The organism is Marinobacter sp. VGCF2001, from assembly GCF_049943275.1.
In the GTDB taxonomy this organism is placed as follows: Bacteria; Pseudomonadota; Gammaproteobacteria; order Pseudomonadales; family Oleiphilaceae; genus Marinobacter.
Window position 1 is genome coordinate 1 of sequence record NZ_JBNFVX010000001.1, and the last position, 57,168, is coordinate 57,168.

Annotated in this window: 51 protein-coding genes (1 of these 51 only partly in view); 21 read left to right on the plus strand and 30 right to left on the minus strand. The window is 56.5% G+C overall.

What is annotated here, in order from left to right; translation table 11 throughout:
- Positions 1 to 190: 190 nt before the first annotated feature.
- The 3 genes from ACP2AU_RS00005 to ACP2AU_RS00015 are packed head-to-tail and all read right to left on the minus strand — an operon-like array spanning position 191 to position 5,371.
- Positions 191 to 1,027: a phosphoadenosine phosphosulfate reductase family protein gene (locus ACP2AU_RS00005; RefSeq protein ID WP_426373715.1), complete on the minus strand. Its 837-nt coding sequence runs from the start codon at positions 1,025 to 1,027 to the stop codon at positions 191 to 193.
- Positions 1,014 to 4,412: an ATP-binding protein gene (locus tag ACP2AU_RS00010; RefSeq protein ID WP_426373716.1), complete on the minus strand. Its 3,399-nt coding sequence runs from the start codon at positions 4,410 to 4,412 to the stop codon at positions 1,014 to 1,016. Before ACP2AU_RS00010 ends, ACP2AU_RS00005 begins: the two co-directional genes overlap by 14 nt.
- A complete protein-coding gene (locus ACP2AU_RS00015; protein ID WP_426373717.1) occupies positions 4,412 to 5,371 on the minus strand; it encodes a DUF4007 family protein in 960 nt (319 codons plus the stop codon). Before ACP2AU_RS00015 ends, ACP2AU_RS00010 begins: the two co-directional genes overlap by 1 nt.
- On the opposite strand from ACP2AU_RS00015, the gene ACP2AU_RS00020 reads away from it, so the two are divergent.
- Positions 5,318 to 6,643: a cysteine desulfurase family protein gene (locus ACP2AU_RS00020; RefSeq protein ID WP_426373718.1), complete on the plus strand. Its 1,326-nt coding sequence runs from the start codon at positions 5,318 to 5,320 to the stop codon at positions 6,641 to 6,643. The genes ACP2AU_RS00015 and ACP2AU_RS00020 overlap by 54 nt on opposite strands.
- 4 nt (positions 6,644 to 6,647) lie before the next feature.
- Here ACP2AU_RS00020 and ACP2AU_RS00025 read toward each other — a convergent pair whose 3' ends face one another.
- The 8 genes from ACP2AU_RS00025 to ACP2AU_RS00060 all read right to left on the minus strand — a co-directional run bounded on the left by ACP2AU_RS00025 (position 6,648) and on the right by ACP2AU_RS00060 (position 16,158).
- Positions 6,648 to 7,211: a hypothetical protein gene (locus ACP2AU_RS00025; protein WP_426373719.1), complete on the minus strand. Its 564-nt coding sequence runs from the start codon at positions 7,209 to 7,211 to the stop codon at positions 6,648 to 6,650.
- 91 nt (positions 7,212 to 7,302) lie between these two features.
- Positions 7,303 to 8,268, minus strand: a complete 966-nt coding sequence (locus ACP2AU_RS00030) for a WYL domain-containing protein (protein WP_426373720.1) — start codon at positions 8,266 to 8,268, stop codon at positions 7,303 to 7,305.
- A 7-nt stretch (positions 8,269 to 8,275) separates the two neighbouring features.
- A complete protein-coding gene (locus ACP2AU_RS00035) occupies positions 8,276 to 9,196 on the minus strand; it encodes an ADP-ribosylglycohydrolase family protein (protein WP_426373721.1) in 921 nt (306 codons plus the stop codon).
- Positions 9,197 to 9,294: 98 nt separating this feature from the next.
- Positions 9,295 to 10,530 (minus strand): DUF2201 family putative metallopeptidase, encoded by a 1,236-nt coding sequence (locus ACP2AU_RS00040; RefSeq protein ID WP_426373722.1) that lies wholly within the window; start codon positions 10,528 to 10,530, stop codon positions 9,295 to 9,297.
- On the minus strand, positions 10,527 to 11,675 hold the full coding sequence (locus ACP2AU_RS00045) for an AAA family ATPase (protein WP_426373723.1): 1,149 nt from the start codon (positions 11,673 to 11,675) through the stop codon (positions 10,527 to 10,529). The genes ACP2AU_RS00040 and ACP2AU_RS00045 overlap by 4 nt, the downstream gene beginning before the upstream one ends.
- Before the next feature lies 1 nt (position 11,676).
- Positions 11,677 to 13,479, minus strand: a complete 1,803-nt coding sequence (locus ACP2AU_RS00050) for a hypothetical protein (protein ID WP_426373724.1) — start codon at positions 13,477 to 13,479, stop codon at positions 11,677 to 11,679.
- 79 nt (positions 13,480 to 13,558) lie between these two features.
- Entirely contained in the window at positions 13,559 to 15,202 is a 1,644-nt protein-coding gene (locus ACP2AU_RS00055) for an AAA family ATPase (protein ID WP_426373725.1), read from the minus strand.
- Between the two features lie 68 nt (positions 15,203 to 15,270).
- Positions 15,271 to 16,158: a metallophosphoesterase gene (locus ACP2AU_RS00060; RefSeq protein ID WP_426373726.1), complete on the minus strand. Its 888-nt coding sequence runs from the start codon at positions 16,156 to 16,158 to the stop codon at positions 15,271 to 15,273.
- Positions 16,159 to 16,290: 132 nt separating this feature from the next.
- Here ACP2AU_RS00060 and ACP2AU_RS00065 point away from each other — a divergent pair, with 132 nt between their 5' ends.
- Together ACP2AU_RS00065 and ACP2AU_RS00070 are read left to right on the plus strand one after the other, a co-directional pair.
- On the plus strand, positions 16,291 to 17,244 hold the full coding sequence (locus ACP2AU_RS00065) for an ADP-ribosylglycohydrolase family protein (protein WP_426373727.1): 954 nt from the start codon (positions 16,291 to 16,293) through the stop codon (positions 17,242 to 17,244).
- Between the two features lie 118 nt (positions 17,245 to 17,362).
- Complete coding sequence (locus ACP2AU_RS00070) at positions 17,363 to 17,617, plus strand: hypothetical protein (RefSeq protein ID WP_426373728.1); 255 nt, start codon at positions 17,363 to 17,365, stop codon at positions 17,615 to 17,617.
- A gap of 3 nt (positions 17,618 to 17,620) precedes the next feature.
- On the opposite strand, the gene ACP2AU_RS00075 is transcribed toward ACP2AU_RS00070, so the two are convergent.
- Complete coding sequence (locus tag ACP2AU_RS00075; RefSeq protein ID WP_426373729.1) at positions 17,621 to 18,118, minus strand: metal-dependent hydrolase; 498 nt, start codon at positions 18,116 to 18,118, stop codon at positions 17,621 to 17,623.
- 130 nt (positions 18,119 to 18,248) lie between these two features.
- Here ACP2AU_RS00075 and ACP2AU_RS00080 point away from each other — a divergent pair, with 130 nt between their 5' ends.
- Positions 18,249 to 18,890: an SOUL family heme-binding protein gene (locus ACP2AU_RS00080; protein ID WP_426373730.1), complete on the plus strand. Its 642-nt coding sequence runs from the start codon at positions 18,249 to 18,251 to the stop codon at positions 18,888 to 18,890.
- Between the two features lie 64 nt (positions 18,891 to 18,954).
- On the opposite strand, the gene ACP2AU_RS00085 is transcribed toward ACP2AU_RS00080, so the two are convergent.
- Together ACP2AU_RS00085 and ACP2AU_RS00090 are read right to left on the minus strand one after the other, a co-directional pair.
- Entirely contained in the window at positions 18,955 to 19,485 is a 531-nt protein-coding gene (locus ACP2AU_RS00085; protein ID WP_426373731.1) for a CIA30 family protein, read from the minus strand.
- 44 nt (positions 19,486 to 19,529) lie between these two features.
- Entirely contained in the window at positions 19,530 to 19,913 is a 384-nt protein-coding gene (locus ACP2AU_RS00090) for a PAS domain-containing protein (RefSeq protein WP_426373732.1), read from the minus strand.
- A gap of 288 nt (positions 19,914 to 20,201) precedes the next feature.
- On the opposite strand from ACP2AU_RS00090, the gene ACP2AU_RS00095 reads away from it, so the two are divergent.
- Entirely contained in the window at positions 20,202 to 20,984 is a 783-nt protein-coding gene (locus ACP2AU_RS00095) for a hypothetical protein (protein WP_426373733.1), read from the plus strand.
- A gap of 97 nt (positions 20,985 to 21,081) precedes the next feature.
- On the plus strand, positions 21,082 to 21,522 hold the full coding sequence (locus ACP2AU_RS00100; protein ID WP_426373734.1) for a PAS domain-containing protein: 441 nt from the start codon (positions 21,082 to 21,084) through the stop codon (positions 21,520 to 21,522).
- A 40-nt stretch (positions 21,523 to 21,562) separates the two neighbouring features.
- Here the strand turns inward: ACP2AU_RS00100 and ACP2AU_RS00105 are convergent, their stop codons facing one another.
- Positions 21,563 to 23,290, minus strand: a complete 1,728-nt coding sequence (locus ACP2AU_RS00105; protein WP_426373735.1) for a putative bifunctional diguanylate cyclase/phosphodiesterase — start codon at positions 23,288 to 23,290, stop codon at positions 21,563 to 21,565.
- A gap of 147 nt (positions 23,291 to 23,437) precedes the next feature.
- Here ACP2AU_RS00105 and ACP2AU_RS00110 point away from each other — a divergent pair, with 147 nt between their 5' ends.
- The gene (locus tag ACP2AU_RS00110) at positions 23,438 to 24,289 is read left to right on the plus strand and encodes a putative RNA methyltransferase (RefSeq protein ID WP_426373736.1); all 852 of its coding nucleotides are present in this window, start codon (positions 23,438 to 23,440) and stop codon (positions 24,287 to 24,289) included.
- Here ACP2AU_RS00110 and ACP2AU_RS00115 read toward each other — a convergent pair.
- The gene (locus tag ACP2AU_RS00115; protein ID WP_426373737.1) at positions 24,271 to 25,017 is read right to left on the minus strand and encodes a DUF3581 family protein; all 747 of its coding nucleotides are present in this window, start codon (positions 25,015 to 25,017) and stop codon (positions 24,271 to 24,273) included. The genes ACP2AU_RS00110 and ACP2AU_RS00115 overlap by 19 nt on opposite strands.
- Positions 25,018 to 25,208: 191 nt before the next feature.
- On the minus strand, positions 25,209 to 25,415 hold the full coding sequence (locus ACP2AU_RS00120; RefSeq protein WP_011784828.1) for a cold-shock protein: 207 nt from the start codon (positions 25,413 to 25,415) through the stop codon (positions 25,209 to 25,211).
- Positions 25,416 to 25,812: 397 nt separating this feature from the next.
- Between ACP2AU_RS00120 and ACP2AU_RS00125 the strand changes: the two genes are divergently transcribed.
- Positions 25,813 to 26,418 carry a LysE/ArgO family amino acid transporter gene (locus ACP2AU_RS00125; RefSeq protein WP_426373738.1) on the plus strand — a complete coding sequence of 202 codons (606 nt, stop codon included), beginning with the start codon at positions 25,813 to 25,815 and terminating at the stop codon, positions 26,416 to 26,418.
- Between the two features lie 31 nt (positions 26,419 to 26,449).
- Here the strand turns inward: ACP2AU_RS00125 and ACP2AU_RS00130 are convergent, their stop codons facing one another.
- The 5 genes from ACP2AU_RS00130 to ACP2AU_RS00150 all read right to left on the minus strand — a co-directional run bounded on the left by ACP2AU_RS00130 (position 26,450) and on the right by ACP2AU_RS00150 (position 32,649).
- Entirely contained in the window at positions 26,450 to 28,009 is a 1,560-nt protein-coding gene (locus ACP2AU_RS00130; protein WP_426373739.1) for an FGGY-family carbohydrate kinase, read from the minus strand.
- Positions 28,002 to 29,600, minus strand: a complete 1,599-nt coding sequence (locus ACP2AU_RS00135; RefSeq protein ID WP_426373740.1) for an FAD-dependent oxidoreductase — start codon at positions 29,598 to 29,600, stop codon at positions 28,002 to 28,004. Before ACP2AU_RS00135 ends, ACP2AU_RS00130 begins: the two co-directional genes overlap by 8 nt.
- A gap of 7 nt (positions 29,601 to 29,607) precedes the next feature.
- Positions 29,608 to 31,212, minus strand: coding sequence for an FAD-binding oxidoreductase (locus ACP2AU_RS00140; RefSeq protein WP_426373741.1), 1,605 nt, complete (start codon positions 31,210 to 31,212; stop codon positions 29,608 to 29,610).
- Positions 31,213 to 31,324: 112 nt separating this feature from the next.
- Entirely contained in the window at positions 31,325 to 31,984 is a 660-nt protein-coding gene (locus ACP2AU_RS00145) for a transglutaminase-like cysteine peptidase (protein ID WP_426373742.1), read from the minus strand.
- 8 nt (positions 31,985 to 31,992) lie between these two features.
- Positions 31,993 to 32,649, minus strand: a complete 657-nt coding sequence (locus ACP2AU_RS00150; protein ID WP_426373743.1) for a type II secretion system protein N — start codon at positions 32,647 to 32,649, stop codon at positions 31,993 to 31,995.
- Positions 32,650 to 32,855: 206 nt separating this feature from the next.
- Here ACP2AU_RS00150 and gspE point away from each other — a divergent pair, with 206 nt between their 5' ends.
- From gspE to gorA, 10 genes are all read left to right on the plus strand, one after another.
- Positions 32,856 to 34,364, plus strand: a complete 1,509-nt coding sequence (gene gspE / locus ACP2AU_RS00155; protein ID WP_426373744.1) for a type II secretion system ATPase GspE — start codon at positions 32,856 to 32,858, stop codon at positions 34,362 to 34,364.
- 3 nt (positions 34,365 to 34,367) lie between these two features.
- Positions 34,368 to 35,579 (plus strand): type II secretion system inner membrane protein GspF, encoded by a 1,212-nt coding sequence (gene gspF, locus ACP2AU_RS00160; RefSeq protein ID WP_426373745.1) that lies wholly within the window; start codon positions 34,368 to 34,370, stop codon positions 35,577 to 35,579.
- 70 nt (positions 35,580 to 35,649) lie between these two features.
- On the plus strand, positions 35,650 to 36,102 hold the full coding sequence (gene gspG, locus ACP2AU_RS00165) for a type II secretion system major pseudopilin GspG (RefSeq protein ID WP_426373746.1): 453 nt from the start codon (positions 35,650 to 35,652) through the stop codon (positions 36,100 to 36,102).
- 6 nt (positions 36,103 to 36,108) lie between these two features.
- Positions 36,109 to 36,636, plus strand: coding sequence for a type II secretion system minor pseudopilin GspH (gspH, locus tag ACP2AU_RS00170; RefSeq protein ID WP_426373747.1), 528 nt, complete (start codon positions 36,109 to 36,111; stop codon positions 36,634 to 36,636).
- Complete coding sequence (gene gspI / locus ACP2AU_RS00175) at positions 36,636 to 37,010, plus strand: type II secretion system minor pseudopilin GspI (RefSeq protein WP_426373748.1); 375 nt, start codon at positions 36,636 to 36,638, stop codon at positions 37,008 to 37,010. The genes gspH and gspI overlap by 1 nt, the downstream gene beginning before the upstream one ends.
- Entirely contained in the window at positions 37,010 to 37,762 is a 753-nt protein-coding gene (gene gspJ, locus ACP2AU_RS00180) for a type II secretion system minor pseudopilin GspJ (protein ID WP_426373749.1), read from the plus strand. Before gspI ends, gspJ begins: the two co-directional genes overlap by 1 nt.
- Complete coding sequence (gene gspK, locus ACP2AU_RS00185; protein WP_426373750.1) at positions 37,755 to 38,753, plus strand: type II secretion system minor pseudopilin GspK; 999 nt, start codon at positions 37,755 to 37,757, stop codon at positions 38,751 to 38,753. Before gspJ ends, gspK begins: the two co-directional genes overlap by 8 nt.
- 2 nt (positions 38,754 to 38,755) lie before the next feature.
- Positions 38,756 to 40,063, plus strand: coding sequence for a type II secretion system protein GspL (gene gspL, locus ACP2AU_RS00190; protein ID WP_426373751.1), 1,308 nt, complete (start codon positions 38,756 to 38,758; stop codon positions 40,061 to 40,063).
- Positions 40,064 to 40,067: 4 nt separating this feature from the next.
- Positions 40,068 to 40,601, plus strand: a complete 534-nt coding sequence (gene gspM / locus ACP2AU_RS00195) for a type II secretion system protein GspM (RefSeq protein WP_426373752.1) — start codon at positions 40,068 to 40,070, stop codon at positions 40,599 to 40,601.
- Positions 40,602 to 40,653: 52 nt separating this feature from the next.
- Positions 40,654 to 42,015, plus strand: coding sequence for a glutathione-disulfide reductase (gene gorA / locus ACP2AU_RS00200; protein WP_426373753.1), 1,362 nt, complete (start codon positions 40,654 to 40,656; stop codon positions 42,013 to 42,015).
- Positions 42,016 to 42,071: 56 nt separating this feature from the next.
- Here the strand turns inward: gorA and ACP2AU_RS00205 are convergent, their stop codons facing one another.
- The 3 genes from ACP2AU_RS00205 to ACP2AU_RS00215 all read right to left on the minus strand — a co-directional run bounded on the left by ACP2AU_RS00205 (position 42,072) and on the right by ACP2AU_RS00215 (position 47,248).
- Entirely contained in the window at positions 42,072 to 44,006 is a 1,935-nt protein-coding gene (locus tag ACP2AU_RS00205; RefSeq protein ID WP_426373754.1) for an ATP-binding protein, read from the minus strand.
- Complete coding sequence (locus tag ACP2AU_RS00210; RefSeq protein WP_426373755.1) at positions 44,003 to 44,935, minus strand: ABC transporter substrate-binding protein; 933 nt, start codon at positions 44,933 to 44,935, stop codon at positions 44,003 to 44,005. Before ACP2AU_RS00210 ends, ACP2AU_RS00205 begins: the two co-directional genes overlap by 4 nt.
- Before the next feature lie 99 nt (positions 44,936 to 45,034).
- A complete protein-coding gene (locus ACP2AU_RS00215; RefSeq protein WP_426373756.1) occupies positions 45,035 to 47,248 on the minus strand; it encodes a TonB-dependent receptor plug domain-containing protein in 2,214 nt (737 codons plus the stop codon).
- Between the two features lie 123 nt (positions 47,249 to 47,371).
- Between ACP2AU_RS00215 and ACP2AU_RS00220 the strand changes: the two genes are divergently transcribed.
- Positions 47,372 to 48,061: a J domain-containing protein gene (locus ACP2AU_RS00220; protein WP_426373757.1), complete on the plus strand. Its 690-nt coding sequence runs from the start codon at positions 47,372 to 47,374 to the stop codon at positions 48,059 to 48,061.
- Here ACP2AU_RS00220 and ACP2AU_RS00225 read toward each other — a convergent pair.
- From ACP2AU_RS00225 to ACP2AU_RS00240, 4 genes are all read right to left on the minus strand, one after another.
- Positions 48,017 to 49,039, minus strand: a complete 1,023-nt coding sequence (locus ACP2AU_RS00225) for a bile acid:sodium symporter family protein (protein WP_426373758.1) — start codon at positions 49,037 to 49,039, stop codon at positions 48,017 to 48,019. The two genes, ACP2AU_RS00220 and ACP2AU_RS00225, sit on opposite strands and share 45 nt — an antisense overlap.
- Positions 49,040 to 49,042: 3 nt before the next feature.
- Positions 49,043 to 49,717 (minus strand): FadR/GntR family transcriptional regulator, encoded by a 675-nt coding sequence (locus ACP2AU_RS00230; protein WP_426373759.1) that lies wholly within the window; start codon positions 49,715 to 49,717, stop codon positions 49,043 to 49,045.
- Positions 49,718 to 49,822: 105 nt separating this feature from the next.
- Positions 49,823 to 51,310, minus strand: coding sequence for a flavin-containing monooxygenase (locus ACP2AU_RS00235; protein WP_426373760.1), 1,488 nt, complete (start codon positions 51,308 to 51,310; stop codon positions 49,823 to 49,825).
- 69 nt (positions 51,311 to 51,379) lie between these two features.
- Positions 51,380 to 52,288, minus strand: coding sequence for a LysR family transcriptional regulator (locus ACP2AU_RS00240; RefSeq protein WP_426373761.1), 909 nt, complete (start codon positions 52,286 to 52,288; stop codon positions 51,380 to 51,382).
- Positions 52,289 to 52,395: 107 nt separating this feature from the next.
- On the opposite strand from ACP2AU_RS00240, the gene ACP2AU_RS00245 reads away from it, so the two are divergent.
- On the plus strand, positions 52,396 to 54,009 hold the full coding sequence (locus tag ACP2AU_RS00245) for an NADH-quinone oxidoreductase subunit L (RefSeq protein ID WP_426373762.1): 1,614 nt from the start codon (positions 52,396 to 52,398) through the stop codon (positions 54,007 to 54,009).
- Positions 54,006 to 56,411, plus strand: coding sequence for a YbcC family protein (locus tag ACP2AU_RS00250; protein ID WP_426373763.1), 2,406 nt, complete (start codon positions 54,006 to 54,008; stop codon positions 56,409 to 56,411). The genes ACP2AU_RS00245 and ACP2AU_RS00250 overlap by 4 nt, the downstream gene beginning before the upstream one ends.
- A 7-nt stretch (positions 56,412 to 56,418) precedes the next feature.
- Here the strand turns inward: ACP2AU_RS00250 and ACP2AU_RS00255 are convergent, their stop codons facing one another.
- Positions 56,419 to 57,168: the 3' portion of a sulfate/molybdate ABC transporter ATP-binding protein gene (locus tag ACP2AU_RS00255; RefSeq protein ID WP_426373764.1), read on the minus strand. 372 nt of this gene lie beyond the right edge of the window; 750 of the gene's 1,122 nt are visible here — the last part of the coding sequence; its start codon lies beyond the right edge, outside the window; it ends in the stop codon at positions 56,419 to 56,421.

Here is a 57,168-nt window from a genome sequence, read left to right on the forward strand (position 1 = left end):
GACCGAACACGGCCATTGGAGGAGTACCCCCATCCAGGCTGCTGGAGGTAGCTTAACCTCTACTCAAAAGTGTGGTTAAAAATGGGGGGATTACAGCGTGACCCAAGAAACTCAAGGCTGCTATATTTTAGAAATTTTTCCAAGTAAGGCCCGATTGTCGGATTGGCATAAAAGAATTCCGGCCAGTAGCCTATTTGTGGCAAGCTACACAAAACTTTGGTTGGCCGTAAACGTCGTCGATGTCGATCAATTCGGCGTCTGGGCGCAAGGGGTTTTGTCTCTTTTTTTGCTTGATCTTCAAGAGGCGTCTTTCGTAATCATCCTTGATTTGACGAATGCGCTCAGGTTCTGTCAATTCGTCAAGTGACTCTCCTTGGCTCCAGGTAAAAGGCGAGCCGTTTTCAAGCGCATCTTTTTCGTAGGCTTTAGCTTCTTCAAAGGCTTCAGGATGGCGTTCTTTTAACCGAACCCATTCAATCTTCTGTTGGTAGAAGCAGAAAGTGCAACCACTCCGTGATCTCCACTCGTAATATTTTGGCCATCCTAACCCAGAGCTCTCCAAGATTTCAGCTACGCCTGGCTTGTCGATGCCATCATCTTTAAACGGAAGATGGATTTTAAGATTGTCCTGTTTGGCGTTGTACCCTTCACGATAGGGCTCGTCAGCTCGAATCGCCACATAGCTGTGTACTGTCATACCCTCCTCAAGGAACGGCTTAATCCAATCTTCGAAGGGCTTCAGCTTGAGTTGGCGCGTGCACCAGCGGGTTTGAGCTGACGGTAAGAAGTTGTTGTACTGTTTTAGCCAGTAATCGAAATCGCGATTTGGATTGAGCCTTAAAATTGGCTTTCCTAAGAAGCCTTCAAGTTTTCCAAGAAACTCGTAGACTTCCGGAAGCTCTTTGCCCGTATCAGTGAAAAAGTAGTCGATGTCTAGTTCCGGATAATTCTGGCGCATATATATTGCAAGTGCCGCGCTGTCTTTTCCGCCTGACAAGCCGAGCACGTGTTTCTCATGGTGTGACATCGGTTTCCTCCAAAAAGCTCAATTGTTCGGTGTCGGTCGCTAGGCTCATGTATTCGCTGCTCAACTCCGCAAGAGCTGCCAATATTACGGCTTTCTTATTCGTACTATCTGATTGGACTGATTCTTTCAGTCGTGAAACCAGTTCATCAACTTTCGGGCGATCGCTCTCCGTTATCTGGAAATCCGCCTCCATAGGCTTGGGTTGCCCGTCTCTGGAGATGATTATTGCCATCGCGTGACGCTTGTCTTTTCGGCCTTGGACTCGGGCATACGATTCCGTTCGCACAAATTTTTGCGCCAACGCTGCGGTTTCGATAAATGCTGAGTCTAGGTCCGCGTCGACCCAATCTCTGGGCGGTTTATTTGCCGCCAGGCTCCCGACACCCTCTATTGATGCGTTGGTGCCATCGAGCACCGCAATTCGGTTAGTAAAGGCATCTAGCCTGAAATCTCCAGACATTTGCTTGATGTTTTCGGCGCGGTCTCTGAGTTCAGTGAGGGCCTGTGGTGAATCGCTTGGAACCTGGAGCTCTGTCAAAAGCATGCTAGACATGCGTTCAAGCATTTTGGGATAGGCGTCAACGAGCTCTTTCATGGCCTCTCGTATGGTCGTTATGACCGCATTTGCTACCTCTTCCTTTTGGATGTCGGCGTTTTTCTCGTACACCCCGGGGAGGTCTGAGAACAGTAACTGGTTCGGGTCACTCGCATGCTTGAAGATTGTTCGAACCTTCATGGCCGTAGCGGATAGCCTTTGGGTACGTTTGGTCCAATTTGGTAGGCGGTCGAAGATTGCGACTAATCCGCGAGCAACGTCGATTGGTGCTAATTCTTTTAGTGGATTTTCCGTATCTAACTCACGTACAACTTCAGCCAAGCCGGAAAGAAGGCTTTTCGATAGGTGACTGAGGTCCATCCACCTAACTTGGATTGACGCCGGATCTTTGGCTAGGTAATCAACATCGAGATCAGTAAATAAGGGTTGAAAGATCCCTTCGCGGTAAAACGCGATGTTACTGCGTTGGGATAGGACAAACGCAACGGCTAAAACAGGCATTAAACCCCGTTTAAGACCGATCGGTTTGTCTTCCCAGATCTCGTAAAGCTCGTCGATACCAACAGAGCGATCTGAGTTGGATTCCAAGTGTTCAGCTGCTTTTCTCCATGCTGGTTGGAGTCGAGCGGTATCATCTTCCCAGCTTGGCTTGATAAAGTCGAAGCCTTGCGCTGTGGGGCCATAGAGTTTGGTGTGTTCTAGCAGTGATTCGAACAAGCCCCCTTCGGCCGGATATCCCCTAATACCCAATCGGCTCTCGCCAAGGTTGTTTGCCATAGCTTTGAGGAGCGCATTTTGTGCAGCAATGGCACTGCTAGACGGCTTTGTCCTATTGAGAAGTTCGTTTTTGATTCTCGGAGAATCCGGGTATAGGTGTTCTGCAACAGCAGACACCTTGTTGTTGAGGGCTCTGATGGTCATGCGCTTAAGTTCTTGCCCATTCTGAAACCAGACTGCGTTCAACATCGCTTGTTGAAGCTCTGCTTCTAGCTGGTTTTGTAAGGCAATGAGGCGACTGTTTACCTCTCGGTGGGCAACCAGATCACCCTGTATTTCCGTGTGCTCCTCACGTACTTTCTCTAAGGCTTTTAATTCTTTAGCAAGCTCGATGATGGTCCAGGCTTGCAAGGGAAACCCTACAATGACATTCAGGCCTTCTTTTACTGCTTTCTTTGAAGCTTCTTTACAGCGTGCACGAGCCGTTTGGCTATCTTCTCCCTCAGTGGGCAGCGCTAACAAGTAAAGGCCGATAGTCCCTTGGTGTGGGATAAATTGTGCGGCATTTGAAGTTGCCGCCGTTAGGGAGCCCAGCTGAACATCAAACCAACGCAGTGCACCAGTCTCAAAATAATGACGTTTCGCAAGAATGGGTTGCATTCCAGCCATGCGTTGCAGCGTTTCAAAATTTACGTCGCGAACTTCCTGCAAAGCCTGTTCAATGGCTGACTCGATATCAAAGTCGCTACCGGCATAGACGGCATAAGAAGACATATGCTTTCGGTAAATGACAAAGGACCAGCGTCTGAGGTCCTCCAGAGCGGCATCAACCTCTTCTTTGGTAGCTCGAACCGTCGTATATAGGAGCTCCTGGCCGGGATAAAGTCCGGAGCGTTCACGAAAAAGATCGAGCACTGCAATCGTTTTGAGAAGCTGAATATGAACGGTGCTGCCTCCGTTCGCTTCACAGCGGTCAAGTGCTTCAGCCGCCATTGCCCAGCGATGACCGTCAGGTGATGCAATGATGGATGGCTCTAGATTCACTCTCAGGTAATCCCACAGGCGACTGGGGCTGTAGGTTTCCTCGCCATCTGACATTCTGAGAAAGTCCTGGAAACCGTTCGGTTCTGCGGAATTAAGAAAACCGAACAGACTCCGTTGGTTCTGCCCAAATCGCCGGCGGGAAATAGGGCCGAGTAGGGCGGCAACCACTGGATGCAACGGCCAGGTGCTTTCGAGTAGAGGCGCGAGGTTTTCGCTTACTCCCGGCTTATGGGACCGTATTGTGTCCGCAGTGACCGAGGACTGGTGACTGACAATGCTCGAGTCATGTTCTGAGTGAATCGCCCGCGCAAGCAGGTCAATCTGTTCTTCCCCAGCAGTATTGACGGCGAGGTCTACGAAGCGGCCTTGAATCTTTGACCACTCATCACGAGCATCACGAGAAAGTCGGTTGGCGTATTCTTCAAAAGCCTGATGAAGGATGCCGATGACCACGAGTTTTCCGTTTGAGCGAGAGGCGATCTCCGCTAGCTGCTGGAAGAGATAGAGATCAGAGCCATCGCGTGCAGCGGCTTCAAGGAACTTGCCCATTTCATCAATAAACAAAATGAGGCCGGCCTTTCCGGGGATGTTGTTCGCTGCATTCACCAATGTTTGAACGATGTTAGTATCGGTCCAGCCTTCGTCGGGCTCTATATATGCCAGCCCGTTATGTATCAGTGCGTCGCCAATGACCTTCCGAGCCGATGCTCGTTGTCCGACGACCGGGATGGTGGTCCAGCCTTGTTTTCCAGGCGGTAGGGCGTTCCAGACATTCTCGGCGGTAGACTCGCCGACCGCGCGTTTAGCCTGATCGCGTTGAGCTTTGCTTTTCGCTGTGAGCGCGCTCAGGGCAATGACGAGGCTGGATTTACCGCTGCCATAGGGGCCCGTCCAGGTGAATGCCGCCTGGCCACTCTCGGTAATATGGTTGGCCATAGTTGAGAGCACGGCCGCAGACGATTCAGGGCAAATGAACCCGGTTAGAGCATCTGGGTTTTGTAAGTCGGTGTCGATCCGAATGGAGCGCTGAAAACGCCTCTCAACGTAAACACTATCTGATAGCGGCATTAGGCAACCTTTCCTTCGTATTCGCCTTGGTAGTCGATGTCGATTAATTGAAGTGCATCTTGGTCTGCTATTTTTTCAGATCGAACCAGTTGCTTTAGACCCGCTGTTTCAGACCATTTCAACTTGCCATTCGTCGACATTTCTATGCGTGTTAATCGGTCAGTGAGGTCATCTTCGCTTAGCTGAAAGACCTTGCCAGGTGATCCAGGTTGATGTGCCAGAGCTTCGAGAGAAATCGTGTTAGCAGTAGAAAAACTGTTCCAAAAACTAATTACAGCATATGCGAACACTCCGTCACCCAATGTCGCTTTAGGGCCCCGGACGACGCGAAACCCATCTTTCTTTCCAATTGCCTTGAGAAGGCTTAGCTCAGTGAGGGGAGACTCCATCGTATCTTCATGGGTTTGCTTCCCTGTTGCCGGCTTAGCTGCATAAGTGCGGACAAAACACTCGACATCACGCTTGATGGTCGATTTTGACATCCTTGACCAAGCTTGCTCAGTGCCCAACTTCTCTAATGCCTGAACGATGTTATCTCGTTCAAAGCTATCGGTCGGGAAGTGGCTAAATACCCAAAACCATGTCGTCAACTTCTTGTTGGACGCGAGTTTCCAGTGCAACAACCAAGGGGTAGAGGGGTATTCCATAAATGGGTCTAACCCATTGTCATCAAATATTTTTTTTCCGATTTCGCTTACTTCTGCTTGATTGCCTTTATTCCCGGGCTTGATTACGTCGCATTGCGTTGCCCAATGACGAATGGAGGCGACCATATTCTTGCCCACGCCGAACCGTGCGATCGCACCTTCATCATTGAAGACGGAATGGTCGTTTCTGCTCTCTTGAGATTCTTTAACTGCGTCGTATGCCTTCTTTAGCCATCCGTAGCGCATTGGGAAGGTTTCGTGGCCGGAGAACTGTGGTTGGTAACCTGTTTTAAAAAGCGGACTATTAAACATTTTTTCCCCTGGATCATTGCTCCAGTATCGACAATAATGATTGGAATGCGTAAGGTCAATGGAATATTGGACTGGAGAGAACTTCCAGTTGAATTTTTGGTCAGCGAGGGTGGAATGCGCGTTTCTGACTCGATTTATCTTGATTATCAGGCATCTACGCCCACAGATGTCCGTGTGCTTGAGGCGATGCTGCCGCATTTTACTGATTCCTTTGGAAACCCGCACTCGTCTAGTCACATTTTAGGGTGGAAGTCCTCAGATTCGATCGAATCTGCTCGCTATGAAGTTGCTTCTCTTGTTGGGGCGCTTCCGGAAGAAATCGTCTTTACTTCCGGTGCCACCGAAGCGAACAACCAGGCGATTTTCGGCGTGCTCGCTGGGAATGAAACCGATAGAAAGACTATTCTGATTAGTGCAATTGAGCATAAGTGTGTAAAAGAGGCAGCGTATTTCTTCGCACGCCAATATGGGAACAAAGTCAAGGAAGTGCCTGTACTTGAGTCTGGTCAGATAGACCGGGCGGCATTCAGTGCCATGCTGGCCGATGATGTTTTGTTAATCAGCGTTATGGCTGTGAATAACGAAATAGGTACAGTCCAAGACATCGCATGGATAGCTGAACAGGCGCAGCGTGTGGGCGCTATTTTCCACTGCGACGCGGCTCAGGCCCCTGAAGCAATAGATTTGGACGTAGTTGAGCTTGGAATAGACTTGCTAAGCTTGTCGGCCCACAAGATCTATGGCCCGAAGGGAGTCGGGGCCCTATTCATAGACCCCTCCTTGCAGAATAATTTTCCGCCTCTTGTTCATGGGGGCGGTCAGCAGAATGGCTTGCGCTCTGGGACTCTCCCAACTCCTTTATGTGTTGGTTTCGGCGTTGCCGCTTCGATCATTAGGAAGGAGGGTGCTCAAAATAGGCATAGGCTTAAAGAATTATCATCTGGTTTGTTGGAGAATCTTCGTAAAGCGAATGTGGGATTTTCGATCAATGGCGATGCCATCGATCGTCATCCAGGGAACCTAAATCTTGAATTCCCGGGCATTGATGCCGAATCCTTGATCAACAGGCTTCAGCCATCGATTTGTGCTTCGACTGGCTCTGCTTGTAATAGTGGAATTATTCAGTCGTCGTACGTTTTGAAATCAATAGGTTTGTCAGAGGAGCGCGCTTCATCTTCGGTTCGTATGAGTGTCGGGCGATTTTCAGATGAGGAGCAAATTGCTGAAGCAGCGAAGAAAATTGCAGAAGCAATATCGAGTATCTCCGTATAAAACTCTAGATCGGCGACGTTTCTAGCTTGGCGAAATCCCGGTCGACATAGGTGCGGGGGATGCGCCGTCCGGTTCTTTCCGACTCCTTCATCACTGTGACCTGCCTGCAAGGTGCTGAGCTGTAACTGACATGGATCGGTCTGTCGGGCCCGTAAAAGTAGAGTCTATCGAAGGCAAGATTTCGCAGAATCCATTGGCTTACCTCGAACATATTTCCATTTTCAAGAATGAAGTCCACGGCTGCTCCGTCTCGTTCGCATATCCGGTTGCCTAGTCGGTTCACCTCGAATGAGGCATGTTGGTCCAGCTTTGGCGCAATTCTGCCAGGTATCTTGGCGCCCAGAGCGGAAGAGCAGAGGCCAAAGGTGAGTTCCACCATACCGAATCGCTCGACTATGGGGTCGATCATATAAGTGGCTAGGTCACGCAAAGCGTTGAACGTTTCGGCCTGTTGCGGTTGATTGGGGGTGCCGAGGTTTCGTTGGGTTTCTCCGCATTCAATGAAATCTCGGAAGGTGAAATATTTACCGCATGGAGTATCTAGGGCAGGGTTAGTTCTGGTTGTCATTTGGTATTCAATGTCCGTATTGGGTGGAAGAGCGAAAACAGCATTAACTTTTCGCTCTGAGATCGATTGGCTTGACGAAAGCCAGCGAGATTTAGACTAGCCACTTCGGCTCGATAATCTCCAGTTCTCCGCCATTACGTCTTGCAAGCCAACGTTTCAGCTGTGGGCTGTTCTCAATAAAAGTGGTCACCACATAGAGGCCGGGGTTAGCCGAATCCTCCTCCAAACTTTGGTCGCGCCCAATAGGTCGGTTGAACAAGGCTTCGGCGAGTGGCCGGTTCACGCGGATTACTAACCTGAGGCTGTCCTCCATTCCGAGCGCAAAAGATTGCGCGAGATCCGGCTCAAGCGAACTGTCATCAAAACTCAGACGAGCTTCGGCCTTGGTGATTCTGTGCAGGGGTAAGAGCTGAATACTCTCGTCCATATTCGGTGCGCCGGGGTATTCCGCCAATAGGTAGAGTATTTCTTCCTGTAGCAGCAGTCGAAGGGGGAGGAGACCTTCGAGCCTGGTTTCCCCGTCCAGTGTTGCGATGGTTAGGTCGAGCGCATCCGAGCTGGCGAGGGCTTCTTCAATAGTGTTTTGCACATACCCGTCAATGGGCGGAGACTCCGGCCGCATTGGGTCCGGGAGGTATTGGATGAGCTGCATCCATTGTTGCGCTCTTTTGTCGGTCTCTGCCGTCGTTGTGGCTTGTTGCCAGAGAGAGTCCAGACGCTTTACCACGCTGCGCGGTAGGCGATTGTAGGCCTGCTGTTTGAGCATGGTGAGTGCTAGCGCCGCATCGTTGTCGTTCAGCAGGGTTTCCGGCAGCAGGCCTTTCAGGGATGTGAGGTGCCAGTAATTGGTTCGGCCGTTGGTACCCTGTTTGCTCTCTTTGTGGACAGACATAGGGAACACTTCCAGCAGGTTTTCCAAGTCGCGCTCTATGGTGCGCTTGGAGGAAGCGTGGTCCCTTTCTTTTAGCTCTCTGTGAATATCCCCGGTAGATTTGGCCAGGCCTGGGCGGGGCAGCAACTTCAGGATTTCGATTTGCCGTCTCAGCTGATCGCTCATGGGATATTCAGCCTTCCGGGTTGGCGGTTGTATCGGGGGGCAGTTCAATCAGACGCTGGGCCAACTGTTCTATGCGGTCTTTTTCCACCAGCACATTCAGCCAGTCTGCCGGAATGGCGCTGAGCCCGTAATGGCACCCGGCCAGCTGCCCGGTGATCGCCGCGACAGTATCGCAATCATCTCCAAGATTCGCGGCGGCGAGAAGCGCAGCTTCAAGCGAGTCTGTTGTACCGAAACACCAAAGGGCTGCTTCCAAAGTATCGACCACATAACTTTTGGCTTTGATCAGCGCATCGGCCTTTTGGAGGTAATCCCCCTGGGCCAGTGTCGTGATTTTTTTGCTCTTCCAGGATTCGTCTTTTCCAGCTTCGAGGGCTTGGTTCTTGGGTTCTCCACGCAGCAGATGATGAATAATCATAGCCAGTAACTCACTGGCCTCCAGACACTCTTCGGCACCGTGGGTGGTCCTGGTGGATTCTCTTGCCCAAAGGCGGATAAGTTCCAGGTCCGGATGCGCGGCGAGCACTGCTGGAAGCAGGCGCATCAAGCCACCGTTTCCGGCTGCCAACGGGTGCGTGGATCCCGCGAAGGGTTCATCGGTGTGTTTGAACTTTTTAAGGGCTGCCCCAAGGGTATTGCCTGGCGCCAAAGCCAGTTCACTGGGCCAGCCTTCCTGGCGGTCGTAAAAGCCCTCGTAGCGGCGCATTTGATCGGCCGCATCAAAACCGTTCCTGGCAACCAGGCTCTCTCCCAGGCACAACGCTAACCCCGTGTCGTCCGACCACTGGCCCACAGGCAAGTATCTTCGGGTGCTGTTCATGTCTTTGATGTCAGCGCTGCCACGGGGGCTGAATTCCACGCCGTTGGCCAGTGCATCACCGCATGCCAGCGCCAGCAAGCCGCCGATGGCGCGTTCGTTGAGAGTCATGGAGTATCCGGTTGCCTGTGTGATTGGAAACGTTGTTAAGTTCGCCAGTTTACGGATATCCGCCCATGTCGGCTAGCAACGCCAGGTTGCGAGCTTCTCTAAGCCGCATGGTCATTCAGATGAATGACGTCGCCCCAATTCGTCGGGCTGCGGCCATCACTGGGCAACACCCACAGCGTCGGGTAGGCCGGCGGCGTTTCCGGGGCTTGCGCGCATCCGTCGGTCAGAAAGATCAGTGCTTGCGGCGACTGTTCGCTGCACGCCTCAAAGACGGGCCGAAAATCGGTTCCGCCACCACCGGTGATTTCCATTTTGTTCAGTCGATACAAATCCTGTTCCGTGAGGACCTCGTCACTTTGTACTCTTGTGTCAAAGACGATCAAACGGAGGCTCACCCGGTTGAAGGACGACAGGATGCCTTTGAGCTCGGCCAGAAAAACCGGAACATCATTCATACAGCTCCCGGAGTTGTCCAAGGCCACCGTGAGTTCCAACAAGCTTCCTTTTCGACTGGGGAGGTATAGCGCCCGGTGAATGTGCCGGCGTGAGGGCGGTAACCATTGCCTGTCCCCGCCTTGCTGTTTTTGCAGGAAGCGGGCAAGTAGTTGCTGCCAGGGAACCTGAGGTTCGCGGATACGATCGACGATCCGGCGCAGGTATCCCGGAAGGTTGCCGGGCAAGCGGTCCCGCTGCTGCGCCACGGCAATCAGACGTTGACGCCAAGACTCAGCCAATGACTGTTCGTCTTGGGCAGTTCCCGGCGTTTCCGGATGGAAGTCCGGATCCATTACCAGCTCTCCGGAATGTTCATTCAGGGCAGCATCGAGGTCATGGGTATCCAGAACCGTTTGCCCCCGCCTCGGTTGCTCTATCCCGTGGGTTAGGCGGGCGTAGATTTCTTCCGCGGACAGTTCCCGAAAGCGCTTGTCCCAGAGTGCGTCGGTCGGGCAGTGGCCGAGCTCGGCACTGAGGATGTGGTTTACCTCGTAATCGCAGGCCTGGTTCCAAAGTTTTGCATCCCGGCCCAGTTGGCGCCGGAAGTGGCCCATGGCGCAATGCCAGACTTCGTGGGCGATGATAAAGCGACGGTCCGCCTCGCTGCGCTTGGCCATAAACCGGGCGTTGAAGAAGATGTTTTTACCATCGGTTCCCGCGGTGGGCAGGCGGCTGTCGACCACGGGAATCAGGTTCAGCTGCATGGCCAACATGGCGGTAAAGGGCTGGGCCGTCATCATCAGCGCACGATCCTGTTCGCACACTTTGCGCATGGTCTTTTTGAGCGCCTGGTCCTCCTTTGACGGCAGCGTGGTGATGTTCTCTCTCAGCGCACTCATGCTACTTTTTCAACCTTTTGGCTAAGGGCTTTCTCCATGTGCTGGTTGAAGACCTTGCCATGGGTTTTGCTCCAGGCCTCGAAGGCTGGATGGCAAAATACATCCATTGCCCGCTGCTCTTGTTTTGAATCGCCTTCAGCGGCGGTGGCATCCAACAGCGCCAGGGTGGCGAAATCGGATGTCAGTTCACCGCTGATTGCGAAGAAGCGCTCCAGGCGCTCCTGCAGACGATTCTCGGGGCCTTTCCATAGGTGATGGGCCAGGCTGCTGCAGAAAGCAAAACGCTGATCAGCGCGCTCTGGAATGCTGACAGGACACTCCCCCCGTAACATGGCGGGTACGTCCGGCAATTCCTTGCTCCAGCGGCGGAATGCCAGGAACTCGGTCGCTGCTGCGCTGCCAACCAGCCCCTGCATCATCAGGCTCAGCGTATCCTCATTCAGGCTGTCGCCCGCGTGTTCGAGAATGCTGGCGACACGGGTCCAACTACGTGGGCTCGGCCATCCCTGTTCGATGTTTCCGTTCATGTTAAAAAAGCATTCAGGCCGGAAACGGACGAACCCGATGACGTCCGGGTGCAGCTGTTTGGCCGCGGCCCATTGGCACCAGCTGTCCAGATCCGCCTCGACATCCAGATGGCAGAAACGGTTGGCCAGGGCGCTGGAAAACGTCTGCGCAACGGCGCGGTCCTCGGCGCGGTTGCCGGCCGCGACCACGAGCCAGCCATCGGGAAGGCTGTAAAGGTTGCCCAGGCGGCGATCGAGAATCAGCTCGTAAGCAGCAACCTGCAAAGATCTGTCTGCGGCGGTGATTTCGTCGAAAAGGATAATGCCGCGGCTCTCCGGATCGCGAGGCCATTCGCCGGAGATCAGCCAGTTCACGGAATCCCCATCCGGAACCGGCAGGCCGCGAAGATCGACCGGTTCCCGCTGTGACAGCCGGATATCAATGAACCCGACACCGGCTTTTTCGCATACGTCACGGATGATGGAACTTTTGCCAACGCCGGGCGGCCCCCAGAGCATCACTGGCGGCAGTTGGTGGGCCATGTCCGGTTGTTCACCCAGCAGCTGCAATTGATGCTGAAGAATGCCGTAGATCTGGCCGGGTGTGGCGTAGCGGGTGGTGTGGTTACGTTCGCTCATATCAGGCTTCTCCTTGGAATAGTGGGTAGTTGGTGTCGGTCTCGATCGCCTCATCTTCTTCGTCCTCACGAGTGCAGGGCGCCAGGGCGATTTGCATCAGCTGTTGCCGGTATTCGCTGACCTTGTCGTCCTGTCTGAAGAACGGAAGACGTCCGATTCGGGCCGCGATCCAGCCATCCGGTTTTCGGGCAAGGCTCATTAATTGACCCCGAAACAACCCCGGGCTCAGATGGACGATCGGCGGAACGGATTTCACCAGCGTCTCCAGTGGCAGAATGTCGCATAGGAAGCTGATCACGGTGCGTTGGTCCTCCTGGGAGGCTCGCGAGCCGATCAGCAGTCGGACAACCCGCAAGGTTGGGTCTTTTTGCTGGCTTCGGTTGCTGTTCAGAAGAAAGTCTTCGTCGCGGCTGACGTATTCCTTCATGCAGCGAATGGCCAGACGGAATAATGCATTGTCCCGGTGATCATTAGCCGCCATGCGAAGAAGCGTTTCGAGCGCGACGTCGTCACTGCAAGTCAGGGCGATAATGTCGCCGTAGTCTGCCGCGGCGCGCACGGTCGACTGGCAGTGGTGCCAGATGGCAAGGTCTGCTTCCCAGCCCTGAGGTGCCAGGTCTTCCGGGAATTTCCAGTGCCAGTAGAGGTCTGCTTTGGTTACGGCGGCTTCGTTGAACGGGCGCTTCGCTCCCTTGTTTTTGCCGCGGTTGTTACGGTGCCTGGCCGCCAGTTCCCGACGCGTCTGCCAGACAAGTTCGGGGGCAACGCCCAGCTCACAGAGCTCTTTGATTTTCTGGAGGCTCAGCACTACCTGCTCCCGCTCATGGGCGTTAGCCAAGATAGTGAGTATTCCGGCAAGCTGAGCACCCTCGCCATTTTTGAAGCGATCCATACACGTGTTCAGTGAGGATTCGTCAAAGAAGAACCGCGCTTTGGCCATCAATGGTGTGGGGAGAGCGCCAAAACACTGCACATCCATACCGAGCGCGAGGTTAACCTTTGCTAAGGCATTGCAGTGATGCAGCGTGAGGCTGGTTCCGTTCTGAAAGTTCAGAGTCTCCAGCGTTTTGCTGTGGATGCGCGCATGTTGCCAGTTGTCTGCAATGGTTAGCTCCCCAGTGGACTGCTTTTGATAGAGCACGAATCGATTACCGACACCGGCGAGTCGCTTTAGTGAGGGCGCATCGTAGACATCCAACGTCAGTCCGTGGCCCGAACTATTGGCTGTGCGCAGGTTCGGTACCTGCTGCAGCATCACCTTTCCGGAGGTGTTGATTTGAACGTGTCGTAGCCCCGCAGTGTTGGCTATAAGCCAGTCGTTATTCGCTTCCAGAGTCAGCTGATCACTGGTAGCAGGCATGTTCCCGGTAATAATCACCAGTCCCTGGCCCGCCGGCTCTGCTATGCCCATGTCAGGCGTACAGAAAACAAGCCGGCTCCAATGTTGCCTTTGTGGAGACGCCTCGAAACGTGTCTGAACGTTTTCCCATGCGCCATCAAATTCGCTGATAGCACCGGCGATGACAAAGGGCTCGGGTTGCTTTTCAGAGTGGAAGTGCACGATTGCGCCCGGATGCCCGGAGGGCAGTGCAACCTGGGAAAGTCTCGGAAGATTGCTCAGCACCAGATGCGGGCGTTTGAGGGATTTCAATCGTTTGAGATGGATGGTCTCCAGGTTAGGCGCATCCAGAATGTCCAGCGCAAATACATCGGGTTCATCGATTTCCAGGACGGCGCCCGGGAAGTTGGCGATGCTGGCACCGCCTGCGGTATCTCTGGTGATGTAGTTTTGATAGCTGGTCATTCAATCCCCCTTGGTTGCCAACGTGAAACCAGTATGGGGGATTGGTGCGACAATCTATGACGCTACGGGATTGCCTCGTTTAATTTTCCTTTTTAGCGAACGTCTGTAGCCCAACAGTTGCGCGGGTTGCGCCGACATACCAGAGATCCTCTCGGGAGGCGAAATCGCCACTGTCCATATCGACCAAAAAGACGAACGGCGATTGAAGACCCTTGTAACTGCTGATGGTGCTGACCACGAAGTCTTCCTCCGGAAATTGCTGTTGCATTGAACGGATACCGCCGCTCTTTTCCGGGCGATAGGGACTTAGGATGGCCAGTTGTTCGGCTTTGACGCCGCGCTCTTTGAGCGCAAGCCAAGCAGTCTGAAGGTGCTCGGTTTGTTCCTCGATCTTCTTCCAGGTATGTTCACGGACCCGTTCATTGGCTGCAGGCAGGTGGGGCGCTGGTAGGCTCGCGTAGTCAAACCGGTTGTTCAGCCACTGGGCGATTTCGAGTGAGTTTCGGCAGTTGTGTATGAGTTGGAAGGGGTAGGGCAGCATACCGCTGAACACATCGCTGGGTATCTCGAAATCCCGCCCGTAAAGGTTTTGTGACGGATCGGCAAATAAGACGACTTGTGCTTCCGGCCTAAGTACAGAATCCAGGGCCATCCACCAGAGAGGATGAAAATCTTGAGCTTCATCGACCAGCAGCGCATCGAAAGTTTGGTTAAGTGATGCAGCGGCGTCAGACAGAAGTGTTGGAACGGTCTCCTCGTAGAAGGCAGGTTTCTCCTCAGCCGCTTCAGGCGGATTCCACGGTAACCCAGCCTGCTCGATTAGCTCCTTGGCAAAATCATGAAAGCTGGAGGCGTTGATGCTGCCTTCCAACTTCGCGTCGGCGCCTTCCAGGGCATCGTGAATATGAGTTGCCAATGCCCGGTTAAAGCAGAGTGCCAGCACCTGCTTTCCTTGGGCTGCCAAATCGCGTGCTTTCTGTCGTGCCAGCAGTGTCTTGCCGGTGCCCGCGCCGCCGGTAATCGTCAGGCGGGGGACAAAACGCAATAATTCCAGAGCCCAAACCTGTTGGTTCGTAAGTTGAACCAGGCTTGATTCGATGTGGTCTACCTGGGCTTCAATGGCAGGCGCTAGGTGAAACGTCGGATTCAGTACTTTGTCCCGAACAAAGGTTGCATCGGCCTTGCTGATCGGCAATTTGTCTTGATGCGGCCAGCGCTTGAAGAGCTTGATAAGTGCTTCTTTGTCGAGATCTCGCAGATTCTCATGGTCGATAATGTCCTCCCGAACGACCCCGAGAGGGAGAACCATATCCTTCGCAACAGTGTCCGGGAAAACCAGGTTGCGACCGATCGGAAGCATTAGTCCATCTCGAACTGTTCGCTTGATTCGCAGAAGAATATCGCCGATAGCGTTGTCCGACTGCTTTACCGGATCTTTAATAGGATGGAGTCCGGATTTATTCTGGGAAAACCATTGGCAATTTCTGTAAGAGATTCCTCCACCTTTGGCCTCCCAAACCAATATGCCATGGGCCGGATGAAAAAGGATGAAATCAGCCTCGCTGCGAAAACTCCCCGCCTTTTTTTCTCGAACCAATGGCACGCTGAAGTAGACCTCAAGGCCAGGGAATTCAAGTTCGTTCAGGTGTCGGAGAACCCGGCGTTCGCTGCTTGGAAGGGCGTCTTGTTCTATTGATTCAAATTGAGGGATCAGCTTAGCCAAAACAAAATCCTTTTAAGTTTGCTCTGGCAAACCAGACTAGCAGAGCCTGGCCCTCGCTCGAATATTCTTTAGGTAACAAAGTGTTTGCGAGCAAGAGGCTGGCCCGTGGTGTGGCGATAGGCAATGAGCTTTCCACCATAGGCCGCGGAATAGTCGACACCCGCTACATTAACGCCGAGCGTATCTGGCTCTCCTGTCATTGCATAGTGACCAAAAAACACCGGCGCGCTATCTGGTTTGGGGCCCTGAATCTGGACCGGCACAACGCCGCTTTCTATCGGGTTGATCGCAGCCCGATCTTCGGGCCACCACTGGATCCGGAAGCGTTTGCTGCGGAATCCGGAATTGTGGGCGAGGCTGGAAGGAAACTGGTGGGCGCAACCCGCAATCATCCGGTCAATGGCCAAATAGACATTAGAATAGGTATCGCGGTAGCCGGCTAGGCCCCGATCGTTCAGGCAGGTGACTTCCGCCTTTTTCAGCGTGGCCAGTGCCTCCTCATCCCAGCAGGCGTGGACCACTCGAAGGTCCGGCTGATCGATGTAAACGGGCTGGTTTCGAAGCCATGCAAAGATGTTGATCAATCGCTCCGGTTCATACTTGAACGCTTCCGTGAGCTGGCGGCGGCTGTGGTGTTTTTCTGTGGCATCCATAAAGGCCAGAACATCCCCGGTAGAGTCTGCTGCATCCTCGATCCAATTCAGTTCGTGATTGCCCACGACCATCATTGCGGAATCGGCCTCGACCATGGCTTTAACGGTTTCCAGAACTGCCGCCGCATTCGGACCTTTATCGATGAGATCACCCACGAAAACCGCTTTATGGCCGGGTTTCGTCCAAACCTGATCCTGTTTTGTGTAGCCGAGCTTCCGCAAAAGGGCGGTTAGCTTGTCCTGATGCCCGTGAACATCGCCAATGATGTCGTAAGTGGTGGCTGGTGCTTGGTAATTCGTCATAGGCATCTCCTCAATGTTGATCCCAGTATGAATGTTTGTTCCGTCAGCCCGTGTCGCAATAACAAAATTTCTGATGCGACACGGACCGACGCGATGGCTGGTTATTCTGTTTGCATCGAACAGGAGATGCTTATGACGAATACAAAGAATTTCAGCGCAGGTGCATTACTGGGCCTGGCAGTCGGTGATGCTTTGGGAACCACCGTGGAGTTTCGGCGGCGTGACAGTTTTGAGCTACACACGGAAATGACAGGCGGCGGTGCTTTCAATGTAAAGCCGGGAGAGTGGACAGACGATACCGCCATGGCCCTTTGTCTTGCTCAAAGCTTGATCGATTGTGACGGTTTTGATTCCAAGGATCAGCTTAGCCGATACGTTCGCTGGATGAACGATGGCTATATGGCGTGCCAGGAAAAATGCATCGATATCGGCAACACCACGCGAGATGCACTGCGCCGGTTTTCGCGGACTCAGGTCAGTTATGCGGGCACCGATAACCCGTTTGCCAGCGGTAACGGCGGCATTATGCGGCTGGCCCCGGCCGTGATTGCAGCGGGCGATCGGGAAACGGCGCTGGAATATGCAATCAATAGTAGCCGAACCACCCACAGCAGTGCGGACTGTCTGGATGCCGCAGAGCTGATGGGAGCAGTGTTATGGCAGCTGCGTGAGGGCGCAGACCTAAAAGAACTTTTGGAAAACCTGCCGGATACCGGGGAGCGTGCGATGGCCATAGGGCGAATCAAGCGCGGATTTTTCCGGTATTTCAACCGCGACGAAATATCTTCCAGTGGTTATGTCATCGACACGTTGGAGGCAGCGCTTTGGAGCGTTTACCACGCGGAGTGCTTTGAGGATGCGCTGATAACGGCGGTGAATCTGGGGGATGATGCGGATACTGTGGGTGCGGTTACCGGGCAGATTGCAGGGGCGGCTTGGGGGGTGGAAGCCATTCCGCAGCGATGGTTGGAGTCTTTGGCTTGGAAGGTGAATATCCTGGAATTGGCGGAGTGGGCTTCCACCAATAAATCTGTTTGCTGGGCAAAGGCTAGGGATTCCATCACTGTGGCAAGCCCCCGATCTTAGTAAGATCCGGGAGCTGAGCTATCGTTTCGATCTGATTCTTGTTTCCGCCGTGTGGATGCATATCTCGCCATCGGATCGTGAACGTGCTTTTCGAATTTTGGCGCCCGGTGGAATGCTGGTGATTACGCTTCGGCATGGGCCAGGCGATGGCGAACGCGTTTTCTACGATGTCAGTAGGGAAGAGCTGGAGAGTTTTGCCAAGCGCCGGGCACTGATCCCGCTTCCGGTGCCGGTCGGGCGCAAGAAGGATGAGCTCGAGAGGACTGAGGTCTCCTGGGAGGCTCTGGCTTTCCGATTGGCCGACGCCCCCTCTGGCAGGCTGGTTGGGCGTATGACTCAGATCAGTGTGGTGATGTCTTCTTCAGGGACTTAAAGGTCAATACTTCGGCCGCCGCCAAAACTGAACCCCAAAATAAACAACCCCACCAATAACCCCGCTATACAAACAAAGCTGATGCAACGCCTCGATTGAGATCACCCCCTGAATCGCATTGTCAGTCGTAATGGGGAAAAACGGCTCCACATCCGCGTGCATGATGCTGTCCAGCAGAACATGGCTGAAGGTTCCAATGAACGCGGAGACGAACGCCACCCGCCAGCCAATCACTACTGTCCAATCACGATTCAGCCCAAAGACATAAAGCCCGATTTCTGAGAGGTACTTGCCGGATAAAGCGGACAGTATGGCCAGCAGTATCGCGCCCGGGTAGGTGTGGGAAAAGCCATGCAGGTGCCCATCGCCGGTTATCATCACGAATAGCGGCTGAAGGTCCATCACGATTTGAGTCCAGCCGAAGACCATCAGGCTGAAACTTCCTTGCAGCAGGGCTTTTACGGCAATGCCGGGTCCCATATGGATCGGTGTAAAGGGCATAGAATTATTGTTACATACTGGTCAGCACAACGTATATCCCAAGCCGGGACGTTCGAGTATGTGGCATAGTGACTTCATACTCAGGCCAGTGACTCGGATAAAATAGCTGAATTATCGGAAGGGAAACATCATGTTTAAGCGGCAGGCAGCGCTAGTTATCGCACTGTGCTCAATGTTCATATCGGCAACCACCATGGCGACAGAAGAAGCGGAATACGCACTCCTCCTGAAGGAAGACAACCTGGAAGTACGTCTTTACGAGCCGCATATTGTTGCAGAAACCGTCGTGGACAAAGAATTTGAAGACGCGGGCAGTGAAGCGTTTGGCCGCTTGTTTAAATACATTTCCGGCAATAACCAGGCCCAGCAGGAAATCGCCATGACCGCGCCCGTTGGCCAGGTGGCTGAGGGTCAGGAAATAGAGAGCGAGGAAATCGACATGACGGCACCGGTAGGCCAGACGCAGGTCGATGGTAAATGGGTGGTCAGTTTTATGATGCCGGGATCATTTACCATGCAGACCACTCCGAAACCCATGGACGACAGGATCACTATACGCCAGGTGCCCGAGCGGACGATGGCAGCCATCGAGTACTCCGGGTTTTGGAGCGAATCGGGCTATCAAAAGAACAAGTCGAAGTTGGAAGAATGGATCAACGAAAAGGGATTCATTATCCAGGGCGAGCCAGTCTGGGCGAGGTATAACGCACCGTTCATCCCCTGGTTTTTGAGACGAAATGAAGTGTTGATCCCAATAAACGATTTGCAGTGATAGCGCGTATCAGGCTACCTCAGGGAGGAAACGCGGCCTTGTTCGGTTCGCAGGGCGAGTTTAGTCATTGCATCAATCCCCAATCCTGAATCTTCAGTCGAAATTCACCAGCCTGCCGCCCGGAAACGAAAAGGCTCACGGAAGCCAGATGCGCAAGGTTCAGTGGCTCCGCATCTGTCACTGTCTTGCCGCGCCAGGTGGGTGTGAAATCACTGAATGGCAGACGTATGAGGCTCCAGTCTTTCGTATCGGGTGTGAATGTATGCTGGTACACGATGCTGCGACGGCTGGTGCTGTTCCGAAGGCCGATCTTGTAGGTTTTGCCGTCTCCCAGGGCAAGAAGCTCGATACCCGTGTAATTGGATGCATCAAACGCTTCCGGCAGGTCCGCTTTGACGGAGGCAAAGCCGCCGCCGTTATCCAAGCGCACCGTGCCGTGAAAGAGGCCGCTTCCCTCTTTAGAGTGGGTCAGCCGTCCGTCCGATTGTCCGCCCATCACCTGGTCACCGAGCGAGCTCCATTCCAATCGCTCGTCTCGAGAATCGAACGAAACCAGGGCGGGGTTACCGCTGCTGTTACCGTGCGTGACTTTCATTGGCTTTCTTTCGGTCGCTCTCTGCTCGGGCGCTTTTACAAGCCTTAACCGATAGCTCTCTGGACTGCCACATAATGGGTGACTTCGTCGCCATCCATCACCGGTGCGATTTTCCATTCAATGACAAAAGAGGACCCGTCCTTGCGATAATTAATGGTGTCGCCATGAAAGGTCCGATTGTTCTTCAGATCATCAGACAGCCGCTCTTTTACGCCTCTCTCGGTTCTGGGCCCCTGAAGCAATCCTGGCGTTTTTCCGATTACTTCATCCGCAGAATAGCCGGTTAGGTTGCTGAAGGCCTGATTTACATAGATGATCACAGAGTTTGTATGATCGGAAGTCGCTTTAGTCACCATGACCGATTCGAAAGCCAGGTCGGCGACGGTTTGAAACAGTGGAGATTGGAGAATGTCTTCAGAACTGTTCATACATATCCCTCTGCGTTAACAATGGTTTTGTTTGTATCATCACCACTGACTTACGAACCGCATCTGCCACTGTATCAGTTCGGGAGCAAACCGGACTTCCCCCGATACGCATGACACGGCACGTCGGGTAAGACCTTAGCCAGCGCAGGTTAAGTTAGTCGCGTTTGAAGGCGAACAGTGTTTGCTCCAAGAATGGTGAGGGGGCAGGTACGATATCCTTACTAACGCTTTATGAGTGATTTTGCTTCCCAGCCCATAAGCAATTCCAGGAATAACAGTGGTGCGCCTTTGAACGACTATCTCGAAAAAATCCTGCGTGGCCAAGCCATTAACTTTGAAGCTTTCCTGAAGAAACTTCCGGAATCGTTTTGTCGCAGGCACAGGGAATTGTTTGCGGCAGAGAAGGTAAAAAACAACCGTTGGCTGGTCACCATCCTGGATGAGCGCGCTTTCGCTGAACTGCAGGATGTGGCGCAAGTTCCGGTAAGCCGGGTAGACGCCGCGAAAAAGGGTAACTCCCACCGCCATGGCACCGAGGTCAGTTTTCTTCTGGTTTACCATCAAGGGCTGGCGTCCAGCCGGCCGGATGTAGCCGTTATCGGGTCGGATTCCGCCGATGTGGGGTTTCAGCGGGCCCGGTCGGTGCTGGTGGTGGAGAACGAACGTAATTTCTTCCAGTATGCGCAGATGCTCGATTTTGCCGGTGAAGCACTGGGAATGCATTTGCGGCTGATGAATTGCGACGTGGTGTTGGGCGGTGGCAACCGGGTTACCCGGGGCGCGGTTCTTGGCTGGTTAAAGGGCTACGAGAACGTGTTCTGCGTATTCGATTATGATGCAGGTGGTCTGAAAATGTTCTCGACGATCGCAGCCTCGCTCGGTGACAAAGCCACTTTTGTTCAGCCGCGCGACTGGCAGCCATGGCTGGCCCGGTTCTGCAAAGTGCCAGACAGCACCGAGCGGTTTACCAGGGCGGTCTCGCTAGCCGAAGGGCTGGGTTTTGTGGCCCTGGCCGGGGCGTTTCGGTCGACCGGCAAGTTTATGGAGCAGGAGGTGATTCTGGATGAGTGACCTCCGGCGGACAGGCCGTTTTCCATCGGCCCAATCCACTGGCCAAGGCTCGTTTGATCGGGTTGTGATCCACTGCTTTCATCCACGGGAGTTCTGAATGGCATTCATGCGTAAAACCAAACAGGAGCTGGCGGCGGCTCTTGAAAAACTTGACCAGGCCGAGGCGAGAATCCGGGACCTGGAGGCCGATGTGCAGGCACTCGACCGGGTGGCGGGGATGATAGTTTTGTCGCCGGACGGGCTGATCGAGCGGGTTAATGACATAGCCTTGGAAGCTTTGGGATACCAACGGGATGAATTGGTGGGGAACCATCATCGGGTTTTCTGCAGTGCCGACTATTCCCGCAGCGAGGAGTACATCCGGTTCTGGCGGGAACTGGCCATCGGGCGCGCACAACAGGGGACGTTTGAAGCAGTTACTGCCAGCGGAGCGTCCCTCCAGCTGGATGCGCGTTATTCGCCGGTAATGAATGACAAGGGGCTTTCCAGACGGGTGATAGCGCTGATTACCAGCTTCAGAGACACGGCCCTGGCTTGAAGGACGGGCCGCAAGTGAGCGCGGCCCGTGGGCCTTCGGGTCAGGTTGGTCGGTGGCGCTGTGAGCCCTTCGGCATCTTCGCAATCTGTTCAGCGGGCATGGGCCTGGCGTACAGGAAGCCCTGCGCGTAATCGCAGCCCAGGTCTGTTACCAGCGCCGCCTGTTCTTCGGTTTCCACCCCTTCCACCAGTACGCTCATACCGAGGCTATGTCCCACGGTAACCATGGCCGTCATGATGGCCATGTCACTCTCGTTCTCCATGGCGAATTCCAGAAAGCTTCGGTCGATTTTGAGGCTGCACACGGGCAGTTTGCGCAGGTACACCAGTGATGAGTAGCCGGTGCCGAAATCGTCGATGGAAATATGCAGTCCGGCCTCTTTCAGGCATTCCAGTTGCCGGGCGTTGCCGTTTTCACTATCGAATACCTCGTTCTCTGTCAGCTCCAGGCCCAGCTGTTGCGGGGTCAGATCATAGCGCTGGAGAGTCTCCAGAATCTGTTGCGCGAGATGGGGGTTGGTGAGCTGACGCCCGGAGAGATTGATGTCTACCCGCAGATGTTCCATGGGCGTGGTTTGCCAGGCGTGAAGCTGTTTGCAGGCGCTCTCTATCACCCAGTCGCCAATGCGGTGAATCAGCCCGGACTTTTCCGCAACGGGTATAAAAACGGCGGGCGAAATCATGTGCCCCTGAGGATCGAAGCAACGCAGAAGGGCTTCACAGGATGTGAATTCGCCTGTTGCCAGGTCGATTTGTGGTTGGAAATACAGCTGAAGCCGGTCGTCTGCCACGGCTTGCTGAAGCAGTGTGGTTATCTGTTGGTGATGGATCAGCCGGTCGTTTATGTCAGGCGTATAGAAGCATATACGGCTCTTCCCGTTGTCTTTGGCCTGGTACATGGCGGCATCCGCGTTACGCATCAACTCCTGTACCGTGGTGCCGTTGCCTGGGTAGAGGCTGACGCCGAAACTGGCAGAAACCTGGTAGTAGTCATTGTCCAGGCGAACTTTCTGCTCCAGTGCTGCAATCAGGCGGTAAAGCAGGGCAGCAATGCCCTCGGGCCCGTCGAAATCGAAAAGCAGAAGAACAAACTCATCGCCGCCAAAGCGGCTGAGCAGGTCGCTCGTGCGCAGCTCCTTTTTGAGTGTTTCTGCGACCGCTTTCAGCAGGGTGTCACCATGATGATGGCCCATGGTGTCGTTAATCAGTTTGAAGTTGTCGATATCCACAAAGACAACGGCGATTTCCCGGTGCGAGCGCTGGGCCTCTGCCAGTCGTGCGGTCAATTCCGTTTCCATCAGACGACGGTTCGGCAGGCCGGTGAGGTCGTCAAAACACGCTCTTCGATAAAGCTCGTCCCGAGCCTGTTTCTGTTCTTCCAGGCTGATATCGATGCAGAACATCTCGCACTCGCCGGTGTCCTGCTTAAGCATGACATGGCTCGAGTAGACCGGTACCAGGTGTCCTGCTTTGTGTTTTAGTTCCAGTTCATCTGCGGGAATGCTGATGCCATTCACCAGCCAGTTTTCGTGGGCATCAATTACGGCGTTCCGCATGGATTCGGGGATAATCAGGTCTTCAAGGAGCTTGCCCTCGGCCTCTTCACGGGTGTACCCGTAGATTCGGGTACTGGCGTCATTCCAGTAGATCACGCGCCGGTTACGATCGTAGCCCTGAACGGCGACCATCGGCAGGCTTTCGATCAGCTCATGGAATCTGGCCTCACTCTGCTCTGAAACGCTGGGGGTATCTGGGCTCTTCCTCTCCATTTACGATCAGACTCCTTGCGATGGCCGAATACACTGCGAATTGCTCGAGTCGTCAGGCTTAAGCATAGGAGTGTGTTGCCGAGTATGCGAGCCTGAATTGCCATTCCCTGATAGACTTATGGCGCAAAGCCAACCTTTGGATGTTCCGTGAATACTGTACCTTTTGAAATGCTTGCGTGCCCTCTGGACGGTGGGCCCCTTCATCGTGAAAGCAAAACCCTGCGCTGCGCAGCGGGCCACAGTTTTGACGTTGCCCGCCAGGGGTACGTCAATTTGCTACCCGTGCAGAAAAAGCGCTCAAAAGATCCCGGTGACAGCAAGGTGATGGTGGCTGCGCGCCAGCGTTTTCTTGAGGCCGGTTTTTATCAGCCCATTGCCGATGCGGTTACCACGGCAACCCTTGAGGGGGCAGAAGCAACCGGTACTCTGAGCTGCCTCGATGCAGGCTGTGGCGAAGGCTACTATTTACGGCAATTGTCGGGAGCCAACGCGCCTGCCGTGCTGCAAGCCCTCGGCCTGGATATTTCGAAATGGGCCGTGCAATCTGCTGCGCGCCTGGACAAGCGAGGAACCTGGGTGGTCGGCAGTAACGCGAACCTTCCTGTGTTGCCAGAAACGCTTGACCGGGTGCTCTGCTTGTTCGGGTTCCCGGTTTATCCTGAGTTTGCTCGTGTGCTGCGCCCGGGTGGCCGCCTGGTCCAGGTGGATGCGAGCCAGAATCATCTTCGGGAACTGCGTGAAATCGTTTATCCGGAAGTCCGGGCGGAGCCGAGAAAGGTTAGCCCGGTACCCGACGGCTTCCGGCGCATTGAAACCCGGGATGTGCGCTTCACCGTGCATCTGGACCGTGCCGAACTCATCGCCGACTTGCTGGCGATGACCCCTCATCTTTACCGGGCCAGTGCCGAGGGCAGGGCAAAGGCCGCGGAATTGCAGGATCTGTCGGTAACGGTGGATGTGTGCCTGCAAACCTTCGAGCGCTACGCTCCAGCAGGCTGATCCGGGGTTTCCATTCCCCATTCCGTGCCCCTGGCCTTGAGCCGGTAAAACTCTTCGATGATGCCAGCCATGGCTTCAGGGCAGTATTCCCGGAGGCCGCCCAGCACCAGTCGCTTGGAGACTTCGCCAACGGTGTTGCCCGAAGATCGCAGATGATAGTCCAGAGTGACGTTTCCACGTTTGCCGGCCACTTCCAGGTGCGCATTGTTCAGCTCGAGTTCCGGGTGGCTGGCTTCCAGCTGATTCAGGGTAAGGCTCATGCTCTCGTACATCACCATTGGCCGGTCCGGGTTGAACATCACGCCGTGCGATTCCATCAGGGGTTTGAGGGTGTGGGGAAAATTCTTTCCAGAAGCCGCCACATAGCACCGGCTGAACTCTTCTATCGTGCTCTGATCCTGTGTAAGGCCGCCACTGCGACTGACTTCCAGGTAAATTTTACCGGCTTCGTCAACCACATGAATGGTGTCGCCATCGTCGGTTTTCCGGAATTCCAGGGGCACACCCGCACCCAGCAGGTTGCGGAACTTGAAGGTCATGTTTTCGGAAAGCCCGAAACGCGATACCACCAGGGTGAACAGCAGGTCGCCGGGCACACAGAAGCGCCGTGCATCCGGGTCGTGAATCGGGTTGAAGTCTCCGGCTATTGCTTTGGCAAAGTAGCTGGCCTGTGGCGCGCTGATAACAACGCGTCCATCCTGGACGGAGAAAAACTGTTCGGGAAACATGGTGGGCCTTTTCTGATCTGATGAGCCGGATAGCATTGGCAATGAACTCAAACGAACCCTGATTATAAGGTGTCTGTGGCCGGTCGTGAGCCCGACCATGGTACTAATAGGTACCTATACTGAGCAGGGGGAGGCAAATTACAGGCACAAAAAAAGGCAGCCGAAGCTGCCTTTGTATAGCGGGCTGTTATTTACAGACCAACTACGTTTTCCGCCTGAGGACCTTTCTGGCCCTGAGTCACGGTGAACTCAACCTGCTGGCCTTCTGCCAGAGTCTTGAAGCCGCCGCCCTGAATGGCGCTGTAGTGAACAAATACGTCCGGGCCGCCTTCACGAGTGATAAAGCCGAAGCCTTTGGATTCGTTGAAGAACTTAACAGTACCGGTAACAGTTGACATATTTTACTATCCTGAATTCAATCATTTAATGTGCCGCCTGACGTCGTTGTGAGGGCAGGTCAGCGGTGTGCGGAAACATAAAAACTGGCGTGATCAAAAACAGGACGAACACTACTTAGAACAGGGATGCGTCTTATTGATGAATGCTTTGCTAAATCTTTCCAACGGCCGCCACTGTACCCTGACCAGATGCATTTGCATAGCGTTTTTTTCTAGGCATAAACCCTGAGCGGAAAAAAACGGGCATCCGGCCCCCGCCGGGCTTCAGTAGCCTGCAGTCAATCGCGATATCAGGCCTTCGCCATACCGCCATATCTCCCTCGCACGTAGCAGGATAAATTTAAACCAGGGCGTTTCAGGGGTAAGCTGTGCGCATTCATTCAATGGAGCTGTTTCTGTGCTTGAGAGTTATCTGACTGGTCTGGTGGTGTGTGGCGGCATTATTGTGGCTATTGGGGCCCAGAACGCCTATGTTCTCAGCCAGGCCATTCGTCGGGAACACCATTGGTGGTCGGCCGGTTTGTGTATGACCTCGGATATCCTGCTGTTCACCCTGGGTATGTTTGGTGTGAGTGCGGCACTGATGGCCATGCCCGAGGCACTGGATGTGCTCAGATGGCTGGGCGTTGGGTTTCTCGGTTTGCTGGCGGGGCAGGCATTCTACCGGGTTTTGAGGGGGAGGGCGTCTCTGGAGGCGGGTGAAGCTCGGCGCAGTACAGTAAAAGGCGTGATCCTGACAACCTTGGCTGTCACCTTGCTTAATCCGCAGGTCTATCTGGATACATTACTGCTGATTCCGGCCGTGGGTGCTCAGCAGCAGGATCCGGCCACGTTTGTTGCCGGTGCCAGCAGCGCGTCCGTGCTTTGGTTCGGCGCGCTGGCCTGGGCCGGCTCCCGGCTGGCGCCCTGGCTGTCCAGGCCGGCGGCCTGGCGTGTGATTGATGGCGTGATCGGCCTGATGATGGCAGCGATTGCTATCCAACTTGCGGCAGGAGGGCTGTGACCCTGTATCGTTTTGTGTGCGATCAAAAGGATTAGCGCGGATAGCCGGTAATCTCCCGGATCTTTTTGTACAGTGGTTGCAGGCGGGGGTACATATCCTGATAAACCTCCCGGTAGAGGCGTTGATAAAGCGCAGACGCTTCGGGATTGGGCTTGAATACCCGGCCGGTTCTGGTCATGGCCTTTACCGCCGTGTCGAAATCCGGATGTAATCCCAGCCCCACGGCGGCATCAATCGCCGCGCCCAGCCCGGAGGTTTCATAGGTGTGCGGGCGTTCTGCGGGCAAGCCGAAAATATCGGCCGTCAGCTGCATGGCCGCGTCGCTTTGGGAGCCACCCCCAGCGACTCTCAGGCGTTTTATTTTTCGGCCACTGCGTTTTTCGATGCGCTCTTTGCCCTCGCGCAGGGCATAGGCCAGCCCTTCCAGTATTGCCCGGTAGATATGGGCCCGGGTGTGAACATCGCCGAACCCAATAATGGATCCTTTGGCTTCCGGGCCCGGCTGGCGTACACCGGGGCTCCAGTAGGGTTGCAGCATCAGGCCCATGGACCCCGGTGGCACGGCGTCGACCAGTTCGTCAAACAGGGCTTCGGGTTCCACACCTTTCTGTTCTGCCAGCTTTTGTTCCCGCAGGCCGAATTCCCGCTTGAACCAGCTCACCATCCAGAAGCCCCGGTAAATCATCACTTCGGTAGAGTAGTGGCCGGGCAGGGCGGAGGGATACGGGGGCATATGGCGAATAGGTTCCACATACCGGGCGTTGGTGGTGTTGATGGTGGCGGTGGTGCCATAGCTCATGCACCCGGTGTCGGGCGCAAGCCCACCGGAACCGAGTATTTCACAGGCCTTGTCAGAAGCCGCCGCAATCACCGGCAGGCCTTCGGGTAGCCCAAGATGCTTCGCTGCTTCGGGCAGCAAGGCGCCAATGGGTTCGCCCGGTTGAACCAGGTCGGGCAGCATGGTGCGGGTTATCGGCATAACCTGCCATTTGAAATCCCGGGGCCCCGCCCAGCGCTGGCGTTTGTAATCAAAGGGCAGGTAACCCACCTGGCTTCCGGTGGAATCCCGGTACTCGCCGGTCAGCCGGTAATTCAGGTAACCCGACAGCAGTACATACTTGTGGGTTTTCGCCCAGATATCTGGCTGGTTCTGCGCAACCCAGTTGGCCTGGGTTTTCTCCCGAAACCGGTTGATGGTGTCTTCCAGCCGGGCAAGCTTGAACAGCCACCCCCAGGGTCCTTTGACTGGTCCTTCCACTCGCGCGTGCCGCTGGTCCAGCCAGATAATGGCCGGCCGTAGAGGGTTGCCTTCACGGTCCAGGTTGATCACTGTGCCGCGCTGGGTGGTAACGGTTACGCCTGTTACCTGTTCCGGGCGGGCACGGGTGGTTTGCCAGAGTTGGTGGCAGGCAAGGCCGAGGTTCTCCCAGAAATACTCGGGGTGCTGCTCCGCCCAGCCGGGCTGTTCCGAAAAGTAGGGTTCGATTTCCTGTTTGCCCTTGCCCAGAAGGTTGCCCCGGGCGTCGAATAACAGGGCGCGAATGCTTTGCGTGCCGTTGTCGATGGCGAGAATCAGCGGGGTCTCAGCCACCGTGGGCCTCCCCGCGCTGCGGCAACTGATAGGCGCCACGGTAAATGGCCAGATAGCGATCCTGTTCCCGGTTCCAATGCTGGTCATCCCAGCCCAGCAGGCCCTGACAACGTTCCCGGATGGCCGGCAGCAGCGGCTCGCCGCCGTCGGGAAGAATCAGCCCCAGACGACTTCGCCGCAGCATCAGGTCATCAAGATGCTGCACCTGCTCGTGCCGGCAGGCCCATTCCAGTTCCGCCCAGAGCGTGCCGGTACCGGGAATCTCGGCAGAATTACCTTCGCTGAGTAACGCCTGGCGGCCGGCACCATAATAGCCGCCCAGCCGGTTCCAGGTCAGCGAGGGCAGGCCGGCGGGCTTGCGCGCGTGTGGCGGGGGTGTGAATACGGGCTGCTGGTCTGCCCGCAGTTGTGATTTACCATGATCTCCGAGGGCCATGGCCAAAGCCTGTCTTGCCATCGGCCGGAAGGTTGTGAGCTTGCCGCCGGCGATGCTGATCAAGCCATGGTCCTGACGGATGGCGTGTTCCCGGTTTTCCTGCGAGGGGGCTTTGCCGTCGCCCTCGGTGACCACGGGCCGTACGCCAGCCCAGGTAGACAATACATTGGCTTGCTTAATGCCTGCACCGGGGAACAGGCGGGTGGCAATGTGCAGCAGGTAGTCCACTTCCTCCCGGGTAATGGCGGGTTCCTGGTTCAGATTACCCTGGTGCTCCAGATCGGTAGTGCCAAGCACCGTGGTGCCGGCCCAGGGAAAAGCAAACACCGGCCGCTGATCAGCCGGGTGCAGCAGGGATACCGCGCAGGTGACCGGTAGTTTCTCCCAGGGAATCACCAGGTGGCTGCCCCGCAGTGGCCTGATAGTCAGCGGGCTGTCGGTGGCCGATTGTTTCTGTAACCGGTCGGCCCAGGCTCCGGCGGCATTGATTACGCATCGGGTAGTGACCGAAATGGCGTGTTCACCGGTGAACTCCTCCGGCACAAGCTGCAATCCGCATACCGCCCCGGTGTTATCCCGGTCGATGGCCGTGGCTGTTACGTAGTTGAGGCAAACGGCACCATCCTGACTGGCTTCGGCGATAAGCCGCTGAACCAGGCGGGCATCGTCCGTAACAGCATCGGTAAACCGGCTTGTTGCCCGCAAACCGTCCAGGGTCAGCCCGGGTATCCATTGCAGGGTCTCTGCCTGCGTGTATTTCTGGTGGCTGCGGGTGCCTGCCAGCCGGTCGTAAAGGGCCAGTAGAATCTGGAACAGGCCCGGGCCGGGAAAATTCCCCCGATAATGCGGCATCAGGAACGGGAGCGGGTCCACCAGCCCTGGTGCCTCGTGCATCATGCGCTCGCGTTCTCGGACGGCATCACGGGTCAGGCCAATGTGCCCGCCGGCGAGATAACGCAGCCCGCCGTGGACCATTTTCGAGGAGCGGCTGGAGCTGCCCCAGGCGAAGTCTTTCTGCTCCACCAGCAGTGTTTTCAGGCCGCTGCCGGCGGCTTCGCGGGCCACTCCGGCGCCGGTGATGCCGCCACCGATAACCACCACATCGAATGACTGCGTTTCACCATTCAGGCTGTCCAGTGCTTGCTGTCGCTCCATACTCACCTCAATCCAGCAGGGTTTTCGGGTTCAGGCGCTTGTCCGGGTCAAAGCAGTCGGTCAGTGCCCGGATTGCCTGCATCCCCAGTTCGCCTTTCTCAACCGGCAGGTAGGGCGCGTGGTCTTTGCCTACGCCGTGCTGGTGGCTGATGGTGCCGCGGTTGTGCACGATCAGCTCTGAGGTTGTGTGTTTCAGGTGTTGCCAGCGCTTGAGCGTTTCCTCGTAGCCGTCGCCAACACGAAACACGTAGGTGGTGTAGATGGAACAACCCTGGCCGTAGAAGTGGGACAGGTGAGTAAATACGTGGGCGTGCTCGTTCCTGTCGGCCAGTCCTTCGCGAAGGCTGGTTTCCACCTGATCCAGCAAGTTGTCGACGTTGTCCCAGTCGGTCGCTGTTTCCAGTGTGTCCACGGCATAGCCCATTTCCCAGAGCGCTTCCCGGAGGTAAGGCATGGTGAAGCGTTTTTCCGCCCATTTGCTACCCAGCCTGGTTCCGGTGTAAGCGCCGGCGTGCTCACTGCAGACTTTTCGTGCCTCAGACAGAGCTGAGCGGCACTGCGCTTTGCTGCCCGTTACACCAAAGGTCATCATGCATTTGCCGTCTTCGGCGCCGCGGAAGGCCAGGAAGCGTTCCAGCCATCCGATCAGCGTTGGGTGCCCGGCCAGAGCCAGTTGGGTTTCGGTTTCCATGGCGTTGCTCAGGCGTAGCATGGATAACTGCACCCGGCTCTGCACCAGTTGACGGGCGGCAGTCCGGGCCTGATCCCAGCTCGGGAAGAACACCACGTGAAAGCTTTCCTGTTCCGGTAGCCGTGTCACGCGGGTTTTCACTTCGGTAATCAACCCCATCCGGCCCTCGGAGCCGAGAATCATTTCCCGGATGTCCGGGCCGGCGCTGGACGCCGGGATGGTGGGAATGTCCAGGGTACCCTGCGGGGTTTCGATCCGCCCGCCCGCGAACAGTTGCTCAATACGACCGTAGCGCAGCGATTGCTGCCCGCTGGAGCGCGAAGCAACCCAGCCGCCCAGGGTAGAGAGCTCGAAAGATTGGGGGAAGTGGCCGAGGGTATAGCCGTGGGCCCGTAACTGGGATTCCACCAGCGGGCCGGGCGTGCCGGCGCCGAAGGTCGCAATCTGGCTTTCGTGGTCCAGATCAAGAAGTCGATTCATGTTGGCAAGGCTGACCGTGAGTACCGGCCTGCCTTGATCCACCGGATTGATATGGCCGGCCACACTGGTGCCGCCACCGTAAGGTATCAGGTGCACATCGTTTTCGCTGGCGTACTCTAGCAGGGCGCGCACATCGGTACCGGTGGACGGAAACGCCACGCCATCAGGATATTGGCCGATGTCTCCGCTGCGCATGGCCAGCAGGTCTGGCAGACTCTGGCCCCGGGCGTGTCTCAGCCGGGTGTCGGCCGTGCGGTTGATCAGGCTTTCAACCCGGGAATCTGCGGGCAGCCTTGATTCCGGCACAGCTTTGCAAGCCTCTGCAAGGGAAATGTCTGGTAAAGGGGAACCCTCACCGATCCGCTCTGACAAAAAACCGCGGCCTTGTTCCGGTAATTCCAGTGAGAACTGATCATCACCCCATCCATTCCAGCGTCGCATCGCTTACTGCTCCATTGTTCGTCGAGTTGCAGGCATTCTAACGGCAGTGGCGCGGTTGCCAATGTCGGAGGGCGACAGAAGGCTGTCATTTTCCGACATCGTCAGTGGATTCTCATGGCTTAAGGGTCTGCGTCAGGCGCTCATTCAGCTCGCGCCAGTGATCCAGTTTTTCAGCGTCGCCAATTCTGGCATTGTCACCGGATGTCCGGTTCAGCCAGAGTCCCTCACCGTTGAAGCTGTAGACCGGTTCCAGATCGCTGCGCTGAGACGCGGGCTTTATTTCATTAATCAGATTGTCGAGAATCAGGGGGTCTGCGCCCGGGGTTTTGTACCAGGCCAGCACCATGTGGGCCTGATTCAGTTCCAGCGCTTTGACGTAGATAATCCGCAACTGGTCGTCGGGTACACCCATCGCCCTCAGGGTCAGATACTTGGCGATGGAGAAGTCTTCGCAGTCTCCGCCATTGGTTGTGAGCAGTTCCACGGGGGTGGCCCAGTAATCCTCCTGTCCCCAGTGGCGGATATCGCTGACAAACGTCACTCTGTTGAAAAAGGAATTCACCAGGCGAAGCTTACGGTCTATCGGGGCGTTGCCGGCCAGGGCATGAAGTCGCTCCCAGTTCTGCAGCCGCTGATGTGCCGCCTCGCCGAATTCCTCCAGCACGTAGGTCATCAAACGATTGCTCAGATCAAGTGCGCTGGCAAACGAGATCACGAGTACAAGGGGCAACAGCAGGGAATGGCGGGGTTTGAGGCTGCTGGCCGCGGTCATGGGAGGGCTCAGTTGTTGTTCTGGAGCCGCTGACGTAACTGTTCCAGCCGTTTGCGGATGTCTTCCCGCCGCTGCTGCTGGTCTGTCGCCGATGCTGCGCTTTGCGGGGCGACCCGCCGGGTGGGGGCCTGCTGCGTAGCGCTGGCGTTAGAGGGAAGATCGGCATTGCTGGCAACGTCGACACCCGCGCGATCTTCGGTTTCAGGGAAGTACAGATTTTCGAGTTTGCCGGCTCGCTCAATAATCACGCGATTGGCGAATACGGTACGTAAGGTGGCGTTGCCGGGCAGTTCGTCGCCCACCAGGTAAGCTTCGGTTTTACCCTTGTCATCTTCAACAAGAGCGCTGCCGGGAAAATCGCCGTCGGCGGCCAGAACGCCACGCAAAGACAAGCGGAGGTTGGTCTCCGGCAGGTTTTCGGTGGAGGAATTACCGGCCTGGGCACTTTGGGTGGCCGAGCCGAAGATCTCCAGGCCGGACAACGAAACGTCCGGGACGGTGCTGGTGCGCTTTGTGTCGGCGGGCAGGGCGGATATCGACCTGGACAGGCCACTGCGAGATTCGTCCAACCAGAACTGGTAGGCTTGCCAGCCGGTCAGTGAGAGCATGGTCACGGTGGCGGCGACAGCCAGAAGCAGTGGCGTCCTTTGGTTGATTGCAAGCATTGGCCATCCTGAATGCATTGTGAAATCGTGAAAAGCCTACAGATTATCAGACTGCAAGGAATTAGTGGCAGTATAGTGTACAGAGTTGTTCAGTGGCTCCCATTCCTGTGGTAGCCTTTTTGCTTCTACTGCCAACATCAGGGGCAGGCCCGGCGGGCGGCCCCACAAGAACAATCAGTGATCAGCCCCATGCAACGAGGAAAAGCTTGACCACCCAAACTGACATTCAGCCGCAGGACGCGCCGCTGGGCAGACTTCCCTTTACTTTCGCCAAACGTAACGGGGTAATTTTGACCCGCAACGACGAGGGCGAGCCGGTCATCCTTGTTCGCCCGGGTGCCTCACACGCTGCACTGGCAGAAGCCAATCGAGTCAGTGGTGGCAGGGCCCGGTTTTCAACCATTGCGTCAGACAGCTTCGACCAGGCGTTGAACGCCGCCTACCAGAATGACTCGGCCGAAGCCATGCAGATGGTCGAGGGCATTGGCGATGATATGGATCTTGCGTCGCTGGCGGACTCCGTGCCAGAGACCGAAGACTTGTTGGAGCAGGAAGATGATGCGCCCATCATTCGCCTGATCAACGCCATTCTGACCGAGGCCGTGAAAACCAGCGCCTCTGATGTGCATATAGAAACCTATGAGAAACAGTTGATCGTCCGCTTCCGGGTGGATGGTGTATTGCGCGAAGTGGTTCAACCCAAACGTGCCCTGGCGCCGCTGCTGGTCTCTCGCATCAAGGTTATGGCGAAGCTGGATATCGCAGAAAAACGGGTGCCCCAGGATGGCCGCATTGCGCTGCGGGTGGCAGGCCGTGAGGTGGATATCCGGGTTTCCACCATGCCCTCGTCCAGTGGCGAGCGGGTGGTGCTGCGTTTGCTCGACAAACAGGCGGGCGCCATTCGCCTGGAATCGCTGGGCATGGCCGGGCAAGACCTCAAAACACTGCGCCAGTTGATTTACCGCCCGTATGGCATCCTGCTGGTAACAGGGCCTACCGGTTCCGGTAAATCCACCACGCTTTATGCCTCTCTCCAGGAAATCAACGATCGCAGCCGGAATATCCTGACGGTTGAAGACCCCATTGAGTACAACCTGCCGGGCATAGGCCAGACCCAGGTGAATCCCAAGGTGGAGATGACCTTTGCCCGCGGGCTTCGGGCCATTTTGCGCCAGGATCCGGATGTGGTCATGATTGGTGAAATCCGGGATCTTGAAACGGCTGAAATTGCCGTCCAGGCCAGCCTGACCGGCCACCTTGTGTTGTCGACCCTGCACACCAATACGGCCGTTGGCGCCATTACCCGCTTGATGGACATGGGGATCGAGCCATTCCTGATTTCCTCCAGTCTTGTGGGCATTGTCGCCCAGCGGCTGGTCAGGGTGCTTTGCACTCACTGTCGTGAGCCGTATGTGCCCGGAGAAGAGCATTGTGAGTTCCTGCAGCAAGATCCGGCCAACCCGCCTACGATTTTCCGCGCCCGGGGCTGTGAGCACTGCAATCAGCTTGGTTATCGCGGCCGTATCGGCATTTACGAGGTGGTCGAGATTACTGAAGACATCAGCACGCTCATCCACAAACGGGCGGGTGAACTGGACCTGGAACGGGAGGCTCGCCTGCACAGCCCGAGCATTCACGCCGACGGTGTTCAGAAGATTCTGAATGGCGAGACCACGGTGGAAGAGGTGTTGCGCGTGACCCACCGGAGCCAGTAACCCATGCCTGCCTATGAATTCAAAGCGCTGGACGCGAAAGGAAAGCAGAAACAGGGTGTGTTGGAGGCGGACGCGCCAAGAGCGGTGCGGCAACAACTGCGGGAAAAGGGCCTTACCCCCCTGTCTGTTGAGGCCGCCGCAGAAAAACAGGCGCGAAGTAATCCCCTGAGCAATCGGGGGGCCTTGAGCGCCGCCGATCTTGCCCTGGTTACCCGGCAACTGGCAACGCTGATTCAGTCCGGGATTCCGATTGAGCAGGCGCTGAGTGCCGCGGCCCAACAGTCTGCCAAACCCCGAATTCGCAGTATGCTGATTGCTATCCGCGCCAAGGTGATGGAAGGCTATACGCTGGCAGACAGTTTCGGCGAGTTCCCCAAAGCGTTTCCACGGCTTTATCGGTCCACGGTTGCCGCTGGCGAACACGCCGGGCACCTCGACCTGGTGCTGAACCGGCTGGCGGATTACACAGAGAGCCGCCAGGAAGCCCGCCAGAAAATCCAGCTGGCCGCGATTTACCCGATTATCCTGAGTGTTGTGGCCATTGCGATTGTCGTGTTTTTGCTGACCTATGTGGTTCCAGACATTATTGAAGTGTTCCTGAAACAAGGCCAGGAATTGCCAGGCCTGACCGTCGCCATGCTGGCGGTCTCGGAATTCCTTGGCCAGTTTGGGGTCTACCTTATGGTGTTGCTGGCATTGGCCGTGGTTGGCTTTCGATACGCACTGACAAAACCGGCGGTTCGGCTGAAATTCCATAAACAGCTGCTTCACCTGCCGCTGTTCTCGGGCATGGTGCGCGGCGTTAACACGGCACGGTACGCCAGTACGCTCAGCATTCTTACCACCAGCGGTGTGCCTCTGGTGGAAGCCATGCGGATTGCCGGTGAGGTATTGTCCAACGATTTTCTACGCCAGGAGCTGCGGGAAGCCGCACGGAAAGTGAGTGAGGGCGGCTCTTTGCACCGCTCGCTGGACCAGACCGGGTACTTCCCGCCGATGATGCTGCACATGATCGCCAGCGGTGAGGCCAGTGGCGAGCTGGACAGTATGCTGGAACGCACTGCACGGATGCAGGAAAACACGCTGCAATCCAAGATTGCCGCCATCGTCGGCCTGTTTGAGCCCATGATGCTATTGCTCATGGGCGCTGTGGTGCTGATTATTGTGCTGGCAATCATGCTGCCGATTTTGAATATGAGTAATCTGGTTGGCTGACAGGCAATCTGCCCGGGCCATCAAGCGATTAAACATGACCTGAAATAACCGATTGACGATGAGTAAAACTATGAATATGCAACATTCGAAAACGCTCTCTCACAGCAAAGGCTTCACCCTGATCGAAATCATGGTTGTAATGGTTATTCTGGGCCTGTTGGTGGCCATCGTGGCGCCTAACATCATGGGGCGCAGCGATCAGGCGAAGGTGACGGTTGCCGAAACCCAAATCAGTAACATCGCCAACGCACTGGATCTGTACCGTCTCGACAATAGCCACTACCCGTCTACGCAACAGGGCCTGGAAGCCCTGGTCCGTGAACCCAGTGGCAGCCCGGAGCCCAAGAACTGGAACCCTGATGGCTACCTGAAAAACGTACCGGAAGACCCCTGGGGTAACGACTACCAGTACGTAAGCCCCGGCGTGGAGGGTCCTTACGATTTGTACTCCTACGGCTCGGACGGCCAGGAAGGTGGTGAGGGCGACGCGGCGGATGTCAGCGTCTGGAACACCGGGAACTGATTGACGGTGGGCCGCAGGGCTGCTGAAAACGGCTTTACTCTGATTGAGATACTGGTCGTTCTGATTATTGTCGGGCTGCTGGCTTCGCTGGCCGTGTTTAATATGGCCGGCAGTTCCCAGCAGCGGGAGCTTGAGAGCCAGGTGAGGGAACTCTACCTGTTGATGCAGACCGCCCGGGAGCAAGCCGTGCTCAACAACCTCGAGATGGGGTTGTTGCTGGAAGAGGACGGTTACCGGTTTGTGGCGTTTCAGGACGCAGACCGGGAATGGAAATCCTCAGGGGAGCGGATATTCCGCCAGCGCCCCTTGCCGTCATGGCTGACCGTCGTTCCCTACACTGAAAACGATGCGCCGCGCCTGGCCTCTGCCGAAGACCGGTTACGCCCGGATGTGGTGTTCTTTTCCAGTGGTGAGACAACACCGTTTGAAATCGAATTCACCCTGGGGGCAGACACTGACCTGATGCATGTGATTGCGTCGGATGGCATTTCCCCGCTGGAATGGCGGCCGCCCGGCGCCGTGGACGCGTCATAATGAGCCATAATCGCGGGTTTACCCTGATTGAAGTGCTGATTGCGTTGCTTGTCTTCGGGTTGATTGCCACGGCAGCAGCTGAAGTGGGCGGCAATTACATCAACAGTTTCGAGCGCATACGGGACAAAACCCTGGCCGGCTGGGTGGCCGATAACCGGATTAATGACCTGCGGCTTCAGGACGAGCTGCCGGGGATTTCGGAAAACTCTGAAGATACCGAGTTTGGAAATTTCCGCTGGCAAGTCACCACCCGCGTGATAGCCACGGCGGAGCCGACGATGCGCAGGGTGGAAGTAACGGTGGCCAAATACCCGGAGACACAATCCGACCCCTTCGCGGTTCACACACTTGCGGCCTTCCTGGGAGATTCCTGATGGGCGGGCCTGTGTCCCCGAGACCGTTCGCCGGAGAGGCCGGCTTTACTCTGATGGAAGTGCTGATCGCGGTCACCATTACGGCGGTCATCGGCCTGGGCGTGTGGCAGGTGGTAAGCAGCGTGATGAATTCCCGTGACCGGGTCGATGAAGTCGCAGAGGCTTTCGATGGCCTGCAGAAAACCATGCTGCTGCTGGAGCGCGACATCAACCAGATCGTGAACCGACCGGCCCGGGACGTTTACGGCGATTACTCTCCCTCTTTAACGTCTCGTGATAACGCGTTCGCCCTGATGCTGACCCGCCAGGGATGGCGCAATCCGCTTGGGCTGCGCCGCAGCGAGCTTCAGCGGGTAGCTTGGGAATACACGGGCACCGGCTTACACCGCCGCTATTGGCCGGTGGTCGACCAGGGGCAGGACGACGAAAGCGTTGATATCCTGCTGGTCGACAACGTTTCGGCGTTCGATGTGCGTTTTCTTGATGACCAGGGCAACTGGCGCGACCAGTGGCCGGAGGAGGAAACTCTGGCCCGGATGACGCCGGGATCAAGGCCGGATATTGCGCTGCCCCGGGGCATTGAAATTACGCTCGAACACGAACGGTTTGGTGAATTGACCCGCACGTTCAGCCTTCCTGATTTCGAGCCCTCAAAGGCCCAGGCGGTTATCACCGAGCAGCAGGATGCCCAGTCGGAAGAGGAAAGCGATGAGGGTAGCCAGAATCAGGACGGAGCGCCCGGCAATGGCTAGGCGGCCCGGGAGAAATCAACAGGGCGTTGCCCTGATCATGGTGCTCCTGGCAATGGCCCTGGTGGTGCTCATGGCGTCTGGCATGACCCGGCAGCAGAGCCTGAGAGTCTTCAAGGCTGGCCATTATCTCGCGCAACAACAGGGGCAGAGTATCGCCCTGGGTGCAGAGGAGTTCGCCAAACGCATCCTGGTGCGTGATTACGAGGAAGACAAAGAAGACAGCACGATGGTGGATAGCCCGGACGAATTCTGGGCCATGCACGCTGCCATTCTTCCTCTCGACGATAATGGTGTGGCCGAGGTTCAGATTGATGATCTCGGTGGGCGAATCAACCTCAACGATCTGATCACGGCCAGTGGAGAAGTGGATCCGCTGACCAGGGAACGTCTCACCCGCCTGTTTCGGGCACTGGGCATTACCGGCCTGACGGTTGACCCGCTTATTGACTGGATGGACGCTGACGACCAGACCCTCAGCGCCTATGGAGCCGAGGATGGCCAGTATCTGATGGCTGACCCACCTTATCGCACCGGGAACCAGCCTTTCGTATCGGTTACCGAACTGCGGTTGATCGAGGGCATGACCGAGGAAATTTATACCGCCTTGCGTTCTCATGTCGTGGCACTGCCGGTCGCCGGTGTTGGTATTAACGTAAACACCGCGACCGTTCCCGTGCTGATGAGCCTGCACGAAGACCTTGGCGAGGCGCAGGCAGAGTCGATCATCGCCAGGCGGAAGGAGGAACGCTTCGAAAACCTCCAGGATTTTCTGGCATTGCCGGAGTTCTCAGGAATGGGACTTAAGGGCAAGGGGCTGACGCTACAGACCCGTTTTTTTGAAGTTGTGTCGCGGATTACCTACGATAATCGGGTCGTGAATATGGTCAGTGCCGTGTACAGAAATCCGGAAGGCGAAGTCCGGACGGTTCACAGGGATACCGGACAGAAGAATCGCATTACCAAGGAACCTTACACTTTCTCAGAAGGATAACCATGTCATACCGCCTATTTGTTCGGCCGGTACCACCTTATGCGGACCCGGACCAAAGCGCCGAGGCCCAGCTGTTCAGCTGGGTGCTCCAGGATGCCAGCGGCGATGCCCAGGCACGGGGAACGGCGGATACCCGGGAAAGTATTGAACAGACTCTGGCACAGAATGCACTGGAGAACGTGCTGTTGATCGGTTTGATTCCGGGCGATGAGGCAGTGTTTTGCCTTGCCGACATTCCCGCCAGACAAAACCGTTTTATCCAGCAGGCACTGCCATACGCGGTGGAGGAGCAGATTGCCCAGGACATTGAGTCTGTCCATCTTGCCCTGGGGCCTCACACCGCCGAGGGCTACCGTGTGGCCGGCATTGATCGGGAGAGAATGGCGGGATGGCGGTCGTTGTTCCTGGGCTGGCATCAGGCCCGACTGGAAGCCATTTACCCCGATGCGTCGTTGCTGCCGGCGGCGGAATCCGGTTGGGTAATTTGTCTGGATGGCGATTCCGCATTGCTGCAAAGCCAGCGACTGGAATGGCTGAAAATGCAGGCCGATAATCTGCCGCTTCTGACGGTAACGCTTGCAGCGCCAACGGCTGACGAGGTGGTCGCAGAGATTCCGGTCAAGCTGTACGGGACAGAATCTGACCTGGAATCCAGCCAGACCCTGATATCAGAGCTTGCCGGGGCCACCGGGCACCTGAACATCGAAGCCAAACCCCTGGACTTCTCGGTGACGGAGCTGCTGGCCTGGTCCTATCACCAGCATCTTTGCCAGCCCATCAATCTCTGCCAGGGAATGTTTGCACTCAAGCCCGAGGGTAGTAGCCCGCTTAAGCCCTGGAAGCCCCTGATTGCGGTTGCATCGCTCTGGTTTGTTATCCAGATGGGCCTGGAAGTTGGCATGGGCGTTTATCATCAGCAGCAGGCGGAGCGGCTGGAGAGCGAGGCGATGGCGCTGTACCGGAATGCCTTCCCCTCTGATCGCCGCACCCACGCCGGCAACGTACGGCGGGTTATTGAGGGCCAATTGCGTGTTGCCGGTTCCCAGGGGCCGGAAGTCGATTTTATTACCCTGATGAAGTACACCGGCGCTCAGTACGGCCGCCTGCAAAATCCGACAGCCGTCACCTTCAATTCGGTCAATTACAGCCGGGCCCGTGGCGAGCTTGTGGTGGATATCCGGGCCGACAGCTATGATCGGTTGAGCCGGCTAAGAAATGGCCTGGCCAGTGAAGGGCTTCAGGCCCAGATTGGCTCGGTTGTTAATGAATCCAGCGGCGCCCGTGGCCGCCTGACGGTCTCGGGAGGATAATCGGATGTGGAATCGCATTAAGGATCAGCCGGCAATCGGGAAATTGATCGCGCGCTACGACCAGTTGCCAACGCGGGATCGCCAGGCCTTGACCATTCTGGGTATTGCCCTGTTTCTGGCCTTGCTTTATATGCTGGTGTGGCAGCCAGTTACCCGGTTTCATGACCACGCGGCCTCGGAACGCGAGAACGCAGTGGAGCTGCTGGCCTGGGTGCAGGCGAACAAGGCTGCAATCCAACGCCTGGGCACTGCCGATGGCGCATCGTCAGCTGCTGCAGGGGGTAATAAGCCGCAAGACGGGCGCGCCCTCATGGCACTGGTAACAAGATCTGCCGGAGAGGCAGGGCTCTCTTTGCAGCGCTTCGAACCCAGTGGAGAAGACGCCATTCGGGTCTGGCTGGAAAACGCGCCCTATGCCGATGTCGCCGCCTGGCTCGAGCGTCTGCACAGTCAAAACGGGGTCGTGATTGATCAGGCTGCCATGGACCGGGGCAATGCGCCGGGGCAGGTCTCCGTAAGGCTGACGCTGACCATCTGAGGGTAGGCGTAAATCAACGAAAACAGTCCATTTGAAGTAAACAGGAGAAACCGTGTCTGAGAGCCATGATTTTGATCTGATTGTCATTGGTGCCGGTTCCGGCGGAGTTCGGCTGGCGCGGATGTCTGCCCAGCGCGGTGCCCGGGTCGCAGTGGTTGAGTCCCGATACCTTGGTGGAACCTGCGTAAATGTGGGGTGTGTGCCGAAAAAGCTGTTTGTGTACGGTGCCCACGTCATGGAAGAGCTCGAGGATGCACAGGGTTATGGCTGGTCTGTACCCACAGACGATGTCAGCTTTGACTGGCCAACCTTGGTGGCCAACAAAAATACGGAAATCGAGCGCCTGAATGGCATCTACGGCCGGTTACTGGAAAATGCCGGAGTTACGATCATCGAGGGCACCGCGAGCATTCGCGACCCCCATACCGTGGTTGTCGGTGATAAAACCTACTCGACCGGCCATATTACGGTGGCAACGGGAAGCTGGCCGGTTGTTCCGGACATTCCCGGCAAGGAACTGCTGCTTACGTCCAATGAAATGTTTTATTTGCCGCAACTGCCACGACACGCTGTGGTCTGGGGCGGGGGATATATTGCAGTCGAATTTGCCGGCATTCTCGCCGGATTGGGTGTTGAAACCACCTTATTGTATCGGGGAGAGCTTTTCCTCAGAGGCTTCGACGAGGATATCCGGAAATTTACCGAGCAGGAGATGCGTAAGAAAGGGGTGGATCTTCGCTTCAACGTAACGATTGAATCGGTCGAGCAGCTCGACGCTCATTATCAGGTAAACCTGAGTGATGGCACTTGTCTTGAAACCGGGCTGGTGATGGCAGCCACAGGCCGCCGCGCCCTGGTCGACGGTTTGGGTTTGACGGATCTTGGAGTGGAACTGAACGCTTCCGGCCATGTGGATGTGAACGATCATTTCCAGACGTCGGTGCCCTCTATTTCAGCGCTGGGCGATGTGATTGGCACACCGCAGCTGACGCCAGTAGCCCTGGCCCAGGCGATGGTATTATCGCGGCGGTTGTTTGGCGACGGCCAGGGAGAGATGGACTACAGCGCCATTCCAACGGCCGTGTTCTGTCAGCCGAACATCGGTACGGTTGGCCTCACCGAGGAAGAGGCAAAAGACGCAGGGCACTCAGTCAGCATCTTCCGTTCGGAATTCCGCCCGATGAAATATACCCTCAGTGGCCGTGATGAGCGCTGCCTGATGAAGCTGGTGGTGGATGCGACCACCGACAAAGTGCTGGGCGCGCATATGGTCGGCCCGGACGCTGGTGAAATCACCCAGGGGCTGGCGGTCGCGATCAAGGCCGGCGCCACCAAGGCCGAGTTTGATTCGACCATGGGCATTCATCCAACCTCTGCGGAAGAGTTTGTCACCATGCGCGAACCGGTGAGGTAAGACAGAACCCTGGCCCGGGAGCATCGTGCCGTTGGCGGCCTCCCGGGCGTCTCCTGTTATATCTTGACCCAGCGGGCAAGGGCTGCCCGTAGAGTATCGCCGCGCACCGGTTTGGCCAGGTAGTCGTTCATGCCGGCGTCTTTGCAGGCTTTTTCGGTTTTTGCTGACACATCGGCTGTCAGGGCAATGATCGGAATGCCCCTCTGGCCATTCCCATGCTCCCATTCCCGGATAATGCGGGTGGCTTCGTAGCCGTCCATGACCGGCACCTGGCAATCCATAAGAATAACGTCAAAGCCTTCATGATCGTTTCTTCTGCGGTTGACGGCATCGGTGCCGTTACTCACACATTGGGTTTGGAAACCGAACTTGTGCAGCAGGGCCAGGGTCACTTTCTGGTTCACCACATTGTCTTCCACCACCAGTGCACGGGCGCTACCGGGCACTGGCTTTTGCGGTTCGGCCGCCGGCGGTGCCGGCTGTACAAGCTGGAAAGGTAGCTCAAAGCGGAACGCGGAACCCTGCCCAATATCTGATTCCAGTTGCACATGGCCGCCCATCAGTTCCACCAGGCGCTGCACCAGCGACAGGCCCAGCCCGGTGCCGCTCTGGGTACGGTTGTCGCCATTGTCGAGCTGCTCGAAACTGTTGAACACGCTTTGCAATCGCTCTGCCGGAATGCCCGCACCGGAATCCTTGACGGTACATTGTACAAGGGCGCAGTGATTTTCCAGCTCAAGCCAGTTTACTTTCACACTGATAAAACCCTCGCCGGTGAATTTCAGAGCGTTATCAATCAGTCCGGCCAGAACCTGTCGGACCCGAGGTGCATCTCCGAGCACCACGGGATGGCTTGGCCAGTCTCCCAGGAACTGGAGGTCCAGCGTTAACCCCTGTTGCTCTGCGGCGTGGCGGTAAGACGCGGCGCAATTGGTAAAAAGGGTTTGCAGATTGAACACTTCCTGATCAAGCACCAGGTGGCCGCTGTCCATGCGGGCGTAATCCAGGATGTCGGAAATAACGGTCAGCAAATCCTCCGTCGATTGCCGGGCCGTAGTCAGATAATCGCTCTGGCGTTTGGTCAGGGGTTCTTCCTGGATCAGATCCACCATGCCCAGCACCCCGTTTAACGGCGTGCGAAGCTCGTGGCTCATGGTGGCCAGGAATTCTGATTTTGCCTGGCTGGCATACTCGGCTTTTTCCCGCGCACCTTCGGAAATGGCCAGGGTTTCGTCCCGCGCCGAGCGCAGCTTTTCCAGGTGCACTGCAAGCTCGTTGAGCTGGGTCTGGATTTCAAAAACCTCCTGCGAGCTGCCTTTATCGGGAACAGGCTGCGTTGTGTAGTTGCCCGCAATCAGTTTGCCCACGCGGCTTGAGAGCTGTCGCATGGGCTGAAGAATGTTATTGAGGAAATGATTGGCCACCAGCAGGCTGAATAACAACAGGGCGGCGCCGACCAGAAGCGAGGTCCAGAGAATGTCCTGACGCCGGGTTTCGAGCACGCGAGGGTTTACGCCAACCTCCACCAGGCCTACCCGTAAGCTGCTGGAATTGAAGTTCCAGGCGCCAGAGAGCCATTCACCGCTGTTTTCGGAGCCAAGGTCGAGTGGTTCCTGCAGTATTTCGGCCGTGTAGATGTCAAAGGACCCGGAGTCGGAAGGCGAGGGCTCTTCACCGCGGGTGACAACGCCGAGCTCCTCACCAAGGACATCGCTAACGCGAATCCAGTCGGCCTTGCTGCGCTTCAGGGATTGCTCCAGCACTTGCCCGAGCGCCAGTTCGTTGCCAGAGACAACAGCGTACTCAAGGGCTGGTGCCAGGCTGTCTGCCAGCATCTGGCTGCTTTGAGACAGGTCCCGCTGGGCATCGTCGAGCCGGGCCGACGTAAAAAAAATCATCAGGGACGCGAAGACCACCACGGCGGGCAGGGCGCCCAGCAATAACAATCGGAGCGACAATGACATACCGGGAGTTCTGGCTGTTTTACTCACTGGCCGTTCTCCTGATGATGCTGGTTAATCATGGTTTGCACCGACTGGGCAATCTGTTCCCTTTCCGGCACCGGAATGTTCAAAGAGCGCGCGACTTGCCGGTTGATTTCAACCCGAAATTCCCCGGGGTACGCGGGCGCCGGAAAGGCCCCGGTTTCGAGGTACTCAAACAGATAGTTGCCAGCACGCACCGCCATGGCGGTGAAGGGCGCGTAGCTTGAAGCGAGTGCGCCTGCTTTTACGTAGGCCTGGTTCGGGCCGACCAGAATTTTGTTGCGGCGATAAGCGGTAAGCAGGATATGCTTGATGTTCCTGGGGTTATAAATATCGTCGTCCGGCCCTGCCAATAGGAAATCGCCAAAATCCAGTGCCCGTATCAGGCTGGGCACGAGCTGATCTTCTGTGTCAGCAATGAATACTCTTGCCTCAAGGTCATAGTCCGCCAGTTGCTCGAGCAGCGGTTCGTAGAGGGCTGCGCTCTCTGTGGTTGCGAGTAACGCCACCCGGGTTGCCTGAGGCAGAATCGCCTGGCCGGTCAACGCCTGGCGCAATAAAGGTACGTCGTAGTAGACAGCGGTGACCATACCGGGTGAGCGCGCCGCGTAGTCGTCAATGAACTGTTTCTCCACCAGCAAGGCCAGCACCGGCAATGCCCTGTTTTGCTGACGGACTTTCGAGAAAGCGACCGGCCCGATTGTGATGACGGGGCTGTCTCCCAGGGCGGCTAACGCGGGTTCGGCAACAGGTTTCAGTGTAACCTTGCCGGCGAGCTGGTTTTCCAGCAGCCCGGTTACGTGGTTGTCGAGGGCTGAGTTTCCTGAGCCGACAACATAGGCCAGTGCTCGTGCGGCCTCCTGTGCCGAAGCCGTGGCCGGATGGACGAACAGAGCCACGGCGACCAGGAACAGGGCGACAATAACGCTGTTCATGTCTGTCGGGTGTTCCGTTATCCTTTTACGGTACGTAGCGAACATTGTCAGGTAGCAAGTCCATTCCATTGGCTGTTTTATTTTCCGCTCTCCGGAGAATCAGAAGCGAATGCCGGCTTCTACAAAGAACTGGTTATGATCTTTGATATTGTTATCAGAACTTAGTTCATAATCCCGGTTGAGATAGTGCTGCATGGCTATAGCGATTTCGGCCGTGTAGCGCGGTTGGATAATCTGTTTTACGAGCCGCGTGTCAAATCGCTCAAACTGGCTGTTGAACTCGTCTGCCCAGTAGAAAACGCCAGACCACTGAAATCCTGCCGGTAAGTCCTGAATGGCGGCAACGCTGCCAGAGTGGCGCACTGACATCCGGGTCAGCAGCCGGGCATTGTAGCTTTCGGTATCAAGATCACGATTGCCATCTGCGTCGAAAATGGGTTCGCCGTCGTACCAGGTATCCTGATCCAGATAACCATAGCTGGCTCTGAGCGTTGTGCCCGGGAAATCAAGGCTCGCTTCTACCTCGAACCCTTTCTGGTCAACCGCAACGTTATTGTCGATGGTCCACTCTTTCAGCTGGATAACACCGCTGATCATGTCGCGAAGCTCGTCTTTGAACGCGCGGACTTCCAGAGAGAGCAGGGCGTTGTCCAGAAAAAACTGACCAAAGTAACTGATTTCCCGGGAGGTAATGGTTTCCTCTTTCAGCGGTGTCCCGAGCGTCAGGAGTGCGGTCTCTTCTGCGGCGCCAAAAATATCGACTCGCGTACCTTCCAGGTCTGAATATACCGCGGGCCTTACATTGCGCAGGGTATAGCCCCAGTCCGGATTCTGTTCAAAGCCGTCGGGCGTGCGCACGGCCCGGGAAAAGACGAGCCTCAGGGCATGGTTGTTGTTCAGAATGAAGTTGGTCGCGACTCGTGGCGAGAAATAGCTGTCATCGGTTGTGCTGGTTCGTTCCCAGTTACCACCTGCGTTGAACGTTAGCCAGGGCAGCGGGCTGTATTCGGCGTTGCCAAAGAACCGGGACTGGTAATTGTTGCCTCTGCCATTGAAGTAGGTTTCCGAGCGATAAATGTCTTTCCGGAAGCCCGCTCCGGTTACCAGTCTCAGTGCGTTGTTGATCACCAGTGTATCCTGGGCTTCGAGCTCTATCCGGGTATCTTCGGAATCCGCATCAATTTGCGCAAACCCGTCAGGGCCGCCCTGGGAGGTGAAGCAGCGCCGCTCCCTGTCATCATCGGTGTAGGTGTACTCATACAGGGGCGTGTTGTTGCGCAGGCAGTCGGCGACGCTGTCCGGAAAACGGATGGCGTATTCCTGGCGGCGGTCAAAGTTTTCCACGCTCGCCTGGAGATGGAAGAAGTGCTGTTCCGATACCGTATGATTAAGTTTGGCCTGCAGATAGTAGTCCCGGATATCAATATCCGGGTTCTCTCCGGGATTCAGTTCGCCGCTTTTTTCTTTGTCCTGGTACTTGATGCCGTCGGTCATGCCGGCATGGAGTTCAAGGTTGGTATCCGGTGTGAAGCTCAGGCGCGAATCATAGAGAAAGGAATTCACATCATGGCCGTCGTTGAAGGACTGGCGCTCGCCACCATCGATTTGATAATCGAAGCCATCGAATTTCCGCTTTTCATAGCTCAGGCGCCAATCGTAACGGGCATCGGCATTGCCGGTAGACGCGAACGTGCGCAGATAGCCACGGGAGCCACTGGTGACGGTTGTTTCAAAATTGGCACTGTCGGCAGGGTCCCGGGTAATGATGTTGATGGTGCCAAGAAACGCATTGATGCCGTAGGCGGCCGAGTTGGGCCCCCGGGCGACCTCAATGCGCTCAATCAGTTCCAGCGGCACCGGCATGGTTTCCCAGTCCATGTCCGACAGGGTAGCGCGGTGAGCCGTGCGGCCATCGACCAACACCTGCATCCGCCGCTGTTCATAATGAACCGTGCCATGGTAGGTGACCACGGGCTGATGACTGCCAACAAAATTAACCACCATCCCGGGGACCAGACGAAACACTTCGTAAAGGTTGCGGATACCCAGGTCGCGAATCAGACCGCCATCAATGACCGTGGTACTTCCGGGCACACGGGTTTTGGGTTGGCGCAATCGGGTGGTGGTGAGTACCTCCGGGATGTCAGCACCAAAACCGGGTATTCCGTTGTCGAAGCCTGATGCATGGGCCTGAGACACGCCAGGGAGCGCCGTCAGAGTCACGACGGAAACGATGGGAAGGGTCAGCCAGGCGGCGGTTCGTGAACGGCGGGCATAGTTGAGTTTCGCAAAGGTGTAATTCGTCATTGCCATGCGTGTCGTTCTATAATCACGGGGTGATGGAAAATTATTGAGGTTCTCAATGAATCCTAAGGGAGAGAGCCGCATTTGTCTCTATAAAATAGGCAGATTTTACATAATCGGAGTTGCTGTTTTATGAATTGTTGGGACCTGCTGGGCATCGAGCCGACCGGCGACACAGATCAGATTCGCCAGGCTTACGAGCGCCAGCTCAAGTTTGCCTCAGACGATGAAGCCCGGGACCTGGAGCTGGCATTCCGGGAGGCCACAGGTGGACCTCCACCTAAGCCCGCCGTGTCGACAGCAGGGGAAACCAGCCCTGCCGCGCCGCCCGATTCCGGCTCGCCGGAATCCCTGGGGCAGCGTACCGAAGCTGGTGCGCTCAGCGCCGAGGAGGCCCAGATTGCCCGGGAAGTGGTCATTCAGATTCGCGCCCTGATGAATGACACGGATCGTCAGCAGGATGTGTCTGTCTGGAAGGCCATTCTCTGTGAGCCGCCGGCAGACCGGGCAGCGGTGCGCCGGGAAATTGCGGATCAGCTGGAACCCCAGATTCGCCCGTTGGCCGAAAACGGTGCCCTGGCTGGCCCGGTTACGCGCTTTCTCGGAGATTGGTTCGAGTGGTTCAGCCTGAAGGATGTCCAGCCCGAGCCGGACCCGCGCACCTACCCCGAAGGTGATGGTGCGGGCCGAGGTATGGGCGACCCCGAAGACGATACAGCTGAGCAGCCACCGCAGATGGTGAACTTCTGGCCTGCGGTGATCGGCTGGATCATCGGGCTAGTGATTCTTGCAACCCTTTTTGGGGGCATGAGCGGCAGCTAAGTTCGCTCGTTCAATTTTTTCGCGATAGGACTGGGCGAGAATGGCGCCCACAATGACCTGAATCTGGTTGTAGCACATGATCGGCAACACGATCATGCCGAACCCCGGATGGCCAGAGAACAGCACTTTGGCCATCGGCAATCCCGACGCCAGGCTCTTCTTTGAACCACAGAACACCACCGCCGCTTCATCTTCGAGGCTGAACCCCAGTTTCCTTACCATCAAGCGCGCCGCCAGCATAAACAGCGCCAGAAGGCCGAAGCAGATCAGTATGGCCAGTACCACAGCCCGGAACGGCAGATTCTGCCAGAGGCCGCTGACCACCGAGTGCGAGAATGCCGAATAGACGATGATCCAGATAACGCACTGGTCATAGCGCGCCATTAACGCCTCGTTACGGGACAGGAAGCCCCCCAGCCAGGGCCGGAGCGCGTGCCCAGCGGCAAAGGGCAACAAAAGCTGCAAGATGATGTCTTTCAAGGCTTCGGCAACGGAAAAGTCGCCAGCGCCTGAGGTCGATACCAGTAGCAGCAAGAGAAACGGGGTCAGCATCATGCCGAAAACGTTTGAGGCAGCCGCACTGCAAATGGCGGCGGGAACATTGCCACGAGCCATGGCGGTGTACGCAATCGACGAAGAGACCGCAGAGGGCAGCACCCCCAGGTAAAGAAACCCCAGGCCCAGATCCGCTGGCATCCATTCCGGCGCAATACTGCTCAAAGCGTTCACCGGGAGAACAGCAATGGGGAAAAACACGAAGGTAAGGGCGGTGATCAGAATATGCAATCGCCAGTGTGTCGCGCCATCGATGATTTGCTGTCGGGACAGCGCTGCGCCGTGCAAAAAGAACAGCAGCGCAACAGCGATGGTCCCGACGGTCGCCAGGGTATCTGCCGCCTGGCCGGTGACCGGTAGAAAAGACGCGAGAACAATCGCGCCCAGCAGCAGAAGCGTAAAGGCATCAATCCGGAACTTCACGGTTTACCCCTTTGCCTTGAGTACGGTCAGGCTCGGGGTTAACAGCGCCCGGGACAGTGTTTCGGCTTTGGCAACATCCTTTCGGCGAATGGCTGCCAGTAGCAGTTCGTGATCTTCCTGGCTGGGTTCCGGCAGCTCTGAATCTGTTTCAGTTTGTTCAATGGTCTGGCTGACGGCGTGGGAAAAATAATCGTACAGCTCGACTAGAGCCCGGTTATGAGAGGCACTCACTAACGCATGGTGAAACCACTCATCATGCCGGATACGCTCGGCCAGATTGTCTCCCGCGGCTGCCCGGGCATCGAGTGCGCTGGTCATGGCTTTTAAATCCGCATCGGTGCGACGACTGGCCGCGAGCCGGGCCGCTTCGGTCTCCAGCATAATCCTGACTTCAATTTGCTCGGCGAGTTGGCTGCGGGCAATCCGCCGCAGCATTTCCCCCGCATCACGATTGGCCCGCACGTAAGTTCCATCTCCCTGGCGGGTTTCCAGCATTCCGACGTGCACCAGCACCCTTACTGCTTCGCGGATGGTGTTGCGGCTGATGCCAAGTGCTTCAGACAACTCGGCCTCTACCGGCAGGCGAGTACCCACTGGCCACTCGCCGCTCTCGATGGTTTGACGGAGGCTTTCAATGGCGGTCTCAACCAGTGAGCCCTTACGAATCGGTTTCAGCACAGCGGATCATCCCTCTATATGATGATCCAATCATCCTATGATTAGATGAGAATTACAAATCGGCTCCTGAAAGTGGGCGCAGAGGCTCTCAAGGGCCTTTCGAGCCTATGAACCAGCAGTTACCGGCTCTGAAAACTGGTAGTCGGCCGTATCAACGGATCGTGTGGAAAAACGATAACTGAAGGTGAAGCCGGGCCAGTTCACGGTATTTCGACCCTGTTCATCCAGATACCAGGATGAACAGCCGCCCTGCCAGACACTGCCCTCCAGGCCACTTTGCACGACCTGGCAGTAACGGCTTTGGCGATCACTGCGGACATCCATGGCGGCGCTGGGATAACGTGACAGGGCATCAAGAGCGCTCAGAACATAGCGATATTGGGATTCGAGCATGAACAGGATGGAGTTATGGGCCAGGTTGGTGTTCGGGCCATAGAGCATAAAGAAATTGGGAAAGCCGCTGACCGATATGCCCTTGAACGCCTTGCAGCCATCAGCCCACGCGTCGTTCAAAGATCGGCCTCCCCGCCCGTGAATTTGAATGGGCGACAGAAACTCGGTTGCCCTGAATCCCGTTCCGAAAATAATGGCATCGACGGGCCGATGTTCGCCGCTTCTGGATACAATGCCGCGCTCATCCACGTGATCGATACCCTCGGTGACCAGATTAACGTGGGGCTGGTTAACCGCGCGATACCAGTCATTGGAAATAAGAATGCGCTTACAGCCAATCCGATAGTCGGGAATCAGCTTCACGAGCTTGTCTGTGTCCGTAACCTGACGGGCCGCTTCTTTTCTTGCCTGGCGGGCAAAGATACCGAGAATCCAGGAAAGCCGGGTAAAAGCCAGCGCCCGGGATTCATTTTTCAAATAGATCAGGCCTCGGTATATGCGGTCCCACAGGGGGAGCTTTTGAAACAGGGTTTGCTCAACGGGCGAAAAGGGGCGGTCAGATTTGGGCAATACCCAGGCGGCTGAACGCTGGTATAGATCGAGCCGGGCCACCCGGGGAGTAATCTCCGGCACAAACTGGATGGCACTGGCGCCAGTTCCGATGACAGCGACTCGCTTGTTTACCAGGTCGGCACTGTGATCCCAGCGGGCGGAATGGAAACAAACGCCCTGAAACGACTCAATCCCCGGGATGGCCGGCATGGCAGGCCGGTTCAGTTGCCCGGTGGCGGTGATCAGAACGTCGGCCGTAAAGACATCACCGGCTTCGGTACTTACGTGCCATTGATTGTGTTGCTCATCAAAATCCGCGGCCCTGACCGCTTGATTAAAACGGATATGGGGCAAGAGCCGATATTTTTGAGCACAGTGTTCAATGTACTCAAGAATCTCTGGCTGTAGCCCGAATTTCCGGCTCCAATCGTGCTTGGGTTCAAAGGAGTAGGAATACAGATGCGACTGCACATCGCAGGCTGCGCCGGGGTAGGTGTTGTCGCGCCAGGTTCCGCCGACACCGGCGGCTTTCTCAAGCAGGGTGATGTTATCGAACCCCGCCTGTTTGAGTTTGACGGCCATTCCAATACCACCAAAGCCGGTCCCGATAATCAAGACAGACGGTTTTCGGGTGTGGGTGCGAGCCATGAGCACTCCTTTTTATTGTTTTACAGAAGCGACTATAAAACGGCTTGCACGCCTGACACAAAGGCCAAATCAATCAGATTGATTGTCCGAAAAGGTCAGCAATTCTTCCGCTTTCTGAGCCATTAGCCCCCTCAGTACCGGCGACTCGAACTGGCGACGGATGCGAATGGCATAGAACTCCTCAAATACTCCGGGCAGCGCGCCATAGTCCTGCAGTTCGCCATTGCGGAGCTCATCCCGGACCACCACGGGTGGCAATATCGCATAATGTCCGCTGTCACGGGTCAGCAGGCGCATCATCGCCATATCGTCCACCTCGGCGATTACCACCGGGTGAAGGTGATGATGCTCGCAGAGCTGATCAAAGGCCTGGCGGATATTGTTGCCGGGCCCCGGAAGAATCAGCGGGCGATCGCGCAGGATATCTGGAAAGCCGGGGGCCTCATGACCGCCCGGGGGGCCAATCACGCTGACGGACTGCCGGGCAATCCGGCGCGAACGCCAGGGTGTTTCTTCATCGCCCTGCACGGCCTGATTGGAGAGGATCAGGTCCAGCCGGTGGGCAGACAACCGCCTGAGCAGATCATCGAGGCTCCCGCTTTGCAGCTTGAGCTCCAAATCTTTTCGGCCCAGCAAAGGCCTCAGAAATCCTTCCTGGAAGTTGCGTGACAGTGTGGCCACCGCACCGACTTTGAGAATTTCCCGGTTGGCCTGTTGTCCCGTCCGGAACAACGCTTCCAGCTCTTCCCCCTGGCGAAAGATTTCCTCGGCGTAGGTGAACGCCACCCGGCCGGCTTCTGACAGGCGCAAACGCCGGCCTTCGCGAACGAACAAATCAAAGCCAAGACTGTCCTCCAGTTTGCGTATCTGGCCCGACAGTGCGGATTGTGAAATGTGCAGGGATTCGGCCGCCCGGGTGAGGTGCCCGGTGCGCGCAACGGTCCAGAAGTAATAGAGGTGATGGTAGTTCAGGCGCATCGTCGAACCTTTTCTGTTCTTTAAAAGTGAACGGTTTAATCTTTATAAACCATTTTTTATATGAAAGCATTACCGGCAAAGTAGGCGCCAATATGAAGGAGCCCGCGATGACAACTCTGATTACAACCTTATCGCTCGTATTGTTAATAGCCTGGCTGGCTCTGCCGGTTGCCTTGTTGGTACTGGCGGGTTTCGCCAACTGGACGAAAAATCCTCTGAAACTCTCTTACTGCTGGCGCCTGGCCGAGATTGGGTTTTGCCTGTTGCTTGCGACCACAGCGATCATTGGTGCCGGCCTTCTTTTGGATCGGTTGGCAATGGACACAGGCCTGCCGGAACTGGGCATTCGCCTTGGGCTGTACCCGGATGGGTTAGCAGTATGGATGGCCCTCATGGTGAGCTTCATTGCCTGGATCATCTTGCGTTACAGCCGCGATTATCTGCGGGCCGACCCCGCTTTCGTTCGCTTTCTGCCCTGGTTTCTGGCCACCGTGGTCAGCGTTCTCGTGCTGGTGTTTACCGACCATCTGCTCGTGCTTGCGGGCGCCTGGGTGGGTGTCAGCCTGTCACTCCACCAGCTGCTGACGCTCTACGCCGAACGTCCTCAGGCCCGGTTGGCTGCGGCTCAGAAGTTCATTGCCAGTCGGCTTGGCGATACCGCAATACTGGTGTCAGTGTTGTTAATCTGGAACCACTACGGAAGCTTTCGAATCCCGGAAATCTATTCGCTGGGGGAGTCGTTAGGGCGCAGCTCGGTGTCACTTACCGCCGCCTCGGTGCTTCTGGCGGTCGCAGCCGCCCTGAAGTGCGCGCAACTACCATTCCACGGCTGGCTGATTCGAGTGATGGAAGCACCGACCCCGGTGTCGGCTCTCTTGCACGCCGGCGTGGTGAACCTTGGGGGCTTCCTGTGGTTACGGCTGTTCCCGGTCTTCGAGGGGTTTACGGCAGGCCATATGATACTGCTGGTTGTTGGTGGCAGCACCGCGCTTGTTGCGGTGTTCACCATGATGACGCAAAACTCCGCCAAGCACGGATTGGTCTGGTCAACCAATGCCCAGATGGGGTTCATGCTTTTTGAGATCGCGCTGGGGGCCTACACACTGGCACTGCTGCACTTGCTGGCCCACTCCCTCTATAAAGCGCATTCGTTCCTCGCGGTGGGCCGGACCGTAAAGGTGTCGCGGATTGCCTTTTCCGAGCACATCAGCCGAGCCCAGGTCGGCCTTGCGCTGGCCGCATCCGCCCTGGCCGCTGCGCTGCTCTGGCAGGCACCGCAATTGGTTGCTCATAAGCCTGTGCTGGCGGCGCTGCTGGTGTTTGCGGTTGGTGCCGCTGTGCTGGGCACTCCGGGGGCCAGCCAGAGAGGCGCCCGCATCATCGTGCTGCTGCTCTCGGTTGCCCTGGTTCCGCTCTATGGCGTGTTGAACTGGCTGCTCAGTGCGGCGCTGCCCCAGGGGGCAGGCGTGATATTGCCCGCCGCAGCAACCGGGTTTGCCTGGGCACTGCTGGCGACTCTGTTCGGGCTGTCCCTGATACTGTTTGCGCGTCCGCAAGGATGTTTCGCGCACAACCTGCATTCGCACTTCAGCGAGGGCCTGTATCTGGATAAGCCATTTGAGAAGCTGACCAGACGCTGGGCACAGACCTGGCTTAATGCCCATGGCCAACCGGCGGATCTTCGGCTGCGGCACAGAGTTCTGACTGGAGAAAAATCATGAACGCACCTGTTACCGGTTCCGTTTCTCACCAACAGAGCGCCCCCGAGCGCATTCACGAGGCGTGTGAGCGAGTGGCACCGATCTGGCCGATGGACCGCTGGATAGCGGTCAATCCCTGGTGGGGCAGCCGTTATCAGCCGGTGGAGCATGCATCCCGTGAACTCGACAGCCTGCTTGGTGCAGGCCTGCTGATGCCGCCCGGCTTTTATCGCGAGGCCTGGGACGCAGGCCGTATTCAGCGCACCCATTTGGAGAAAGCGGTTCTTGAAGCCGGCGTGAAGGATGATGAACAGACGCTTCTGAGTCAGTTGTCCGGTCCCCCGTCGTCGCAGTCCGAATTTGTATCGGCGCTTGGTTATCGCCTTCAAGGCCAGCAGGAACCCGCGCTCAGGGAGGCTCGCGACGACATTGGCGGAATCTGCGCGCGCTATTTCGATGTGCGCCAGAACCGCTGGCGGGTATCAGGCAGCCCGCAGGATCTTTACCAGTTCTGGCGCGGCCAAACCGCCGGACCCCGGGGCAGAAAAGGCGACCACGCCGCGGCATTGCCAGCGACCTGGCAGGATGCGGCGACAGCGGTGGCCCGAGAACTGCCGTATAGCAGCCGGCAACTTCCTCTTTTGGCCCACCATCTGTTGGGCCAGCTGCTTGGCTGGGCGTCCTGGTGTCGTGGTGTCGATTGGCGGGCGGGCCTGGGAGATAGCCATGAGAGCGGCCATGATCAGTTTTGCGCTCAATTGGCCACCATTTGGTTGATTTATGAGGCCCGCGCGTTTGCTGCTATGCCGGATGCCGAACGCGAGGCCTGGCAGAAGCATTGCGTCAATGCCTTCGAAATGGTCCCGGCCTCCGGCAGGGAGCAGGCATTGTGGGTTTGGCACCGCGCCTACGAGATGGCCTGGCAGACCCGGTTTCTCTCTGATCTTGGCGCCGATCAATCGCAAGGGGCTGATGACACAGAAACAGTCGCAGAAGTTCAGGCTGCTTTTTGCATCGATGTGCGCTCTGAAGTGATGCGCCGACAATTTGAGCAGGTCTATCCCCAGGCCCGTACGCTGGGCGTTGCCGGTTTCTTCGGAATGCCGATTGTTCACCACAAGCATGGCCCTGCGGATGACGAGGCCCGTTTGCCCGGCTTGCTTGCACCGGCGTATCGATACTCTGAAACCCTGGGGAACCCGGAGGATGATCGGGCATGGGACCGCAAACTCGACCAGCGGGAGCAGGTTCGGGAGTCTGTCCGCCGTGCCAAGTACTCCAGCCTGTCTACATTCACACTGGTAGAAACCACCGGGCTGGCATGGGCCTGGAAGCTGGTCAGGGACAGCCTGAACAAGAACAGCGTAAAAAAAGAACGTGTTGAGCCGGGCAGGCTGCATCACTGCGTTGATGGTTATCCGCTGTCGGATCCCGAGAGAGTCAAACTGGCCGAGGGGATGCTGCGGGCGATGTCACTCACGCAGGGGTTCGCAAGCCTGCTGTTGATGGTTGGCCACGGCGCGCACACGGACAACAACCCGAATGAGGCGGGTCTGGCCTGTGGCGCCTGTGGTGGAAAGAATGGTGGTGTCAACGCCAGAGTAGCGGCCGAATTGCTGAATGACCGGCAGGTGCGGGCCGGGCTGGCGGAGAAGGGCATCGTGTTACCGGAAAGCACCATAGCGCTGGCGGCTGAGCATTGCACCATCACGGATACCGTGACGGTCTATGGCCAGGAGCAGGTGCCTGAAAGCCATCGGCGGATCCTGAAAACCCTGCTTGAAAAGCTGGATCAGGCCGGCGCGGCCTGTCGCCGGGAACGTGCCAGCGGTCTTGGCCTGGATGGTGAAACCGACAAACGCCTGTTGGCCGAGCTCAATCGCCGGACCCGTAACTGGGCAGAAGTACGGCCTGAATGGGGGTTGGCGAACAATGCGGGTATGGTGATTGGCCCAAGAACGTTAACCCGCTCGCTGAACCTCGGTGGGCGGTGCTTCCTTCATGATTACGATCCGGGGCAAGACCCGTCCGGAGAGGTGCTGACGCTGCTGATGTCTGCGCCCATGGTGGTGGCTAACTGGATCAATCTGCAGTATTTCGGTTCAGTGGCCAGGCCATCCATCTTTGGTGCGGGCAATAAACTACTGCACTCGGTTGTAGGGGGTAACCTCGGGGTGGTCGAAGGTAACGATGTTGATCTACAGATCGGACTGCCATTGCAGTCGGTGTTCGACGGCGAACACTGGCGCCATGAGCCGGTGCGCCTGACGGTTGTCATCGACGCTCCCGCGGAACGGATCGAGGCTGTGATTCAGGCTAATCCGGACGTTCGGGCCCTGGTGCACAATCGCTGGCTGTGGCTGCACAGAATCGAGAGCGGAAAAACCTATCGCTATGACGATGGCAGGTGGCTGGCCACCTGACCACCGGTTACATATTGCTGGCGTTGGCCGCTTCGCTGTATTTCCAGTTGATGGTTCTCGGCCGGGAATCATCAGCGAGAAACAGGTGGCCAACGTCTGGCACGGCAAACCACAGCTCGCCGCGGACAGGATTCTGGCGGGCGAATTCCGCATGGCTCATGCCCACTTCCCAGACCTCATCGCTCTGCCAGCCTTCCGGCGCCAGCTCGAGCCGTACTTCTGAACCGATCAGGCTGATGGCGCTGATTCGCAACGGCAGACGTGCCATGGCAGAGGGTGATCGCGCCAGTGCTACCTCATGGGGCCGTAAATACAGCTGCGCCTCCTCATCTTGACGGGCGCCAGGCAGTGAAACCCAGGCGTCGCCCTGAACCAGCTTCTGGCTTTTGATCACGCCGGGCAGGACATTCACGTGCCCGAGAAAATCGAAAACAAACCGACTCTCAGGGTGCGCGTACAGGCCCGTGGGAGAGTTGACCTGTTCAACCTTGCCCTGGCTCATCACCACAACCTGATCGGACAGTTCGAGCGCTTCCTCCTGGTCGTGGGTAACGAAAATACTGGTGAAATGGTACTCGTCGTGCAACGCTCGCAGCCACCGGCGCAGGTCTTTCCTGACCTTGGCATCGAGCGCCCCGAACGGCTCGTCCAGTAACAGGATGCGGGGCTGGGTCGCCAGGGCCCGCGCCAGGGCCACTCGCTGCTTCTGTCCGCCGGAAAGCTGGGCAGGGTAACGTTTGGCGAGCTCGGGGAGCTG

Excerpts from the sequence above, each read along its gene's own strand:
- ACP2AU_RS00245 (WP_426373762.1), top strand. The coding sequence starts at position 52,396 with ATGACAACTCTGATTACAACCTTATCGCTCGTATTGTTAATAGCCTGG.
- ACP2AU_RS00005 (WP_426373715.1), bottom strand. The coding sequence starts at position 1,027 with ATGTCACACCATGAGAAACACGTGCTCGGCTTGTCAGGCGGAAAAGAC.
- ACP2AU_RS00060 (WP_426373726.1), bottom strand. The coding sequence starts at position 16,158 with ATGACGAATTACCAAGCACCAGCCACCACTTACGACATCATTGGCGAT.
- gspK (WP_426373750.1), top strand. The coding sequence starts at position 37,755 with ATGGCTAGGCGGCCCGGGAGAAATCAACAGGGCGTTGCCCTGATCATG.
- ACP2AU_RS00015 (WP_426373717.1), bottom strand. The coding sequence starts at position 5,371 with ATGTTTAATAGTCCGCTTTTTAAAACAGGTTACCAACCACAGTTCTCC.
- ACP2AU_RS00215 (WP_426373756.1), bottom strand. The coding sequence starts at position 47,248 with ATGGCAATGACGAATTACACCTTTGCGAAACTCAACTATGCCCGCCGT.
- ACP2AU_RS00040 (WP_426373722.1), bottom strand. The coding sequence starts at position 10,530 with ATGAGTGCGCTGAGAGAGAACATCACCACGCTGCCGTCAAAGGAGGAC.
- ACP2AU_RS00120 (WP_011784828.1), bottom strand. The coding sequence starts at position 25,415 with ATGTCAACTGTTACCGGTACTGTTAAGTTCTTCAACGAATCCAAAGGC.
- ACP2AU_RS00030 (WP_426373720.1), bottom strand. The coding sequence starts at position 8,268 with ATGAGCGATCAGCTGAGACGGCAAATCGAAATCCTGAAGTTGCTGCCC.
- ACP2AU_RS00140 (WP_426373741.1), bottom strand. The coding sequence starts at position 31,212 with ATGCGACGCTGGAATGGATGGGGTGATGATCAGTTCTCACTGGAATTA.
- ACP2AU_RS00235 (WP_426373760.1), bottom strand. The coding sequence starts at position 51,310 with ATGGCTCGCACCCACACCCGAAAACCGTCTGTCTTGATTATCGGGACC.
- ACP2AU_RS00100 (WP_426373734.1), top strand. The coding sequence starts at position 21,082 with ATGGCATTCATGCGTAAAACCAAACAGGAGCTGGCGGCGGCTCTTGAA.
- ACP2AU_RS00025 (WP_426373719.1), bottom strand. The coding sequence starts at position 7,211 with ATGACAACCAGAACTAACCCTGCCCTAGATACTCCATGCGGTAAATAT.
- ACP2AU_RS00050 (WP_426373724.1), bottom strand. The coding sequence starts at position 13,479 with ATGACCAGCTATCAAAACTACATCACCAGAGATACCGCAGGCGGTGCC.
- ACP2AU_RS00250 (WP_426373763.1), top strand. The coding sequence starts at position 54,006 with ATGAACGCACCTGTTACCGGTTCCGTTTCTCACCAACAGAGCGCCCCC.
- ACP2AU_RS00115 (WP_426373737.1), bottom strand. The coding sequence starts at position 25,017 with ATGTTTCCCGAACAGTTTTTCTCCGTCCAGGATGGACGCGTTGTTATC.
- ACP2AU_RS00080 (WP_426373730.1), top strand. The coding sequence starts at position 18,249 with ATGTTTAAGCGGCAGGCAGCGCTAGTTATCGCACTGTGCTCAATGTTC.
- ACP2AU_RS00035 (WP_426373721.1), bottom strand. The coding sequence starts at position 9,196 with ATGACTCTCAACGAACGCGCCATCGGCGGCTTGCTGGCGCTGGCATGC.
- ACP2AU_RS00210 (WP_426373755.1), bottom strand. The coding sequence starts at position 44,935 with ATGAACAGCGTTATTGTCGCCCTGTTCCTGGTCGCCGTGGCTCTGTTC.
- ACP2AU_RS00065 (WP_426373727.1), top strand. The coding sequence starts at position 16,291 with ATGACGAATACAAAGAATTTCAGCGCAGGTGCATTACTGGGCCTGGCA.
- ACP2AU_RS00105 (WP_426373735.1), bottom strand. The coding sequence starts at position 23,290 with ATGGAGAGGAAGAGCCCAGATACCCCCAGCGTTTCAGAGCAGAGTGAG.
- ACP2AU_RS00090 (WP_426373732.1), bottom strand. The coding sequence starts at position 19,913 with ATGAACAGTTCTGAAGACATTCTCCAATCTCCACTGTTTCAAACCGTC.
- ACP2AU_RS00240 (WP_426373761.1), bottom strand. The coding sequence starts at position 52,288 with ATGCGCCTGAACTACCATCACCTCTATTACTTCTGGACCGTTGCGCGC.
- ACP2AU_RS00045 (WP_426373723.1), bottom strand. The coding sequence starts at position 11,675 with ATGAGCGAACGTAACCACACCACCCGCTACGCCACACCCGGCCAGATC.
- ACP2AU_RS00135 (WP_426373740.1), bottom strand. The coding sequence starts at position 29,600 with ATGGAGCGACAGCAAGCACTGGACAGCCTGAATGGTGAAACGCAGTCA.
- ACP2AU_RS00220 (WP_426373757.1), top strand. The coding sequence starts at position 47,372 with ATGAATTGTTGGGACCTGCTGGGCATCGAGCCGACCGGCGACACAGAT.
- ACP2AU_RS00150 (WP_426373743.1), bottom strand. The coding sequence starts at position 32,649 with ATGCTTGCAATCAACCAAAGGACGCCACTGCTTCTGGCTGTCGCCGCC.
- gspM (WP_426373752.1), top strand. The coding sequence starts at position 40,068 with ATGTGGAATCGCATTAAGGATCAGCCGGCAATCGGGAAATTGATCGCG.
- ACP2AU_RS00145 (WP_426373742.1), bottom strand. The coding sequence starts at position 31,984 with ATGACCGCGGCCAGCAGCCTCAAACCCCGCCATTCCCTGCTGTTGCCC.
- ACP2AU_RS00085 (WP_426373731.1), bottom strand. The coding sequence starts at position 19,485 with ATGAAAGTCACGCACGGTAACAGCAGCGGTAACCCCGCCCTGGTTTCG.
- gspG (WP_426373746.1), top strand. The coding sequence starts at position 35,650 with ATGAATATGCAACATTCGAAAACGCTCTCTCACAGCAAAGGCTTCACC.
- gspF (WP_426373745.1), top strand. The coding sequence starts at position 34,368 with ATGCCTGCCTATGAATTCAAAGCGCTGGACGCGAAAGGAAAGCAGAAA.
- gspL (WP_426373751.1), top strand. The coding sequence starts at position 38,756 with ATGTCATACCGCCTATTTGTTCGGCCGGTACCACCTTATGCGGACCCG.
- ACP2AU_RS00010 (WP_426373716.1), bottom strand. The coding sequence starts at position 4,412 with ATGCCGCTATCAGATAGTGTTTACGTTGAGAGGCGTTTTCAGCGCTCC.
- gspI (WP_426373748.1), top strand. The coding sequence starts at position 36,636 with ATGAGCCATAATCGCGGGTTTACCCTGATTGAAGTGCTGATTGCGTTG.
- ACP2AU_RS00075 (WP_426373729.1), bottom strand. The coding sequence starts at position 18,118 with ATGCCCTTTACACCGATCCATATGGGACCCGGCATTGCCGTAAAAGCC.
- gspJ (WP_426373749.1), top strand. The coding sequence starts at position 37,010 with ATGGGCGGGCCTGTGTCCCCGAGACCGTTCGCCGGAGAGGCCGGCTTT.